This window comes from Bacillus sp. AFS077874 (assembly GCF_002566505.1).
Lineage (GTDB): Bacteria > Bacillota > Bacilli > Bacillales > Bacillaceae_G > Gottfriedia.
On the sequence record NZ_NUYF01000008.1, the window covers coordinates 115,343 to 173,013 of the forward strand.

Consider the following 57,671-nt stretch of genomic DNA (forward strand, 5'->3'; position numbering starts at 1 on the left):
GATGAATTTGATTATCTCAATGATGCTATGTCCGTAAAAGCATCCTATTTACAAGCAGCATTGGACGAAGCCGAGAATAGCTATGGTTCCATTGAAACTTATCTAGAAGAAGGGCTTGGTGTTACAGCAGACATACGTTCACGTTTACAGCAACTTTACTTGGAAGAGGTGTGAAATCCTGGCCTCAAAGAAATGTATCAAAAAAGTATAATAATCAAAAACAGCAGTAGACCAAGTGGATTTAGCTAAGATCAATATAAATACGATTGTGGGGTTGCAAAAATGAAAGTTTCTACAAAAACAGTTCTTTCTTACGGACTAGGTAGTCTTGGGTCAAATTTGATTTGGGGGTTAATGCTTGGCTATTTAATGCTTTTTTATACCGATTATTTTGGGATTTCGGCAGCTGCTGTAGGAACATTATTTCTTGTAGCGCGAATTTGGGATGCATTAATGGATCCTATTATGGGTGTCATTGTAGATAATACAAATTCCAGATGGGGAAAGTTTAGACCGTATCTTCTGTATGCCCCGGTTATTATGGCCGGTCTTACGGTTCTTTGCTTCTTACAGCCTAATATCAGTCCGGTATCCAAGATTGTGTACGCATATGTAACGTATATCATGTGGGGAATGAGCTACTCTGTTGTAGACGTTCCGTATTGGTCCATGACAGCTGCTATTACAGACGATCCAAAGGAACGGACAAAAGTGGTGATGGTGCCCCGGGTAATGGCAATTATCGGTGGAGTAGTTGTAAGTGCCTGTACCTTACCGCTTGTTAAAGCGTCTAACAGTTGGTTCCTTGTCAGCTTAATCTTTGCAGTATTATGTGTCGTCTTCTTCTGGACTACATTTTTTAACGTAAAAGAACAAGTAACAGTAACACGAAATGAAAAGTTTACATTCAAAGATGCTTTTCGAGTAATCAAATTAAATCAACCGCTTCTGATGTTGTTGTTGACAATGTTATTAGAAGATACCATTACAAAATTCAAAGGTGCTTTCGGTATCTACTATTTCAAATATTATTTACATGCCGAAAATCTTTTTCCTCTATTTTCTTTGGTCAGCATAGTGCCAATATTAATAGGAGCTATGTTTGTACCGATGATGTCGAAGCGATTAGGGAAAAAGAAAACGACTATCATCGGACTTGTTGGTTCCGGTGTGTCGGGATTTGCTTTATTCTTTGTAGGCAAAAGTATGATTCCGTTCTTTATTCTATCTATTCTAGGTTCTTTATTTTTTGGTATAGCGGCGATTACGATGAGTGCTATGATCGCCGATTGTGTAGAATACGGTGAATGGAAAACTGGAAAACGGGCAGAGGGAACGGTATTTGCAACTAACACCTTCCGCTCTAAATTCGCGGGGGCGATTGGGGGAGGATTAGGTGCATATCTGCTTACTGGTATTGGTTATATCCCTAATCAAACTCAAACAGGTTCAACGATGGTGTGGATGCAGGTATTTTATACGATTATTCCTGGAATCTTGTTAATAATCTCTGCAATACCGCTTATGAAATATCCGTTATCAGAAGGATTCTATGAAAAAATCCTATCTGAAATAAAAATTAGACGAAAGAGTAATTCAACAGAATTTAAGAATGCGCAATAAGAGCTAATGATTCGGACATGTATAAAAAACATACAAATAAAGGGGAGTAAACATGATGAATTTAAGAGAAAATCCTTTCTTTCTAACAGATGAAGATATTAAGTGGGTGAACGAAACCTTATCCTCTATGACGACTGAAGAAAAAGTTGGGCAACTTTTCTGCCTGCACGGTATGGATAAGGATGAAAAGAAATTGAAAAAAATAATAGAAAAATTTAAGCCTGGTGGGTTTATGTTTAGACCAGACAAAGGAAAGGCAATTCAAGAGGTACATCGTTTTTTACAGGAGCAATCCGCAATTCCTCTACTTCTTGCGGCAAACCTTGAAGCTGGAGGAAATGGCATTGCATTGGATGGGACAGCAGTTGCCAATCCCATGCAGACAGCAGCAACAGGAAACACAGAAATAGCATACAAGTTAGGGGAGATTGCAGCTAAAGAGGGCAGTGCTGTCGGTTGTAACTGGTCTTTTGCACCTGTAGTAGATATTGATTTAAACTTTCGAAATCCTATTACCAATATTCGTACCTTTGGATCAGATGTTTCCACAATTATAAAAATGAGCAAAGCATATGTACAAGCATTGCAGGAAAACGGACTAGCTGCATCCATCAAACATTTTCCAGGAGACGGTGTAGATGAAAGAGATCATCATCTAGTAACTTCTGTTAACTCTCTCTCCGTAGAGGAGTGGGATCGTACTTATGGCATCATTTTTAAGGAATTAATTGAGGCAGGTACAAAAACGATTATGCCTGGACATATTATGCTCCCTCATTATTCTAGAAAACTTCGTCCTGATATTAAGGATGAAGAAATAATGCCGGCTACACTATCTAAAGAATTGTTACAAAATTTACTAAGAGAACAACTGCAATTCAATGGAGTTATTGTCTCTGATTCTACAATGATGGCTGGATTCGCAATGGCAAAAAATCGAGAAGAAGCAGTTCCATTATCAATCGAAGCGGGCTGTGATGTTTTCCTCTTTAACCGAAATATACAAGAGGACTTTGAATTCATGATGAAGGGTATTGAAAACGGAATATTGACGATGGAAAGAATAGAGGAAGCAGCCACGAGAGTGTTGGCCTTAAAAGCATCTCTTGGTCTCCATAAAAAAGAAGTAGATACCTTAATTCCGAGAGAAGAGGAGCTCAAAGTACTAGGTTGTCAAGAACATAAGGAGTGGGCATCAATTGCAGCAGATGAATCTATTACTCTGGTAAAAGATACAAAACAATTACTACCTATATCCGCTGATCAATATCGTAGAGTTTTGTTAATTCCTGTAGAAAACATAAATTCACAGCTAAAAGCAGAGGGCTTCTACTCACAATCCTACAATGAGAGCTTTGCAGATAAGCTACGTAAAAATGGGTTTGAGGTGGATCTCTTTAACCCAAATCAAAATTTTGGAGCATCATTTATGACTCCTACTTACACAATAAAAGAACAATATGACCTTGTTATTTATTTAGCGAACCTTCCTACTGTTAGCGTAAAGCCGACTTTGAGGCTACAGTGGTCGCCAATGCTTTCGGGCGATTTACCTTGGTTCATTCAGGAAGTTCCTACTATTTTCATTTCTTTGGCTAATCCGTATCATTTATTTGATATTCCGAGAGTCCCTGTCATGATTAACTGTTATCATGCAAACGAAAACGTTGTAGATTACCTTTACATGAAGTTAATGGGAGAATCTGAATTTAAAGGAAAAAGCCCTGTAGACCCGTTTTGTGGGTGCTGGGATACAGGGATGTAATAAGATCTAAGTAAAATAAGGATTTTTATAAATTCAATTATACAACTATAGCATTTCTTATTAAAAGATCACAAAGGGCTGTATAAACAGCCCTATTTATTATGTTATTTAGCAGTTTAGTAAAAAAGGAATTTAATAAAAAGTTGAGAATATTAAATAGCATTAAATTTAAATCCATCATAGATTCGGAGCATTACAATATACGCATGGGTGTGAAGTAACATAATTCACAGAGTGGCTCTTTTTTTGGAGAAACAGTCTAATTTAAAGGAAGGAAATTATTAATGATTAAAATCATCGGGTTCATTGCTGCGATATTAACGACAGCTTCCTTTTTACCACAAGCAATCAAAACAATAAAAACAAAAGACACATCAGGCATTTCACTAATAATGTACATTTTATTTAGTGCAGGAGTTTTTCTTTGGTTAGTTTACGGAATATGTATTCATGATTTTGCAGTCATTTCAGCGAATTCAGTAACGTTTGTGTTTGCATCAATTATTTTATTTTATAAGTTAAAAAGTCCACACTCATAATTAGGTATTCATATGAACTAATACTCTTACGCATGATAATATAAATCATGTTTTCATTTCTTATTGAATTAAAGCAGTGCAATAGTTAGATAAGACTCCTTTAAAAGTCATATCATTGATATGGCTTTTATTGTTCCAATGCAACTTTATCTATAGTACTCAAAAATATTTAACTGTAATTTAATTAGGAATTTGATATGAACCTAACATTAAATCTTTACATTGTTCATTAGTAGCTAACGAGATATTTAGTGACAACTACTTGAAATCTATGTAAAGGAAAAAACACCATTCCATTTCACTCTGATCTAACGCTGAATTCAGCCTTATCTTTATTTCTTTTTTTCTTCCAGTCTATAAACATTAATAAAAATGGACCTGTACAAAAAAATAATACCTGTAAAAAAAGAACATACAAATTATACTTACGAAACTCCGGTCCAACTATAATCAATACCGTAAACATCATGTAGGAAAATATAATTAATATATTTCTTGCTAATTTCATAATATAACCTCCTGTTTCAATTGGTTGTTGCACCGATAAAAAATATACCATTTAAGTTAAAATTGAATTAATCTTTTTCAAAACTGTCTCTATTTTTTTAATGTGCGTTTACGAAATTATGTTAACCTTTATAAAGGTAAAATTAATCAATATTTATTGTCATTATTGTTTATTTTTTCACATTTTTTAATAGCACATTACTCCTTTTGGAATTTATGAAAAATATACAAAACTATTATTTGTATATTATTTTTGAATTCTTTAAAAGTCAGCAATCAAATTCTGTAGATAAAAAATGCATTATGAAATCGATTCAAAAAAATTAAAAATTATTAAAACTTTTTTAGCTCTCAGGAGTCTAATGTATAGAACATCGAGATGGAGGGATTGAGATTGCAGGATCATAGTCTAGTGAAAAGGGCTATCAAAGGAGATGAGCAAGCATTTTTGTCAATTATGCATGAGCATAAAATATCATTATATAAAACTGCATTAGCCTACTTAAAGAATAAAGATGAGGCAATTGAAGCAATTCAAGAAGTAACGTTTAGAGCTTATCAAAACATACAAACATTGAGAGAACCAAGTTATGTAAAAACATGGCTTATTCGGATTATGATTAATTACTGTCAGGATTCTATAAAGAAGAATAATAGAGTAACCTTCGACGATGAATATATTTCACAGCTAGGTACGAACGAAGACTATAACTATATTGAAATAGAAGAAGCAATGTCACAGCTTGATGATACACAGCGACAGCTATTACATTTAAAATATTTTCACGATGTCAAAATCAAAGATATTGCAATTATGTGGAATCGTCCAGAAGGTACAGTAAAGACTTGGTTGAATAAAGCATTGAGATCATTAAGAGGAATTCTTGAAGAGAAAGGAGAAAATGGCAATGTTTGAAAAAGAAGAAAGAGAATTAAAAAATTTGAAAGAAAAATACGAAAACGTCGATATACCTCTTGATGATATTGATGAGGCTATTCAAATTGGTTTTCAAAATGCAAAAGAAGTTAAGATGTTCAAAAAACCGAAACGGAAATTTAGAATTTGGTCAATAGTTGCAGCTGCCGTTTTTCTTTTTGGAATTCTAGCAAGTATACGTGTATCACCAACCTTTGCTGATTATTTAACAAAAGTACCAGGGATGGAGAAAATTGTTGAAATGGTACGTGTGCGTCATGATAACGGGTTACTTTCAGCGGTAGAAAATAAATATGCCCAAAAGATTGGTACATCACAAGAAAAGAATGGCATTAAAGTTACAATCGATTCTGTTATTGCTGATGAACAAGACATCGTTTTATTTTATACGATTGATAGTAACTCAAAACAGAAAAATTTCGAAATCGATGAAGCATATCTTAAACCGAGTAATGGGGAAAAATTACCCGAACACTCTTTATCTTTTGGAGGTACTGTCGATAAAGTTAGAGGTCAATATACAAGCACAGTAGAATACGATTTTGATAAACCATATGAACAGCAAGATTTTAATTTAGTTTTAAAAATTAAGAATGTAAAGCAATCAGCACAATTTTCGATTCCACTTTCAATAAAAAAACATGAAAAAACGAATCAAATATATGAACTTAATAAAACGGTAATGATTGAAAATCAAAAGATTAAAATTAAAAAAGTTACCATCTATCCGCTCCGTGTAGCAGTACAAGTTGAAATGGATCCAAGTAATTCAAAGAAAATACTAGATTTCTCCGGTATAAAACTTGTTGATCAAAATGGTGAGGTATGGTCAAAAATAACTAATGGAACTGCTGCAAAAATTATTAGCGATAATGAAAGAATTATCTTTTTACAGAGTAATTATTTTAAAGATCCAAAAGAATTATATTTTGTCATAAATAAACTTCAGGCAATTGATAAGGAAGATGAGTACCTTGTAATTGATACTGAGAAACAAAAAATTCTGAAACAGCCAAGAGGTAATTATTTATCTGACCTAAAAAAAGAGGGAGATACTATATTTTTTACTTTGAATACAAAAAAGGAATTTAATTACGACATGATTGGGTCAATCACTGATGCAAACGGAAAAGAAATTGAAATGAATGAATCCTATATGGAAGGCAATGTTAATAATAAGCAAATAATAGGTTTTAAGATTTCATCTCGACAAAAGTATATGAATCCGATAAAAATTGATCTTGTATCTTTTCCTTCGTATATCGAAGGAGATGCGAAAGTAAGGGTTAAATGAATTTAACCTAACGGACCTAAATAGGAAAAATAAAAACGTAATCTTTTCTAAGAATTTCAAGAAAAGATTGCGTTTTTTAAGTTACTACAGACTATTCACCTTATGACAGTAAGGTTCAGGTGGATAGTTGTGTTTAAACTTTTCAAAATCCCAAGTTCTTAGAAATTTTTTTGCGGCTTGGTATCCATTTGTGAAAAGTGCTTCTTTTTCTTTTTTATTTAAATTGAAATCTGTACTTGATATATCACCAGTTGGGATTTTTATAGTTCGTTCATTTACTTCTGTTGTTAGATGACGAATGTCGTGTGCTTGTCTCATCGTAATAAATATTGATTTGTAAAATGAGATTGGGTTATGACCATCCAGCGGTTTCGCAATAATTTCTTCATCTATTAAGCGAAAACCAAAAGTCGGCCATTCTTGATGGTCATCGAATATCCAAATTGGAAAATTACTTAGAATTCCACCATCAACAATTAATATTGGATAATTATAATTAGGAGTTTTTAGTTTAATTGGTTGAAAGAAAAAGGGGATTGTACCACTCATTCTAACTGCTTGAGAAATTGTTATATCTTTTGCTGATAAGCCGTAGTCAGGTAAATCATCAGGTAAAACGACCATTTTACCATTACTAATATCTGAAATAATGATTTTTAATTTCCCTTCTTCTAAATCGTCGAAATAGCGAATTCCTTTTTTGGATAATAAAGATTCTAACCATTCTTCTTCAAAGTCATTTTTATATAACCCATTTTTAAATAAGATATTTAATCCTAGTCCGATTAAAGGAATAAAGTGCAACCATGTTTTTGTAATAAACTTCTTATAATCTAGATGATCCATAATTTCCTTTAATTCTTTCCCTGTAAAGCCACATGCTAGAAGAGTAGCAACAATAGCGCCAGCAGAAGTGCCTGCCAAACGTGCCCATTCATAACCATCTTCTTCTAAAGCACAAATAGCACCAACATGTCCGATTCCTCGAACTCCTCCTCCTTCAAAGATACCATCTACTTTCATTTTGTTACACCTACCTTTCAGAAAATGGAATTATATCAATATAATATATGGGGGTTCTGATTAAGTGTGATTAACTACTGATTCAATCATATTTATCAATTAAAATATTTTTTGGGAAATAATCTGACAATCTTTGCAATAAAATTTCGGATGAAACATATAAAAAGTTGCAGAAATATTTATATGATGAATATTTTATATTCAATATGAAATACTAACAGCAATCTGATAGTTTATATCAGAAAATTTTATTAAAAGGGGCTACATATCATGGCAAACAGATCTTCAAATCAATATGTTTCACCAAATGCTGAATCTGCAATCGATCAGATGAAGTATGAAATTGCAACAGAATTTGGAGTACATTTAGGTCCAGATTCAACGTCTCGTGCAAATGGTTCTGTAGGTGGAGAGATTACAAAACGTTTAGTTCAAATGGCTGAACAAAGTCTCGGTGGCTATTCAAGATAAAAGATTTATTATGAGAGATGAGTTAATTAAAGGTAATTCGTTACCGAATGATTAACTCATCTCTTTTTGAATCTTTTAAGAAACTTTACATAAATTTACCAAAACAAAAAACAAAAGATTAAATAAAAGGTAGTTAATTATAAAATATCAAGCAAATTATTTTAATTTGTATTAATATTAGTAAAAATGAGTCGATTTAAGTAGAGAGAAAATTAAAATAATTTGGTATTATTAAACTAAACTCAATGTAACAAATAGAGAGAATTATATTGAGTATTTAAAGAGATAGAAATAAATGGGGAGTTGCAAGTATGAAATCAACTGGAATTATTAGAAAACTAGACGATCTTGGAAGAATTGTTCTACCGAAAGAACTAAGAAATACAATGAATTTAGAGAACAATGCTCCATTTGAAATTCATTTTGAAGAAGGTATGATTATTCTTACAAAATATGATGAAAATTCCGGTCTAAGTGGAATTGTCAGAAGACTTGATGACTTAGGAAGAATTGTTTTACCAAAGGAATTAAGAAAAATGTTAAATCTTAATAAATATGAACCATTTGAAGTATTTATTGAGGAACAAAAGATTATCCTTAAACAATTTGTTTCGAGTAATGCTTGTATGGTAACAGGAGTTATTGATGAAAAAAATTTCTCGTTTGATAGTGGAAAGATTGTAGTAAGTAAATACGGCGCAGAAATTCTTATTAAGGAATTGCAGGAATACATAGCTAAATAATAAATCTAAAAGTGCTCTTTTTCTTTAGTAGAAGAGCACTTTTTTGTTTGAATTTAGTTTTAAGGAATAAGAGAGTTAATCCATCTAAAATAATATAAAGAATCTCTTTCAGTGCTTTCAACGATTTACTACAAATTTGTTAAAACCCTCTAAAATACACCAAGATAATAAGACACTACATAGAATGATAATTTCCATTTTTCACATCTCCTTTTTTTGTTCTACTTTTAAGTTCTCTTAGGCTTTAATTGTCTTAAATTTTAAGATTGTATGTTCTGTTTTGTTTGGATATTTTTATTATACACGAACATCTATTCTAATGTAAGTAGTTTTTTTAGAAAAAAGATAGATTTTTTACGAACGTATATTCAAAGTAGGTCATTTGTTCGATTTTCTAATAATAAGATTGGTAAAAAAATAGAACAGCCATTAATCCTGGCAAAAACAAATATGCCTTTAATGCAAAAATTACGAATGTTTTTTTGTACTCAATTTCTGTTCTGTAAAAGTATGTTTCTTCCAGAAATATGGTAGGATATGGTTATGGAATTGTTAGAAGGAGATATCGTATGGGCCTAATAGAGAATCAAAAGTATTTCTTTGAAAAATATAAAATCGATGAACAGGATTTTGAAAAGTACTGTTTAGACTGGTCAAAATATATTGAAATTTATAATGAATACATATCAGAAATACCGAATCTTGAAACAGTAGCTACTTTTATTTCAGAAATACTCCGTAAAAATCCTGAAATTCATACTGTGAAATCAAGAATTAAATATCCTGACCATTTAATTGAAAAGATTATTCGAAAGACGATAAAAGGTAAAAAAGCAGACTCATCATATGAAATCAATGTTTCGAATTATAAATCTGAAATTACAGATCTAATTGGAATAAGAGCATTACATTTATATAAATACCAGGCTGCAGATATAGACAAGACAATTAGACAAAATTGGAATTTACATGAAAAAGCGACTATTTACCATCGCTTAGGAGATATGACAAGCGAACAGCATATTGAAGAGGAAAAGTTCCAGTTTTTAGTTCATGATGCCGGATATCGATCATGGCATTATGTGATTAAGTCGCAAATGACAAAAGTAAATTATTTAGCTGAGATTCAAGTAAGAACGATATTTGAAGAAGGCTGGAGTGAAATAGATCATCAACTAAGGTATCCTTATGATTTAGATAATGAGATATTAAATGAACAGCTTTTAATCTTAAATAGGCTTTCAGGTGGTGCGGACGAATTGGTAAATTCAATCCTTCATACTAAGATGACTATTTATCAACAAAACGAAGAAAAAGAATTTCGTGATGAAAAGATTCAGGAATTATTAAATGAAATTTCTAGTTTATCAGAGGATGGAAAATTAACTAATGAGGATAAGAAGTCATTAGAAGAGAAAATTAAACAATTGGAAGTTAAAAAGATTAAGGTGAATTATAGTAATCTGTTTAATAATCGCTCGGTTGAATATCACTTTAAACGAAGAATATTTCCTAGCGACTTTTAGATAATTGTTATTAGCGGCCAAGGCAAAATGCTTTGGCTTTTTGCACATTAAGAAAGTATAAATTGGCAGCGGGGAAGAAGAGTCGACGTGGTGGGAAAGAGTTTTCTTTATATTTTTTATCAGAAAAATTTCTACAATATTTAGGTGCCATTTCTTTTCTCCTAACATTAAATGTAATAACAGATCTAGTTTAGATTTTAAAAAATATGAAACTAGGTGGAATGATGGTTAAAAGGCCGATTTATAAGCAGGAATTTCTAAATACATTTAATTATGCAGATAAGAATTTTGATATTGCTTCTCTAAAAAATCTGATTGAACAATCTTTTGGAGAAAATAATGCATTGGATTTTAAGGAAACATTTGTTAGAGAGGACCAAATTGCAAAATTAATAATTGCAATGGCGAATTCTGGCGGAGGATCAATTATTTTTGGCGTAAATGATGATAATCACCCAGTCGGAATTCTTAAAGAAGAGCTAAAGGATCCAACCGATTTTCAAAGAAAATTAAATGGTTATTTACCTTCTATGCTAATTTATCATCTTCAACAAATTGATTACGATGAGAATGAAATGTACGGATATTTTAGTGGTAAAACCTTCTTCATCATTTATATCCCCGAGCAAAATCGATTTATCCCGTTTATTGCTAAAAGAGGCTCCGATAAATTATTTACAGATAAAATTTATATTCGGAAAAATACTTCAAACGAAACCGCCACAAACGATGACTTAGAAATTATTTTTAGAAAAAGGCTCATTGAACAATATGAGGACTTATCTAATATGAGTCTAAATGAGCATATGGAACAATTAAAGATTCTTTATCGTATAGCTGCAATTAGTGGTGATACAAATAAAAACCCAAAAAGCCAAAAAGATGATTTTAGTGAATTTATTGCCAGAATGATTGAGAAAAAGAAGCGGAAGATTGAGATAGTTTTGGAGGTTAGTAATATTGAGTGAATGGTAGTGAGGATAGAATAAAATGCAGAAATTATAGGAATGAAGATAAAACCGGGAGTATCGGTTTATCTTACATTCCATTTTTTATTTATTATTTAAAGTTACTTGTAATAAGTATTTTCTATATAATCAGGATGTCTTAAGTCCTTCTCTACTTTTTCAATTTCTTTATCTGTATTCAAGTATCGAATATATTTTGATTCTTTCGTTTTTAAATAAAAGCAATCTATTTTTCTAGAAGAATTATTTAGATCATAAGATAGATTGATATAGTCACCATTTTTATAGACTGCAATAACAATACTAGAGCGTTTAATTTTTTCATTATTTTTTACCTGCATTTTATTTTGTATATAATCTTTTTCAAGTTCTATTACCTGATTTACCTGGTTCTCAAACTTATTTTTATTATTACAAGCAGAAAGTGAAACTATAAAAAGTATTGTAGCGAATAAAACCAGTATTTTCATCCTCATAAATATCTCTCCTTATCAAATTGTAAAAGATTCAGTAAATGAGAAACGGAAGTGGAACATTTTTATTTCTTTTTTATAAACTCCAAATTTTCTAATAATGCATTGTAACTGCACCCATAAAAGGCACGAGTGAAAAGTAGGGATTAAAAAAAAGTCGATAATTTGTATCTAAAAATGGATTAATTATTAATTTGGGTAAAAGTAATAGAATAATTGATGAAATGAAACTGGATAAGTAAATATCTAGTAGGATGCTTTTCTTTTTAATAAGATTTTTAATAATTGAACTGAATATGTATGACAACAGTGAAACAATTAAAGCGAATGGAAATGATCTTAAAGTAAAGAATAGGGGGATAGAAATTACTTTTTCAAAAGTAGAGAATACTATTGTTACAGGTTGATTTGGTTCGAATTGAATTAATATGGATGAGGTAATAGACATCACTAGGGAACTCAGAAATATATGCCTTGCTTTGTTTTTCATTTAATTATTTCCCTTTCTAGTGTCGTTAACATCTCAACTAGGATTATCTTTTATTATAGTTGAATTAATAGAGAGTAAGATTTATGAATGTTATTATTTTGTGAAAGAATTATTTATCGTATAAAAAAGCTATAAACAACTGCTTAACCGCTTGTTTATAGCTTTTTTCATATAAATTTCATAGTTTGTTACTCTATTGGAATATATTTCATTTTATGATTAGTAATAATAAGACTTAAATGTGGAGGTAAAGTGTCATTGACTTTATTTTTATTGTTCGTTTTTATTGTATTTTCCATAATTCTATTTAAAAGAGATAAAGTCTCATTCATGCTTAGTGAAAATAATAAACTTGTTTTTAAATTGAAAAATACTAGTTGGTTTCAAAATCATTTGATGTCAGGATTTTTCTTGTTTATTATGAATGCAACGTTGTTTTTTACTACTTGTCTGGTAATTTATCTATTAACGTATCTACTAATTCCATTTCTCCATTTGTTGGTAATGATTTTGGCTATCTTTGGAAGTTTCTTTTTGTGGATAATCGTGAATAAGGCATGGCAAGGTACGAACGCAAACCGAATTAAAATGAGTATTTTAGGAAGTAGTTTTTATATTTTATTATCAATTTTGTTTCTATATTGGTTATTAAATCTTGAACCTTCTTATCCAGGTGAAGATCTGTTTATGCGTTCAATAGGATTGATGTTTGGGATAATGGTTTCAATCGTGGCATTTCTTTCTTGCTTGATTACGACAGGATTTAGTTTTAAAAGCAAGTAATCTGTAAGAAACTCTATGAATAACCTGGGTTTTTCACATACTCATAATAGGTTAGACACATAGAAAAAAAGAGGAAGGGCACTTAACATTACAAATTGTTAAGTGCTTTTAAATAAACCAAATAACATTGTTTTTTAGTAAAAAAGTAATAGGTATATATTTTTACTTTTGATATTTCATAAGAACTTTTATAGGTTTATTTAACTAGATAAAAATTTGTAAAGTAAATAACTATTCATTTATTTTGTGAAAATAAGTGGGTTAATATCATTCGAAAATGATTAGAAAAATTAGTGTATTTTAAGAAAACGCTGATAAACCAAGGGCTGAATAACCCAATTGACCAATAATTGAATATTCTTTATATTTTGATATTGTAGAGTGCTTTTTAAGAAGTGGTTTGGATATGAACGATTAAAAACGATTTTAATAGATTCATATGAGAAGTCGCTTTTTTTATTTTATCAGAATAGGGGAGTGTAAGATGACAGGAAAGCCTAGGTTAAATAAGTATGTTACTGCGATGATGACGACAGCTCTTATTGCTGTTCCAACTTTTCAAGCGTTAGCTGCTGGGACAAGCAATAATGTTTCAAACTTAACAAATAGTAGTGCTGTAGAAACGAATCTTCAAGGAATTAACGCAAAAGCAAGTACAGGGAAGCATGTGATTACTCTTATTACAGGTGATGTAGTTACTGTAACAGAGTTTGCAGATGGACAAAGTGTAATCAGTGTTGAACCAGCGGATAAAGCTGATGGTGGTTCACATATCATGACGGTTAATAAGGATACATATGTTATTCCGAAACAAGCGATGCCTTACTTAGCTTCTGGTGCATTAGATCGAAATCTATTCAATATTACTGCACTAATAGCGGATGGATATGATGATGCGTCTCAAAAGACATTACCTGTTATCGTACAATATTCAGAGTCAAAAACTCGCTCAAGCTTGAAGCCGGTATTAAAAGCTTCAAAGAAAACACATGAACTAGAAAGTATTAATGGAGCTGCGCTTTCTGCAGAGAAGAAGGATTCGAAAGAGTTTTGGCAAGATGTTAAGAAAAATATAAAATCTGCGGATTCTACCAAATCTACAAAGTCATTAGTTACACCTGGGATTGATAAAATTTGGTTAGATGGACGTGTTAAAGCAACGCTTGAGCAAAGTGTACCACAAATTGGGGCACCTACTGCATGGAATGCTGGTTACAACGGAAGTGGTGTGAAAGTAGCGGTTCTTGACACAGGGATCGATGCACAGCATCCAGATGTAGCTGGTCAAATAAAAGAAACAAAAAGCTTTGTTCCAGATCAAGATGTACGTGATTTCCATGCACATGGTACTCATGTTGCCTCTACTGTACTTGGAACGGGGGCAGCATCAGGTGGAAAATATAAAGGTGTAGCACCAGGAGCAAGCCTAATTGTAGGAAAAGTGTTAAGCAATGAAGGCTTTGGACTTGATTCATGGATTATTGATGGTATGGAGTGGGCTGCACATAATGCCAAAATTGTAAGCATGAGTTTAGGAAGCAATGAGTCAAGTGATGGCACAGATCCGATGGCACAAGCAGTTAATAATTTAAGTGCTGAGACAGGCTCTCTGTTCGTTATTGCGGCTGGTAATACAGGTCGTGAAGGAATCGGTTCTCCAGGAGCAGCAGATGCGGCACTTACAGTTGGTGCAGTTGATAAATCAGATAATCTTGCTTACTTCTCATCAAAAGGTCCACGATTTGGTAGTGAAGGATTAAAGCCTGATCTGACAGCACCAGGTGTAAATATTACTGCTGCACGATCCCAATATTCAACTCAAGGAAGCGGATCTTATCTTTCGATGAGTGGTACATCGATGGCTACGCCACACGTGGCAGGAGCGGCTGCGATTCTTTCCCAACGCCATCCTGATTGGACAGGCGCACAGCTGAAAGATGCATTAATGAGTACAACTAAAAAATTAGATGATATTAAGCCGTTAGAAGGTGGAACTGGACGTCTTGATGTTGCAGCAGCGACTCTTGGTGATTTGCGTGCAACAGGTTCACTTGATTTTGGTTTCTATGCTTGGCCTCATGAAAATGATGGATTGAAAGAGAAAACAATTACGTACACTAACGACAGTGATAAGGCTGTGACGTTAGATCTATCAGCGAAAATTACTGATAATAGCGATGCAGATGCACCTGCTGGTTTATTTAAACTTTCAACGAACAAGGTAACTGTACCGGCAAAAGGTAGTGCAAAAGTTACTGTTACACTTGATCCAAACGTAGGTGCTAATGGACAACGTTATCAAGGTCAGATTTCAGCAAATGTTGATGGTAAAACAGTTGTGCATACTGCATTGGCTATGATTAAAGAAGAGGAAAGATATCCATTAACGTTAAATGCAATTGGACGCGACGGTAACCCAGCTTTGGCGTATATTAATCTACTTGGCCCAGATGGTGTTCCGGATTTTATTGCAGTTAACGGTACAACAGAATTACGTTTAAAACCAGGAACTTATTCTGCAATGTCAATGATGGATGTTGATACTGACACTGACCACGCTGGAGTTGCACTTGTAGGGGATCCTGAAATTAATTTAGATGGTCCTCAAACTGTTACATTGGATGCACGAAAAGCGAATGAAATTACAGCAAACGTACCAAATAAAACAGAAGCAAGTTTTAGAAAAATGGAATATTACCGTGAAATTGATGGCAGCAATGTTAGTGACATCTATGTGATGCCAGTTACAGTTGATAAGATGTATGCTGAGCCAACTAAGAAAGTTAAAAATGGTAAATTTACATTTAACACCCGCTGGAGATTGATTGAACCATACATGACAATCAATTTCAAAGGCAATGAGTTAGATGATATTCCACAAGCTGGAAGTACATTACTAGATGGAAAATACAACTTAGACGCTGTTTATGTAGGTAAAGGGGCTCAAGCAGATTATAAGGGGTTAAATGTTAAAGGTAAGGCTGTTATCGTTGATCGAAGTGATGAAGTAACTGGTATGGAGCGCTCTGCAGCGGCATATGCAGCAGGTGCAAAACTAGTTATTACTGTAAACGATGGACCAGAAGAAATTAGTGAATATGTTGGAGTTGAAAATGAAGATTGGTCACTTTCAGATTCTCCAATCGCAGTTGTAGCAATCAGTAAAACAGAAGGTAAAAAACTAATTGACGAAGCTAAAGCTAAAAAAGCAAAACTTGACGTAGTAGGTACACCTAATACGAAATACGTTTATGATCTTGTAGACAACCATGACAATGCAATTCCAAATGACGTAACTTATTCACCTAAAGCGAACGATCTTGTAAAAATTAATGCTGAGTACAAATCAGATCAAGCTACAGTAGGTGGAGAATTCCGTTGGGATATTCCATCTTATCGACCAAATGGAGTAGGTTACCAAATGAAATTAAATCTACCATCAGTACGAACTGAATGGGTTTCAGCTCAAAAAGGCACTTCATGGTATCATCAAGCTAGTGTGCTAGATGCTGCTTGGGATGTACGTCAACCAAAAGTAACATACAAGCCAGGACAAACATTAGATGAAGAGTGGTTCTCACCAGTTGCTCGTCCTCGTTTAGGTGATGGCTTCTGGAAACCTTATCGTACAGGAAACAACTTAGTGATAAATATTCCAGCATGGGCTGATTCTGGAGTAGGAAACACTGGCTCAGAAACTAATTATCCAGGTTCACAAACATTAAAGCTATACCAAGGATCAAAACTAGTAAAAGAAGCGAAAGGACAAGCAATCTACTCATTTAACGAATACCCTACTGCAAATACGCAGTATAAAGTAGTTAGTGATGCTTGGCGTGATCCAGAACGCTTCGATAATTCAGTAAAAACACATACAGAGTGGACATTCTGGTCTAAGGAACAAGAAGAATATAAAACAGACCTTCCATTAATCTCGCTTGATTACAATGTAGAAACTGACATGAATGGTGATGCAAAATCAGGCCGTTGGATCGATTTAGAAATGAAAGCGATCCAAGTAGATGGTGCACCAGGAAACGGTAAAATGAAAGGTGCAACATTAGAAGTTTCATATGATGAAGGCAAGTCTTGGGAACTAGTTGATTTAAACCGTGAAAAAGATAGCTGGAAAGCAAGAATCGAAAACCGTAAGAATGCATCTTCTGTATCATTAAGAGCAAGTGCTTGGGATGATGCAGGTAATAGTATTAATCAAGACATTATTAAGGCTTTTGGATTGAAGTAAATAAAGATTGAGAGGGTACCTTCCTTTTGGGAGGTGCCTCTTAATGTGCCAATACTAGTGCCCTATGGATAAAAAAAGGCACCTTCCACTTAGAAGGCACCTCTTAATTATTAACTATTTTGATCAGCTTTTTCAGCGTCCAATAATTCTTGCATGAATTTAAGATTATATGTATGGCTTTCTTTCAGTCTACTATGTCTTGTTAGTTTGATTAAGTTTTGGTAGTGAGCGATTTCTTCCTCTAGTGATGAAATGACATTTGCACGATATGCTTTTAAATCTTGTTCGTTCATTTTTCATTCCTCCTATAATAGGGATTTAATAATTTAAGTATATCACTAATATGGAAAAATAAATCAAATTTCATTGTGAAAGAAGCAAGATTACACAAAATTTACAAAAAAATAGATAAATCAATCAACTCATTGGTAGGCAAGAATAGGCGAGCATCTAATTTAGAACTTTAATTGATAATCAAATGTGAATATAGGTACGGATTGTGCTATATAGAGTTTGTACTGGAACCAATTTTCCCATTAAAAAATCCCCTTATAAGAGACAATTATTTCTTCTGCCTCCTATAAAGGGATTCAATATTCATTTATATCTTTAATTTCTCTGCTTAAGTAAATCTCTAATCTCTGCTAATTGACTTTCTATATTGGTTAGACGACTTTGCATGTCGCCAATTTCTTGTTCTGCTTTATAATTAATTGCGAAATCGATAACGGATTCATGTTTATCGCGTGCTGCTTGACGGTTTTGACTCATCATAATGACTGGTGCTTGAAATGCTGCAATAAAAGATAGACATAAGTTCAACAAGATAAAAGGCGCAGAGTCAAAATGAAAAGCTTTCGTGAATGATAAGCTATTCCAAATCATCCAGACAGCAAGTGTACAACTAAACCAAATAATAAATTTCCAGCTACCACCAAATTGCGCGATTTTATCTGCGATTCTATCAGACAATTTTGTTTTTTGAGTATAATCACTATCTAAATGATTTAGAATTTCTGACTCATAACGATCCACTAATCGGTCAATTCGTGATAAATTTTCTTGGTTTAAATCAATATCAAACCCTTGAATTTTTTTTGGTTTCTCAACTTGTTTTTTAAAATTAATTTGCTTCCAAATGTTGTGTACCATATTCCAACCTCCTCTTTTCTAGAGGAAGCCTTCAAAAGCTTATAAAAGTTGGACTACATTTTTATGATGTAATCCTCCTCGGATATTCAATTGTTTGACTTCCTCTGATGTCGTCGGTAAATTATCCGACTCACCTATACTGGGACTACCCATAAAAATGTTCCACCTCACTTTTTTTGTATAAATAATACCTTTACTATTATATGATGACTTATCCGATAGGACTATACTATTTTTAAATAATTTCTTATTTTACTTATGTATAATTCATATTCCAGAAAAAAAGTCGCGTCTGCGATTAGGGAATTTGTTGAACTAATTCGTGTATTAGTTTCATAAGATTTTAGTTTATTTTAGTGCTGAGATCTTCACAATTTTTAAGCTTGATACTTGATGATTAAAGTTGCCTAAATCATTAACATCATCTGTAAGAACTGTCGATGCTCCTTTATAATTGGCATCGGTAAATAAAGTGACTTGATAACTAGGTGAAATATGGATGGAAGAAATGGTGTCATTGCCAATGCCTTTTACAAGCTGATCGTAATCATAATTACCTGATCCTAATATTTCTGATGCACCGCTAAAAGCATTTTCCTTATATACCGTCACAGGCATTTCTACACCGTTTACGCGAAAAAACATATCTATGAATCCAGCAGTCTCTCGTTCTGCTTGATTCAACTGAACAAGAGTCGGAATTTTTACCTCGTTCTTCCACATGGTAGAATAATAATTACTGTATGCTGCTTGCCAGAAGTAATTAATGATCGTATCATTCCAAACTTGAGGTAAAACGGATTTTGCTTGCACCGCAGCTTGATGAATCCATGCTTCAGGATCAGTCGAAGAAATCCAATTATATAAACCTGAATCTGGCACCGTCATTTGACTTTGAATACTTTCCGCATAATTTTCAAACTTCGAATGATAGCCCGGTGCGTTATGATCTAGATTGGAAATGTTTGAAGCATGTAGAGGCTGTGTTACATCTGTAAAATAGTGCAAAGAAACTCCCAAGTAGTAGAATGCATTGTTAAAATCGCCTTTTTTATAGAAATCCGATGCTAGATTAAAATACTTCGCTCCAGATTGACGAGCTGTTGGATAAGAAGTCCCCGTATAATTTGTTTGTGTGTCTGGATCATAAAAGTGAGACATAAATGTGCCCGTATCATAAAAAGGATTAATATGATCCGCATCGTATAAGCCCTGTTCCCAACGATCGCGAAACTGATTAAGCAATGTTGTAGGCTTGTTGATTGCAGGATTCGTATTATCGGCTATAAGTTTGACACTGCCATTTACGATAAAATGATGTGTACTATGATCTTGATTGTGAACATCCTCGTCAGACCATGCGAATGCTTTCTGATCATTGCTGAATAATGAAGTGATTGCAAGTGCACTTCCAGCAACTAATGTTAATAGCATTTTTGATTGAATACGATTTTTCATGATACACCTTCTTTTTTGTATTTTGTTGTCTTACAAGCAACAATGTTTAAGTATAATCGTTTTTTGTTAACGAGATGTTTCTGTTATGTGAAAATTTGTTAAATTTTGGAAACTCCTTACCAGTTATGGAAGTACTTACTTCTACACAGCTTTTTTAACAGTGCCAAATTTTTAAGAATAAAAATAGAAAAAGTACATAATCCTTTTTGTGTTCCATATTAATTTAAAGACCTGCAAATTCATTCGTGAATCTTTTCGGGAGTGATAAAAATATGGAGATTAATACTAGTGCTAGAGTATCTCTTTCAAAAAAAGTGTCCGAGGATGCAATGGTAGTAAACAACGGAATAAATGTATATGGAGTTTTTGATGGAGCAACACCAATTACTTCATTTAAGAATGCTGATGGCATGAATGGTGCATATATTGCTTCGAATTTATTTAGAAAGTATTTTGAATATCATTTTAGAGCTGAAATGACTTTATCAGAAGGAATTATTCAAGTAAATAGAAGACTGATGGATGAAATGAAGTCAAATAACATAGACATAAACCGTCCAGAGGAACTGTGGTCAACATGCGTTGCAATTATTAAATTTGATAAGCAAAGGATATCATTTGCCCAACTTGGGGATTGTATGATTTTAGCAGAAAACCATAATGGCCAAATAAATATCTTAACTAAAGATACAGTAAAGGATATTAGTAGAAGGGCAAAATTGAGACGGGAAAAGGAGCGGAAACAGGGGCTGATTTTACCAGATGAATCATACTACCAGTCTATTAAAAATCAACTTATTTATAATCGGACCATGGCTAATACAGTTGATGGTTACTCAGTTGCAAATGGAACTGAAGTTGTCGCAAACTACATTCAATTGGGATCGATTGATACAAAAAATTTAAAGTCGATTTTACTAATCAGTGATGGATTATTTCATCCGACGTTTGATTTGATCCATTCTTTTAAAGTAATTAAGGAGATTGGATTGGAGGAATATTCAAAACGATTAGAAATGGAAGAGTTGAAAAGTAAGATTCATTCTGATGATAAGACTGGGGTATATATTCGCTTTTAATTTTAGATGCTATTTTGGGTATCTTTTTTTATGTTTAAATATTGTAACAAATATAAAAGCAATACTTATTAAACTAATGTTAGTATACAGGTGTGAAAGGGTCACATAAATTATGATTCGAAAAATTAATAGAGAAGATGCTCGTTTTGTTGACTCATATAATGTTACAGGAAATGTTGACGAAGAGACTAATTTAGCAGCTATGGACTGGCAAGATTTTGAACATTTGATAAGAGAACTTTTTGAGAAAGAATTTAATAATACTGGTGGGGAAGTAAGAATTACACAAGCTAGCAAAGACGGTGGAGTTGATGCAGTTGCATTTGATCTCGATCCAATTAGAGGTGGCAAAATTGTTATACAAGCTAAGAGGTATACAAACGTAGTTGGTGTTTCAGCTGTACGAGATCTTTATGGTACAGTTATGAATGAAGGTGCAACGAAGGGAATTCTTGTTTCAACAGCAGATTATGGTCCAGATGCTTATACATTCGCCAAGGACAAACCACTTACTTTGCTAAATGGTAATAACCTTCTTCATTTGCTCCATAAACACGGGCATCAAGCGAAAATCGATTTAAAAGAAGCGAAAATTTTAAACAAAGGATAAGGAGAAAACTATATCCTTCAATAAAATATTTCGTAAAAGGTTATAACTATAGATGTGATAAAGTTTCTGAAATTAAATTAGGATTAACTCTCAAAATGTAAAAAAATATTGCACATTTGCTATATTTTTTTACACGTCCCTGTATTATTTTTCAGTTTTTAAAATTCAATAAAAATTAATAATAAAACCACCCCCTTGATAATCCTTAATTATCAAGGGTTTTTTTTCTGGAATAAAACGCTTTCAAATTTACTCCCCTCAAATATATATTGGCACAAATATTGCTTAATAAATCAATAAAACCCAATTTTATTAAGGAGTGACCAAATTTGACCCAAGAATTTCATCCCCTATTAAAAGGTGCAATAGAATTACATGTCCATAGCTCACCAAGCTTATTCCCAAGAAAACAAACAGACTGGGAACTAGTAGAAGATGTGAAGAAAGCTGGAATGGCAGGTGTAGTTTTAAAAGCTCATGAGGCACAAACTGCAGATCGTGCTACTCTTATTCGTGAAAAGGAACCAGGTTTACATGTGTACGGTGGTTTAGTGTGTAATTATTTTACTGGAGGTCTATCTCCTACAGCGGTAGATGCGGCGATTCGTTTAGGGGCTAAAGTTATTTGGATGCCTACTTTTTCAGCGGAGCAGCATCAGCGATTTTTTGGAAAGAAAAAATCGAATTTCTTCAATAGTAAACGTGCGTTGACTCATCCATCGGCTGGTATTGAGATTTGGGATGAGAATCGAAACATCTATCCAGAAGTTTATGAGATTTTAGAGTTAGTAGCGGAAGCGAATGTTATTCTAGCGACGGGACATTTGGAAGTGGAAGAGGTTCTTGCATTAGTCGAAGCAGCGAAGGAGAGAAAGGTAGAGAAAATTTTAATTCAACATACAGATTTAGGAATTGCGAGAGTTCCTTTTGAATACGAAAAACAGTTGGTTAAAAAAGGCTGCATTCTTGAAAAATGTTATTTAGCAAGTAGCGAAGATTTTAATGATATTAGTACGCAAGAAATGGCGGAGAGTATTAAACAATTAGGAGCTGAGTCATGTGTGATGGTGACGGACTACGGACAGCAACATAATATTCCGCCAATTAAGGCATTAAGTAATTTTATTGAGGATATGTTGAGACATGGAATTACTGAAGAGGAAATCTTGACGATGGTAAATTACAATCCTAAAAAGCTGTTAGGGATTTAGAAAGGGAGAATTGAATTGGATGAAATGATTGTTAAAGAAATTGAACAATTTATCCCGTCTGATCGGATACTGACCGACCTGGCAGAGTTATATTCTTATAGTTATGATGCTTCATTTGGTGAGTATTTACCTGAGTTAGCGATTCAACCTGAAAATGCTGAGCAAATTAGTGAAATTATGAAAATAGCAAACAAGTATCGTATTCCTGTTTATCCAAGAGGTTCGGCGACTTCCTTAAGCGGAGGACCTTTGCCTGTTGAAGGCGGTATTGTTTTAGATATGACTAGAATGAATCGAAAGCTAATAATAGACCGTGAGAATCTATTAGCAATCGTATCTCCAGGAATCACGACAGGAGAAATTCATCACAAAGCGGAAGAGGTAGGATTGTTTTATGCGCCTGATCCAAGTAGCTCGAAAATATCGACGATCGGCGGGAATATTTCGGAAAACTCGAGTGGACCAAAAGGGCTAAAATATGGAACAACTAAGGAATATGTCATTGGCCTAGAAATAGTTACACCAGAAGGAAAAATCGTTCGAACAGGTGGGAAAACAGTAAAAAACGTGACAGGATATGATTTAACTAGATTAATAGTAGGCTCTGAAGGGACTTTGGCGATCGTTACGGAGGCGACTTTAAGGTTAATTCCAAAACCACTTGCACGGAAAACTTTACTAGCGACATTTAGTAGATTAGTTGATTCAGGTTATGCCATTACGAAAATTCTATCATCTGGTATTTTACCTGCTGCAATGGAATTAATGGATAACGCATGTATAAGAGCAGTTGAAAATTTCAGTCCATGTGGGCTTCCGGTTGATGCCGAGGCACTTGTCATTATTGAAGTAGATGGGCATCCTTTGGCGATTGAAGAAGAAATTGAAGTATGTGAAGAGCTTTGCTGGAGCGTTGGTGCAACGAGTGTTCGAACGGCTAAAACAGATGAAGAAAGGGATGACATTTGGAAAGCACGCCGAATGGTATCTCCTGCGATCACACAAATGGGACCGACTAAAATTTCAGAAGATGCGACAGTTCCTCGAAGCCAAATCCCAGCTATGATGGAAAAACTGGATCATATTCGTAGGAAATATGAACTCAATTTAGTTGTATTTGGTCATGCGGGTGATGGGAACTTACATCCGAATATTATTACAGATAAACGAAATATAGCTGAAATGAAACGAGTGGAAGATGCGGTTAGTGAGATTTTTGAAGCAGCAGTATCACTAGGTGGTACACTTTCAGGTGAGCACGGAATTGGTACGTTGAAGGCACCTTATATGGAGATGGAGCTTGGAATAGATGGTCTTGATTTAATGAAAAAAATTAAACTTGCTTGGGACCCTAACCAAATCCTAAACCCCGGAAAGATTTTTCCAAAAGCTGGGCAAACAAAGGTGGTGCTCGTTTAGTATGAATCCTCCACCTTTAAAGGAATTAGTAAAGTCGATCGAAGTCGAACCTAAAAAAGGTCATCGATTATTTGATTTAGCATATGAAGCGACTAATCAGTGTATCCAGTGTGGTTATTGTTTACCCGCCTGTCCGACTTATGAATCAATGGGGAAAGAATCGGCTTCTCCTAGAGGAAGAATTAATCTCGTCAAAATGGCGGCTGAAGGTAAAATCGATGTTTCCAAGCATTTGGCGGAACCAATTGATCTATGCTTAGGATGTCGGGCTTGTGAAACGGCCTGTCCTGTAAGTGTTCCTTATGGGCATATTCTAGAATCAGCAAAAGAGGTCATTGCTGAGGAACAAATGAAAAAGAATGAGAAAACGAAGAATGATAGGGTAAAACAATTATTATTATCACAAGTATTTCCATATCCAAAACGCATGAGATTCTTAGGTAATTTAACGTGGTTTTATCAAAAATCTGGAATGAGAACAATCGTGAAAAAGACGAAAATTCTATCCAAGATTTCAGAACCAATGGCTCAATTTGAAAGCGTTCTACCGGTTATCGAATCTCCATTTAAACGTAATAAGTATGGTACCGTCATACCTGCAAAAGGAGAAACGAAAACAAGGGTCGCGTTTTTTACAGGATGTATATCTGATGCCATCTTAAATCGAACAAATCGATTAACGATTGAGCTACTAACTTTAGTTGGATGCGAGGTTATTATTCCAGAATCCCAAAATTGCTGTGGAGCTCTTCATGCACACCAAGGGATGACTGATCAGGCTAAAGAGATGGCGAAAAAGAATATTATTGCTTTTGAGGAAGCAAATGCGACGTATTTTATTAATAATGCTGGGGGTTGCGGAGCTCAGTTAAAAGAATACGACCATCTTTTAAGAAATGAGGAAGAGTGGGCAGAGCGTGCTAAGAGCTTTGCTTTGGCTTCCAAAGATATAAGTGAAATACTTGTAGAATACGGACCACTTCCATTTAAGCAAGAATGGAAAGGTGTCATTACGTACCAAGATTCTTGTCATTTACGAAATGTTCAAGAAGTCCAACAGGAACCAAGAAAATTATTACGTTCAATTCCTGGAGCTGACTTTGTTGAATTATCATGCAGTGATAGCTGTTGTGCATCAGGTGGTATTTATAATCTTTTACACTTTGAAGAATCAATGAAAATTCTAGATCGAAAAATGGAAAATGTAGAAAAGACGAAAGCAGCAACAGTAGTCACCACCAATCCAGGGTGCTTACTGCAAATGCGAGTTGGGATTGAAAGAAAGGGCTGTAGTTCTCATGTTCAAGGAGTACATTTAGTAGATGTACTGGCTGAAGCATGCGGAATTTCTTAAAAGTTTGATTGAAAAGGAGAGTTATATGAAAGTAGGAATTGCCCAAGTTGCACCTGTTTTTGGAGATATTGAAGCGAATTTATCAGAAATGATTAGTCTTATGGAGAAATATCAGGGCAAAACTGATTTACTAGTTTTTCCAGAGTTATCGTTAACTGGGTATGATCTAAAAGGTCAATTATTTGATGTTGCATTAACAACGGATTCAAATGAAATAAAGAAGGTTTGCCGAGCATCCAGAGAATTTGGCATGAGTGTAGTTTTCGGTTTTGTAGAAGAAGGCCTAGGAGATCAAATTTATAATTCGGCAATGATGATTCAAAATGGTCAGGTCACTTCCATTCAACGAAAAGTTTATCCGGCTAATTATGGAATTTTTGAAGAAGGTAAATATTTTTCAAAAGGAAAGAAAGTAAATACACAAAAAATCAATTCCTTTAATTCTGTGATGTTAATTTGTAATGATTTATGGCAACCGTCGTTACCTCATATTGCAGCCCACCATCATACTTCATTATTAATTGGATTAATAAATAGTCCAGCTGGTGGCCTTGGCAGTCAGTATTCTAGCTCAGAAGGTTGGGAATCGGTAGGAAAGTTTTATGCTAGTATTTATGGCTGTTATGTAGTATTAGTAAATCGAGTTGGGGAGGAGAACGGAATTTCATTTTATGGAAATTCGAAAGTTTTCAATCCATATGGCAAAATAATTGCTCAATGTCCCTACGGAGAACCATCAGTTCAAATATGTGAAATCGATTCGAGTTTAGTTAGAGAAGTAAGAACGTTGCTTCCTGTTATAAGAGATGAGGATACTCATGTAACGATGAAGCATTATCAAGAAATTGCCGAGTTGCAGTTTCGATGAAAAGGAAATGCCCTCCTTTTAGGTAGAGAGGGCATTTTGTTTTTCTCTAATAATAATTTACACGAATTTTCTAAAAATATATAATGAAATAGAGAACTTCCAATGGAGGTAACAAACTTGAAACAATTATTGCAATCTAGAATTACGAAAAGATATGTTCTACTTACATTTATTGTAGTTTTTACCTCATTAGCCTCCATTTATTATATAACGACGAATGTATTGAACAATTCGGTCCGGTCTGAGATAAAGTACCGGAATCAATTAATGAGTAAGACAATTGCTACGAAGACAAGTTTCATGATCGATAAAATGATAAATGATACCCGTGTGATAACCGAATTCGCAAAGAAGGAAAATACGCTTTCCTATCAGGGAGAAATGAATCATGTCGTCTCTAAAAATCCACTCTATTTATTTATTGATGTGCTCGATCAAAACGGATATTCAATCACGACAATCCCAAATGTTAATAATTCATATACGGTTGAAATAAATAGTATTGTTAAACGATTAGAATGGAGTAAAACCTTCTACATTTCAAATCTCTTAACCTTAGATGATGGAAGGAAAACGTTTGCGGTTGCGTATCCAATTCTTGACGAAAAATTAAATTATCATGGAGCGGTTATTGCTTATGTGAATTTGAGTACGTTATCAGACTATCTTTCAGAGGGCAAGATTGGTTCAAAAGGTATCAATCTCTTAATCGATCGTAAAGGAACAATTATATCTGATACAACTGAAAAGAATATTGGTGAGTCATTATCGAATCATCATTTAGGAAAAGAACTTAGTAAATATCGAAGTGGTATTTGGGAGGGAAAATTATTCAAAAAAGAAATGCTAATTTCCTACAAGCCAATGACTCTAGGGGGAATGGGTTTGATGATCGGTGAATCGATTGATCAGGCGCTTGCTCCAGCAAATCAAGTGCAAGTACTTTTACTGCAAGGCTTTTTTGTTGTTCTTTTACTAACATTTCTATTAACGATGTTTGGTGCATTTCGAATTATTAAACCTGTCACTTTATTAACGAAACAAGCTAAGGAATATTCTGAAGGAAAAAGGGATAATTTTGAGATTCTTCATACAGGGGACGAGCTTGAGAACCTAGCAACAACGATGGGGAATATGGCGACTGAGCTTAAAAATAAAGAGAGATATTTATTTAATATAGTAGAATCAATCCCATACGGAATTATCACGATGGATAATGAAGGAAGAATCGTAACCTTTAATAAAGGAGCCGAAGAATTGTCGGGTCATTCTAGAGAGGAAGTTACTGGTAAGTATATTATTGACGTGCCTTTTAAAAAGAATGAAGACGAATTTTTAGCATGGAAAACGATTAAAGAAGGTACTGAAATTAACGAGATGGAAAGTCATATTTATGACAAATTTGGCAATAAGCGTGACGTCCGTATATATTCTTCATACTTTAGTGATGAATGGAAAAATACGATTGGTTCCATTTTAATTTTAAGGGATGTTAGTGATTATAAAAAAATGGAAGAGTTTGTAAAGCAAAGTGAAAAGCTTGCTTCATTAGGGCAATTAACTGCAGGGATCGCACATGAAATTAAAAATCCGTTAAGCATTATACAAGCTGCAGCGGAAGCCATTCAATTAGACCTAACTGATCCTACTTTTGTAGAGGAAATGTCTGATGATATTTTAGAAACTACGGATCGATTGAATAAAATATTATCTGAATTCTTAAAATTATCAAAAGGTGAGATTAAAGAAGATTGGGAAAAGGTAGATGTAGTAGCTGTCATTGATGAGCTTCTTAATCTATTAAAAAATAAATTGATCGAACAAAGGATTTCCGTTTCAAAGATATTCCAAACGGAAGAAGCTTTCGTATTCGCTTCGCAAGGGAAGCTAAGCCAAGTATTCTTAAACATTATTATTAATAGCTTACATGCAATGGAAGATGGTGGAAGCCTATCGATCAACCTTTCAGAGTCTGGTAATTTTTGGACTATCGAAATTAAAGATACAGGGGTCGGGATTCCAGAGTCGGAAATCAACTGGATTTTTGATCCATTTTATACAACGAAAAAGGAAGGTACAGGACTCGGGTTATCAATCGCCCATGAAATTACAACGCAATTTGGTGGAGAAATTTATGCACAATCAGATGTGGGAGGAACAATATTTACTATAAAACTCCCAAAATTTGTATAGGAAAGGAGAGTAATAGATTAATGAAAAATATTTTACTGGTAGACGATGAATCAAAAATTTTAAAAATCTTAAAATCCTCGCTTTCTAAACAGGGGTATACCGTTTATACGGCAGCGAATGGACAAGAAGCTCGGAAAAAAATGGCTGAAGTTTCCGCGAGTTTAGTCTTTTTAGATGTGAAACTCCCTGATGTATCAGGACTAGAGCTTTTACAAGAATTTATTGGACTATATCCTAATAAGGTATACATTATGATGACGGCTTTTGGAAACGTTGACAATGCAGTTACGGCAATGAAGGCTGGCGCATTTGACTACATGGTAAAACCAGTTAAATTAACCGAATTAGTCGTTGTAATTGAAAAGGCATTCGAATGGCTTGGGGTAAAAGAGGAAAATAAACTACTTAAAGAACAACTTCAACAATCAGAAATTTATGGAGAAATTGTAACAAGTAGTCCTCAGATGAAAAACATCATTAACTTAGTAGAACGGGTTTCCGATACGGAAGCTAATATTATGATTCAAGGAGAAAGCGGAACTGGAAAAACAAAAATCGCTAAAATGATTCATAATCTAAGTGGCAGAAAACAAGCGCCATTTGTTCCGGTAAACTGTGCAGCAATTCCAGAATCATTATTGGAAAGTGAATTATTTGGTCACGAAAAAGGCTCATTCACAGGGGCTGTCGCCAGCAGAAAAGGAAAATTTGAAGCAGCGGATAGAGGGACCATTTTTTTAGATGAAATTGGTGAGATTTCACCTGCTTTTCAAGCAAAGCTTCTTCAAGTCACACAGGATAAGACGTTTATGAGAGTCGGTAGCGATCTGCTTAGAACTGTCGACGTTCGAATTATTTGTGCAACGAATCGGGATCTAAAGAAATTAGTAGAAGAAGGCAAGTTCCGAGAAGATTTATATTATCGATTAAATATCGTTGACCTATATATACCACCATTACGGGAGAGGAAGTTAGACATTCCACTCTTAGTAGAAAAATTTCTAGATAAGTATCGAAACAAGCATCAAAAAAATTATCAAGCTAACAGAGAATTATTAAATTATTTAATGAACTATCATTGGCAAGGAAATGTACGTGAACTAGAAAATGCAATTGAAAGGGCAGTCGTTTTATGTAACGGCGAAACACTTGTAATTGATGACTTTCCAAGAGAAATACGTGAAATGAAGAATGAAAGTTTAATTGAATCAGTGAATGACGATCTCCCTTTACCAGAAATTTTAGATCAAATCGAGAGAAAGTACATTTTAAAAGCTCTTGATGACTCGCTTGGTCAGCCTGCAAAAGCAGCAAGAAAGCTTGGGATATCTAGACAAAGTCTTTTATATAAGATGAATAAATATTTTTCAGAGAAAGTTTAGTTGGGGCTGATTTGAAGGGTTTATTGACCTTTTGAATCAGTTTTTTTGCACTTATAGTACTAGATATCATTCAAATTAATGCTTAGGTGGTCTTTCTGCTGAGTGGAATTCGGATGATTGGTTCTAAAAGACCCTGGACTATAATTTCGATTATTGAATATTCATAATTGAATGGGGTTGTCCCTATCTTTTATGTTAAAATAAATATATTAGAAATTTAACGGAAGTAGGTGTATTTATGGCGAATGACTTTCAATTAATAAATGAATTAAAGCAACAATTAGATAGTAAGCGACCAATCCCTACAGCTGTACTTAAGAATATGCGAGATGTGTATTTAATTGAATGGACATACAATTCAAATGCTATTGAAGGAAATACTTTAACTCTATTAGAAACGAAGATTGTAATTGAAGAAGGTCTAACAATAGGTGGTAAACGGTTAAAAGAACATTTTGAAGCAGTCAACCATGTGGAAGCTATTGAATACGTAGAGGATATTGTCGCAAAGAAAGAAGAATTAAACCATTATACACTGAAAAACATTCACAGCCTTGTATTAAAAAATATAGATAATGAAAACGCGGGAAAGTATAGGCAAAACAATGTAAGGATATCAGGTAGTGAACATCGTCCTCCAGAACATATATTTGTCCAACAAGAAATGGATAATCTAATGCATTGGTATGAGGTAAGTAAAGATATTTTGCATCCTGTTGAACTTGCTGCATTATTACATTTTAAATTTGTTTATATTCATCCATTCACCGATGGGAACGGAAGAACAGCGCGCTTGCTGATGAATTTTATTTTAATGCAACATGGATATCCTCCAGCAATTATTAAAGCAGATCCAGTTAAACGTATTCAATATTATGAAGCTTTAGAGCTTGCTAGTATGACAGGCAATACAGATAATTTTGTGAAATTGGTTATAGATGGCGTTGAGGATAATCTAAAAGAATATTTAAGTATGTTTTGAATTTAGAGCAATCAGATAATTAGGTGCTAAATGAATTAGTTAAAACAAAAGGATCAACAGTTTAGTTGATTCTTTTTTATGTTCTATTTTAAGAAATAAACAGTTATATACATATAGAAAATCAGAAAAAAGGATGTGTTTAATTGTTCAATTTTATTAAAGTAACCCATGAACATATTGAGCAAGTAATAAGATTACGTTTGAAGCTCTTAAATGAATTGGGAGAATTGAAGTCTCTTGAAGAAGAGAAACTGATCGAAACTTCAACTAGGGAATATTTAAATACTGCACTTTCAAAAAATGAATTTATATCCTTTATGGGAGAAAATAACGGAGTACCAGTAAGTATTAGTGGGATGGTCTTATTTAAAAGACCACCATATTTAGAGAATTTGCAAGGGATTGAAGCTTATATACTAAATATGTACACAGTGAATGAATTTCGTGGTAATGGATTAGCTAGAAGATTGCTTGAAAAATGTATTGATGAATGTAAAAAAAATGGAGTTAAGCGAGTTTGGTTGCACGCTTCTGAGGATGGACGGCCACTATATAAAAAAATGGGTTTTACTAAAAAAGATAGTGAAATGGAATTGTTTTTATAAAGAGTTTTATTCAACATAATGGCAGGATAGTTGCATAAGAAAAGAAGGAAATAATGTTCATTTAAAGTATAATTAATTGTTGTTTATATCTATTGATTTATTGAAAAACTATTCACCAAATGGTAGTTTTTAATTTAAAATTAGGAGTATAGAAATGTCATTCATAAAAGATCCTGAATTAATATTTAGTATTAATGAAAGACCTCAATTTATTGATGATTTGAATGGATTAGATGTTACTTTAACAGAGTTAGTGATTCGTGGTAAAACAAAGAATCTTCATAAACTAAAACTTTTTACTGGATTAGAAAAATTATGGATATATACAGTTAATCAAAAGGAATTTGAGGTTATTTTGGAATTAGTTGATCCTAAAATGCTTTATATTTATGAACTGAGAGTAGAGGATTTATCATTAATTAGTAATTTAAAAAAAGTTGAGATTCTATCTCTTTCTTGGAATACTAAAGCAAAAAGTTTATGGGATATCACTAAAAACCCATTACTAAAAAGTTTATTTATTGAAGATTTCTCAAAATTAAGTAACTTAAGTTCATTAAATAATAATCTAGAGTTGGAGTACTTGAATTTATCCAGTGGTATGTGGAATTCTTTGAAATTAGATAACCTTAATGATCTTAGTAAACTTAATAATCTTAAATACCTTTGTTTATCAAACATTAAAACAAATGATGAATCATTAGAACCGGTTGCATTTCTAAAAAATCTACAAATATTAGAAATTTCAAATCAGTTTCCAACGGAAGAATATGCAAGGCTATCTGTTCTATTACCTAATACTAAATGTGATTATTTTAAGCCCTATATAGTTTTAGAAGATCCCATTGACGATAAAGATATTATGGTTATAGGAAAAAGAAAACCTTTTTTAAATTCAAAAAATGATGCAAAGAGAATTCAAAAATATAAAGATCAATTTGAAGATTCTCAAATTAAATATAGAAAATAAGGTTTTCCTTATAAAATAGCGGGTTTGTCGTTACCCAACTAACGCATAAGTTAGTTGAAGAAGAGTTCCTTATGGCTGTCTTATTAGACAACCTCTTTTTTAGTTCAAAAATCAACATTTTAATTTAACAGAACCAAAGTAAAAAAAGGAATTTTTTCTATAATAGTAGATGAAGTAAATGGCAAGATTGTTCAAACAGTTTAGTAGTCTAAATTCCCCCTACTTTGGTGCACACAGGTGATTCGTTTTTTGAATTGTACTACTTTTTCGTGCTAGAATGAATACAACTTCAATTGAAAGAAAATATAAGTGTATATACTCTTATTCGAGGAGAATTTATGAATTTCGAGCAAATGGAATATATCGTAAAAGTTGCAAGCGAGAAATCAATTATTAAGGCTGCAGAAAAATTGCATATTACAAGTTCAGGTCTAAGTCAATCGATCTCCCAATTAGAGCATGAAATGGGAATAAGTATTTTTACACGTTCAAGGAAAGGAACATTTCCAACAGAAGAAGGAAAGATTTTAATAAATAGAGCTAGTGAAGTCTTAGAAATTATTAGTAAGCTTAATGAAGAGCTGTATGATTATAAAAATAATAAAAAGATTCATTTGAAAATAGTAGCTGCTCCTACTTTTGCAGCAGTACTTCTACGAGCAATGAACAGAATTAAAGATGAACATCCGAATGTAACGATTGAAATCGAGGAAAAAGATCCACCACTAATAATGGAAACAATTAAACACACTGAATATGATTTTTGCTTTTTCCCACAAGATTTAGAGATATTAGAGAGTGAAAAAAATATTAACTATGAATTAATTCGGACTGATCATGTTCACGTTATTGTAGGAAAAAACTCCCCACTTTATCATCTTGACTACGTAACAAAAGCTGATGTATTAGAAATGGATACAGCTTGCTATTCAATCTATTCTGATTATTATTATTCTAAGTTAATTAAAGAAAATAAAAATAAAATAAGAGTAACAACAAACAGTATGAATATTCTTACAGAGGCTGTTAGAGAACATAATGTGTTTGTGTATTCTCATGAGTCAGGCGCTAAATTTCATCCGTACATACTAAGTGGAAACTTAAGATCTATTCCTTACAAAGAAAATAATGAATATGTTGTAAAGGATTTATGGGTAATCTATCCAAAAAACAAAAAGCTTTCTAATATAGGTAAAAAATTTATAGAAATCGTTAAAGAAATAGCCACTCAATGATGAGCGGTTATTTTTTTGTTTAAGAATCCTTTTTAGTCTACTATGTTCTAATAGTTTAGCTGAATTAGGATAAACGTCCTAATTATAAATTGGAAAAATTTGTTAAAATTATGATTAGGGCAAATCAGCTCAAATAATTGGAACCAAGGAGAAACTATGCAGAACAGAAACGTAGAACTTGTGGAATTAAATGCAGAAAATTGGTATGAATGCTGTTTATTAGAGGTATCTGAAGATCAAAAGAGTCACATTGAAACGAATGCAATCTCGATTGCTCAATCGAAATTTGAATCTTCACTAAAGCCATATGCTATTCATTTTGAAGGTAAAGCGGTTGGATTTTTAATGTTTAATACTACTGAAGAAAAACTAGATGGCTATTGGATATATAGAATAATGGTAGATAAGAATTTTCAACAAAAAGGACTTGGTAAAATTGCAACTCAATTAATGATCGATGAAATGAGTAAACTACCAAATGCCAAAAGAATTGTTGTAGGATATCACCCTGAAAACTTAGGCGCACATAATTTATATTCAAGTTTAGGATTTATTGATCATGGCGATCGATTTGGTAAAGAAATGGCAGTAGTGTTAGATATTTAGCATCTATGAATATTCCTAAAGATCCACTGAGTAAAATACATCGATAAACGTAAAGAAGGGATAGCAATTAAGCTATCCCTTAAATTCTAAATGTTGTCTGTTTTTATTGAGTGTCTTCATCCATTTTGTACTCCAAAATATCACCTGGCTGACAATCCAATGTCTTACAGATCGCTTCTAATGTTGAAAAACGAACCGCTTTTGCTTTACCATTTTTCAGAATGGAAAGATTCGCCATCGTAATTCCAACTCTTTCTGAAAGCTCCGTTACACTCATTTTTCGTTTTGCTAACATCACATCAATATTAATAATTATTGCCATACCATCCACCTCAGACCGTTAAATCATTTTCTGATTTTATGTTAATCGCTTCTTGTAGAAGCTGTTGGAGGATAGCAGCAAAAACGGCGATAACTAACGAAGCAAATATGATGATCAGTCCTAAAAATCCAATAGGAGGGTCAACTTTCTTCGCTATAAAACGAAAGAGCGGAGTAGCTAATATATATATACCACTGATTGCAATCGCACAGTACTTTATGTTCTTTAATGCCTTTACAGATAATTCCGAGAACGCAGTGTTGTCGTCAATGTACCTTAAAAGATTGAAAGCCTGATAAAGAGCAAAATAAAAAGGCAAGGCAGCTCCATACATCACGATGAAAACGAGATATTTCATTGCGGCAATATTTGGATACAAATTTGAAGAGAAATTCGCAAATTTTGGTACCAAAAATATACATAAAGAAAGCACTGCAATTCCAGCGAGAATAATAATTGCCTTTAAGAACGTAGTTGAACCTCTTTTAACATTCATATTAAATACCTCACTTATTTAATGACAATATGAATTTAACATATTATTTATCGTTTTACAATAAATTTCTGTTGTTATTTATTATATTATTATTGAATATCCTCTTAATTTTGACAAAAAGAAAAAGCACTTCTCATACAAGAAATGCTTTTTCGTATTGTTAAATGTATTTTACTTATTTGCAGCGTTTATAACTTTAAGAGATTGATTAATTGCCGATGTGCATTTATTCGCATCTGGAGTTGAAGTACGAGCTGCTGCTAATACAACGTCAATCGTACCATCAATCTTAGTCCATGAAGTACTATCTATTTTTCTAAGTTTAGCCTCTGAAGTATCCCAATTGTGTTCTAAACTGTCAGCATCTTTTTTAGCTAAATTAAAGTTCTTTGAATTCACATCCGACAACATTTTATTTTCTATTTTTGCAAAATCTGTTAAGTGACCAGATAATGTTGTTTCAGTAGAAGCTGCATTTGATGATAATTTAAAATAACCACCAATACCAACTGCTAAGAAAATACACAGTGCTAATATTGTTTGTGTCATTATATTATTTTTACGGCTATTTTCATCTGTTTTTTCAATAGATAATGAAATATCAATTTTTGTAACAGCAAGGAAAACAATGATCGCTAAAATTGCGACTAGAAAAATGATACTTGTACTTGTTGTTCCTAAACCTAAACCACCATTCACTTTTGGTTGTGATAAATAATCTCCTAGTGATGCCCCAAGTGGACGTGTAAGAATGTACGCAATCCAGAACCCTAACATTCCATCAAGTTTTAAAAACTTCCAAGCTAAGAATACACAAAGTATGATCACAATAACCGTTACACCAGTTTTAAAATACCCTAGTCCAAGTTGCTCAGAATATAAATCTCCAACAGCTGTACCTAGTGCAAATGTAAAAAGAATCGCTAACCAATAAAATGTTTCTCTTTTTCTTGTGAAAATTGAATGGATCGAAAGTGTTTTTTCACTAAGGAACCAAAAAAGAAACGTTAATGCAAGCAGCACTGAGAATACAATCGTACTTGTTTCAAGCGGTACGCCAATAGCGTCAGTCAAATTATCAGTTACCAATGTTCCGAATACACTTATTAGAACAACAGTGATCCAATAAATACTTGGAACATATTTCTTTGCTTTGAATTGGAAAAATAAAGAGATAAAAAATGCTACACCCATAAGCACAGTAGTAAGTCCTAATCCCAAACCTAGGTTAAAATTTAAAAAATCAGCAAATGTTTCACCAACAGTTGTACATAGAACTTTAATAATCCAGAAAAAGATTGTAACTTCCGGTACCTTGTTAAGCAGAGTATTTATTTTATTTTGTTTTGTCTCCATAAATGAATTCCTTTCTATGTGATATTAAAGTACATTTCTATAATCACACATAATAATGAAAGGAAAATGAAAAACAGGGGAATTGAACAATTTATTTTTGCAGCTTGATCACTTCTAAATGATTGATTTTAAAGTACAACAAAAAGGAGTAGGTAAATTCATACTCCTTTTTTATTGAATATATAAAGATTACTTTGCTTTGTTAAAATCCTGTGTGGCTTCTTTGTTCATGCCTTTTTTCAGATAAGCATTTCCGCGGTCACTGTAAGCAAGTTTAAAGTGAGGATTCAATTCAATTGACTTGCTGAAATCGGAAATGGCCAGATCGTACATTTGCTTATAGTAATAGGCAAGCCCGCGGTCGTCATATACGAGGTAATCTTTTGAATTCAAATTAATGGCCTTGTTGAAATCGGCAATGGCCAGATCGTACATCTGTTTACTGAGATAGGCATACCCACGGTTGTCATATACTTGGTAATCTTTTGAGTTCAAATCAATGGCTTTGCTGTAATCAGAAATGGCCTGATCATACATCTGCTTGCTTTGATAGGCAAGCCCGCGATCGTTATATACGAGGTAATCTTTTTGATTCAAATCGATGGCCTTGTTGTAATCAGCAATGGCTTGGTCGAACATCTTCATATTATAATAGGCAAGCCCACGGTTGTCATATACCTGATAATCTTTTTGATTCAAATCAATGGCTTTGTTGAAATCGGCAATGGCCTGTTTATACATTTGCTTATTGTAATAGGCATTTCCGCGGTCGTTATATACGAGGTAATCCTTTTGATTCAAATCAATGGCCTTGTTGTAATCGGTAATGGCCTGATCATACATCTGCCTATTATAATAGGCAAGCCCACGGTTGCCATATACCTGATAGTCTTTTTGATTCAAATTAATGGCCTTGTTGTAATTGGAGATGGCCTGTAGATACATTTGCTTATCGTTATAAACAAGTCCAAGGTTGTTATATGTCAGGTAGTATTTTGAATTCAAATCAATGGCCTTATTGAAATCGGCAATGGCCTGATCATACATCTGCTGATAGTAATAGGCAAGCCCGCGGTTGGTATAGGCTATATATTGTTTCGGATCTAATTCTATTGCTTTGTCAAAAGTAGAAATAGCCTCATCGTACATTTGTTTATCCAGATAGACAAGCCCAAGGTTACTATATGATGTTGCATAATCAGGTTTTAATTTTATCGACTCATTTAAGTCAGAAATAGCTTGATCATACATCTGCATATTGTAGTAGGCAAGCCCCCGGTTGCTGTATGGCTTATATTCTTTCGGATTCAATTCAATTGCCTTATTGTAATCAGAAATGGCTTGATTGTACATTTTTTTGTGATTATATGCCAGTCCGCGATTGTTATAAGCTTCCCACATTTTGGGATTATTTTTTATTGCCCTGTTTAAATGAGCAATAGCCTCGTCATACTTCCCATGTTGTTCTTCTTTATAGCCTTTATTATTGTAATAATCTGCCAGATAGCTACATCCGCCTAAAACCAGGCCAAAAGTTAATATTAAGATTAGTTTTAAAAATGATTTTATTGCACTCACCTCTTTCATTGAATTTATTAATTCGAACAAAAGAATTGCTTATAAATGCAAGATGATGCCCTTAAGAAAAACAGCCTTCTCCTTATAATTTTGTATTCATTAGAATCGCCGTTTTGATTATATGCTTTTTATTGCATTACTAAGCTAGTTACTTAGTCTCAAAAACGAATTGGATTTTCATATAAAGAAGAATCATGGGATAATAAGATTTTTCAACTCTTTAAGTCTTAGATTAGATCCATTGGAAATAGTATTATTAGGCTGAGGATACTCTGGAGGGATGAACTATATGAAGCGTTATTTCAGTTGGGAAGATGAATATACTAAAGGCACTATATATATTGAAGTAGAAAATGGCTATGCAATCAAACAAATTGCAGTTTCACAAAACAAGTACATAGCGTCAAACCGTAAAGACAAAGAACATCATCCATTAGTTTAACTGTAATTAGGTCTGTTTCGGCAGACTATTTTTTGTGGTTCAAACTTGTTTTGGAATAAAAAGGAATAAATTAATGCATATCGAATGTATTAATGAATTGCCTTCAAAATAATCTATTTAAAGTAATATATAAACCGTAAAAAGGTGGAATGAATTTGAGAAATCTTGTGTGTGCTTTGTATATTTTAGTTGGACTTTTATTTGTCTATATGACATATTTTAATACTTTTACTGGTCCTCATTTTTTCAGGGTTTTAGGATGGGGGTTATTCAGTATAGGTTTGCTATATCAATTATTTCCTAATTTCTATAAAAATTTTATAGCATTTATTGATTCATTTAATATTGATGAGAGCAAAGAAAACGGGGAAGAGAAACCTGTTACTAAAAATTAATTAACAATAGTTGTTTTAATCGCTAATTGGTGTTTAGACTCATTTTTTAAAATGTACGAACACTTGAAGATTAACGAATGTAGGTGATTTTCTTGAAAAAGGTCATTGTTTCTTGCATACTTCTCGTTTTTTTAGTTGCTATTGGTGTTTATTATTACATTCCAAAGAATGTAAATGAGTCCATAAAGGGTGTTGAATATCAATTGGATTCCGGTCATGATCAAGTAAATCCTGTGACGATAAAAATAAAGGGCAAACTTCATCATTCTTTATTAGGAAAAAGAAAGTTTGTAGGGCTAATCGATGTAAAAGGTGCTAATTATCCTAATCCAAATAAAGATCGTAAATTAGAAATAGCATTTGATCAAAATGGCATGGGGACAATTGAATATGGTTACTTTAAAAATGGACATCCAAAAATCGATAGCTATGGTATTCTCTTTGCTAACAAAGATTTTAACAAAGTGACGATCGGTGAACTTAGAGAAGATCATAATTTATTTATGCGTAACGGATGGTTATAAAACTAACGCACTGCTTTAGCTAAACAACACGATCTGCTGAAAAGTCGTTTTTTTTATGGAGTAAAACGAAAGGTTTGTTGAAGAAGGATATTTTCTATTTTAAGCGAATTGTAATTTCAAACAAACCCTACACTAATACATGTATTGCAGGAGGTATGAAATATGAAGATCAATAGAATAGATCATGTGAGTATAAACGTAAATGATCTTTCGGAGGCTAAAGCGTTTTTTCTTGATCTTGGACTTGAAGTGAAAGCTGAATGGGAACTGGATGGAGAACTGTTAGACAGAATAGTTGGGCTTAATGATGTTAAAACGGCATGTGTAGGATTGGGGATGCCAGATGGTCAGGCATGGATTGAGTTAGTCAAATTTTATACGCCGTCAGATGAAAGAGATATTCAACAACCTTTTGCGAATACACTAGGTATCCGACATATTTGCTTTGCTGTTGAAGATATTGAAGCTATTATTGCAAAACTGAAAAAGAAAGGCACTGAAATTTTTAGCGAAATACAGCAATATGAAGAAAGCTATAAGTTATGCTACGTTCGAGGCCCAGAAGGAATTATTTTAGAGTTGGCTGAGGAAATCAAATAAATAAAAACGATCGGGTAGAATATAAGAAAAGGATTTAAGAAGAAAAATATCTTCTAAAAAATAAAAACAGTTAGTAATTCTTTTTTTATAATAAGAAAACTAATATAACTCAGTACATAGGAGGATTTTATGAGAAATGTGATTTTATTTTTACATTCTTCTTTAGATGGCTTTGTAGAAGGACCAAAGGGTGAAATGGATATTGGATGGGTATCTTACAATGAAGAATTAGTAAAGCATGCTAGAGAAATTTTAAGTACAGTAGACACCGTGTTATGGGGAAGAGGAACATATCAAATGATGGAAAATTATTGGACATCAGTACCTTCTAACCCTGAAGCATCAGAATATGAAATTGAACATGCTAAATGGATTGAGGAGACATCAAAAGTTGTATTTTCTACGACACTTGAAAAAGCTGAATGGAATAATACAAAATTAGTAAAAGAAAATATTGAAGAAGAAATTAAAAACATAAAAAAACAGCCAGGTAAAGATATTATTATTTTAGGTAGCCCAAGGTTTGCACATGCTCTTATGGAACTTGATTTAATTGATGTAATAAAAATTACGATTTCACCAGTTATTATAGGAAATGGTCTACCTTTATTTAAGGCCTCGGAATTTAAACGCAACCTTACACTTGTCGAAAACAAAACATTTAATTCTGGTGCAATTGGCCTTACGTATAATATTTTAAAATCATAATTTATAAAATATGAAAACTTGTGCAACTAATGCAAACATTAGTTGTTTTTTATTGGACAAACTGGCAGCATACTTCAATTTTCGTAAGATGAATTGGTAAATATGAATATAAAAACAATTTTAAAATTATTCCTGGATAAAATGAATAAGCCCCTAGTTTCCAAAACAATTGAACACTAGGGGTTTCATATTAAATTTTGATAAAGGCAAAATTTAATATACTATACTCTATACTTGGGGTAAGAAAAATAACTTTTCAGAGAGTTATTTAAAAAAATTCGTGCCTTATTTTTTGAGAGTGTTATTAATTAATAGAATAAACTTTTAGAAAATCTATTTTTTCTTATTATTTTTATCATTTCTTTGAAAATTTATAACTAAATTCTTATTATTTTTATTAATTTCAACCAGTTCAGATTTTATTTGGATAAGCTCATTGGATATTTTTTCCAATATCTCACTAGTCATTGGCAACTCTAAATTTTCTTTTTTTTGAGTGGATTTTGGTAATGAAATTGAATTAGACTGATTGGTCTTTCCTAGATCCTGTACAGATTTCATTAGCGAATCATCTTTAAAAAGATTTTGTGCCATCCTCATAATTGAACTCATATCTATAGTAGTTTCATTTCCCTTAAGATTATTTGCTAGTTTCATAATACTTTCCTTATTTAAATCATTATTATTATTCATTTAAAAAGCCCACCTTTATATAATTTGAAAAAAATTTAATTTTCCTAAAAATAACCTAGAAGATTATTAAAATTTATAAAAATCTTCTAGGTGTTTTGCCTTCATTTAGAAGGGCTTGTCCTTACTTTTCGTGCAATTGATTAGCAGCATCCAAGTGTTGCACAGATAGCAGCTAAAATTGGTTCTTGATCAACACCAAGTAATGATGCTAAAAGCAATGCAACCAAAAGCACTACTACAACAAGAAAAGTTGCAAGATTGAATGACATTTTTTTTCCCCCTTTTATCGAAATATGAATTAAATGATATCCCTATCGGACTATCATATTTTATAAATATGCTTAATAGGATAAGCTTGTACATGGCTAAAACCTATTTATATTATTGGTATTTTTTTACATTTATTACTATTTTTACAAATCTATCTTTCTAGTAAAAGTTTGATAGTTTTAGAACTAATTCATGCACTAGTTGAAAAGTAAAATCGGAATAGATGAAAATGGCTAGCACAGTATAATGGTAATTGGGATATGGGATTTGGATGATTTTGTTAGGATATTTAAAAGGATCTGGTATAATAGTTAACTTATCTAAAACGGGATTGAAATAAAAATCTGAATATAATTTAAATTGAAAACTTTGAATTTAATTCAAATACTTTCTGGTAAATGAGTTTTTGGTCTAGGTTGTGGAATTTGGAGTAAAGAAGAATTAATAAAACGGTGTGATTCAGTAATTGAAACAAGTGATATTTCCCTTATGAAATATTAGAAGCATCATTAATATACAATGTAAAAATTGATGATATTGAAGCTAAATTATCCGAACTAAGTAGATATAATAGAGTATGGTAGGTAGGATTGTTCAATAAAAATGGAAGTATTAAACTCATAATTAAATAGCCATTTCTGTAGTTACCTCATACTCTAAGATGAATTATAATGATTTTTAAAATATGTAAATTAAAAAATTCCCCCTCTTCCCTTTAAATCTACAAAGGGCAAATGAAAATAACCTCGTTTAATTTCTTTCTATTTTCCTTTTTAACCAAAACGGACTATACAAAATGTAAAAGCTCACAATCATCACCAATTCTGCCGATAGAAGATACCATGGCCAAGGACCTAGATAATTTAATAGAGAAGTATCTTCGGGCTTTTTCATGAGATACATGAAGTTAGCTTTCAACAACTTATTAACGAAAAATACGCAAGCTGCATAAAGGTTAACAATGAGAATGGTCACCCACATTGATTTTAAGGTCGGTCGATATTTGCTGGCCACCACCATAATCAAACAGGCAAGCACCACTCCTCCGTGCGAAACAAAAAACTCGAAATATCGAAAATGCGGAAAAGAATAATGGCCAAGATCAGGTGTCATAATAGCTTGAATCGAACTCGCTAAACCAGCAAAATACATGAATTGAAACACTCTATAGCTATTTGTCAGAAGCATTATAATTCCCAGAATGACAGTAATATCACTTAGTTCAAGTGGCAAAGCCGTTTTAAGCGACCAAGCATTCTCATACACAAGCCATATATGATAAAAAATCTCAGAAGCCAATAAAAGAAATGCTAAAGAGAAACGAAAAAGCCGTTTTTTCCCCGAGTCCTGAATCTGCTTTCTAAAGATAAATAGAAGAACACCGAGAATCAAAATAATTCCGATTGTGATTAGATGATCTAATGAAAAAAGGCGAAACGGACTCAAGTTTGAATGAAATTGAAAAAATCTTTCCAACATTATTACCCCATTATCTGATTTGTATTTAGGATTGAATATTGTTAGTTTAGGGCAAATTCTGCCAGACTATACAGGAGTTAACGATTCAATTGCCAAATTGGTGCACTTTGCAAGTATATTTAAAGGATTTCTTATAAAAATGATAGTTTCATAGATTTGTGTACAAGCAGTTTTTTCTCTTTTTACATATTATTTATGGATGTCCCTAATTGATATTATTAATAGAAATGAAGAAATTAATTGACTAACAACTTTGAAGAAAATTTCTTAGAAGTAAGTTCATCCGAAGAGTGTGGTGAGAATGAAGGATGGGATGTGATAAAATAGTGAAGGCAATTACAACTGGTGTATTTCACGTGCCCGTTGATAACCAAGCGCCAGATAGCAATGATATGATCAATATCTATTTCAAAAATCCGAGTTCAAAAACACTTTAAGCTAATTTCCTAGTAGAATTTTCCCCTCCTGGAGTACCTCCTGGCGTTCAAAATCCTGAAATTTCGTCCCCACCATTTGGTAACTGGACAGTAAAAGTTCTCCCTCACCATACACTGCTCATCGTTGTCACTGGTCCATCTGCTCCTCCAGCTTTCGGAATATGGCGTTTTTCATTTTGGGGCGATATTGGTCGCAAAGAAAAGAAAAACCAACTTAGTGTGGAAGTAATAGCTGGGAGAATATTTGACGCTATATCGGATTTGGCTTTTAACAATGCAGGTGCGACTTTCCCCCATGCGTTGTTTGTTGATGCAGAAATTGAAGTAACCGGACCATCAATCCCAGTCCCACCAGGCGGTATTATTACAGTCTTTTAAACGATTACGATATTAAGGTATACCTTACAGCTTCAAGAGAGATAGAAAACATGAAAGGAAGTTTCTTCGACGATAAGATGAAGATCGTTTCTTACCATGAAGAGCACGATAGAGAATTGAGGGATGAAAATATGAGCATTAGTGAAGCTCTTATTGTTAATTGAAGTGTAATGAGGTGTACCCCTTTGAATGGTTGGCTAACAGTTGTATTGATCGACTGTTTAGTCAACTATTTTATTAAGTAAATGGAATTTAATTCAATTAAATAGGATAATTTGCTTTGGAAAATAAAAAGAAATAATTGATAGAATTAAAGTGAATTAATTTAGATGTATTTTTGTTTACCCTATTTAAAGGAGGAAAAGGGATCAAATGAAACATTACTTAGAATTCACTGTAAATATAAAGCCAGTTCAAGTATCTCAAATTCTTTTAGAAGACACAGAATTAAAGTCTAATTTGATTTTTCAAGATTATAAAGTTGCTGAGGAGAAAGAAATTGCAATCCTAGTATTTCAAAAATACTTTTTTAGAAACGACAGTACAGCAACATTGACAGTTACTATTGATAACTTTAGTGGTGAGACGTATGTTAAGTGCATTTCCTCAGGTAATGGGGAAGGGATATTTGATATTGGTTGGGGAGCAGGGAAAAGTTTTATCAAACCAATCAGACTAAAGTTGGCAGCTAATCTATTGGAAGTAATTGAGGATAATTAATTTTGTGTGTTAGAGAAAATTACTGCAAAGTTAAAACAACCAAAGAGGTGAAAATGCATGGAGATTTCAATCCGAAATGCCAATCAAAAAGACTACGAGTCATTATTACCATTATTTAGACAAGTTCACGATTTGCACGTATTTGAACGACCAGACCTATACAAAGAGAACCCAACTCCAGTAGGTGAAGAGGAATTCAAAAGCCAACTAAAAGATGATAAGCAACATATCCTAGTGGCAACTCTAGGTACTGAAATAGTAGGCGTGGCAGTTTTGAAGGAAGAAGAAATACCCGAAAACTCTTTTGTTAATGCAAGGAAGATCTTACTTGTAAATAGTTTATGTGTTGATGACGCGAGTAGGAAAAAGGGGATTGGAAGAAAACTCATGCAATCTGTTATTGATTTCGCGAAAGAATTGAACGTTGATAGCATTGAACTGGGAGTTTCGGAGAGTAATCAAAATGCTATTAATTTTTATGAGGCAATTGGAATGGCAACAAAAAATAGAAAAATGGAGTTTCGATTAGGTTAAGCAAAGGAGATGTCAATACCGGTAACTCTATTTTTAGTTAATTAATCACGCCCTGAATTTTTTACATAAATCGTAGCAAGGATTGGATTCTGAACAAACAGAATGCAATCTTTTTTATTTACCTAAAATAGGAGTAGAGTTAGATAAAATTGAAAAATGGATCTGAAACGGTAGTGTAGCAGTAGGGTAGGAGGCAATTTAATTGCAGCTGGTAAAAAAGGGGATTATGATCAAGTTACAGATCATGCAATTCAATATATGGAAAAGGTACGCGCTGCGAAAAAAACTTTGCAGTTAGTATAAAATAAAAAATTGGAGGTCATTAAGATGCTAACAAATCTAAAAGAAACAGTAACATTACATAATGGAGTAAAAATGCCACGATTAGGCTTAGGCGTTTTCAAAGTTTCAGAAGGAGAAGAAGTTGTTGAATCCGTAAAAGCAGCAATCCGAAATGGTTATATCAGCATCGATACTGCTGCAATATATAAAAATGAAGAAGGCGTTGGTCAGGCCATTAAAGAATCTGGTATTGCTCGAGAAGAATTATTTGTAACGAGTAAAGTTTGGAACTCAGAACAAGGCTATGAAACTACTTTACAAGCTTTCGAAACGAGTCTAAATTTATTAGGGCTAGATTATTTAGATCTATATCTCATTCACTGGCCTGGTGTTGACAAATATAAAGATACTTGGAAGGCACTTGAAAAATTATACAAAGACGGTCGTGTCCGTGCAATTGGTGTAAGTAACTTCCAAATTCACCATTTACAAGACTTAATGAGTGACTGCGACATTAAACCAATGGTTAACCAAGTAGAGTTTCACCCACATTTAACTCAAAAAGAACTATTAGCTTTCTGTAAAAATGAAGGAATCCAAATGGAAGCATGGTCACCTTTAAAACAAGGTCAGCTTCTAGCGGAACCAGTGTTAACAAAGATTGCTCAAAAATATAATAAATCAGTAGCACAAGTCATCTTAAGATGGGACTTACAACATGATGTCGTAACAATTCCAAAATCAATCAAAGAAAACCGTATCATCGAAAACGCAAATATTTTTGACTTTGAATTAACACAAGAAGACATGGAAAACATAGATGCATTAAACCAAGATAGTCGAGCAGGTTCACATCCTGATACGATGAGAGTTGGGTTTTAAGTTAGTGAATTAAGGGAGTCTCGTTTGAGATTTCCCTGTTTTATTTTGGGCAATGAATAAGTCCAGAATTGTGATAGTAGAAAAACTAAGAGCCAAATAATTGGCTCTTTTTATCTATTAAGGAAGAATAGTACTGCATAAAATACCCTACTATTGAAGGAATTAAAGTTTTATTCAAAATGGTACAATCGTTTTTATAACAATACTGTATTTATCATTTTTAGAGGTTAACTATGAAAATTAAATTATTGTACTATGCGCCATTTTTATTAACTGTAGGAATAGCTATTTGCTATGGCATACCTGAAACTCTATCATTTGTTGCTGGATGGTTATTTATTTCAATATTTTATGTTGGACTCCCAATTTTAGTTTTCTGTTTACCATATTTTCTTTATTTTTTATTGATGGGAAAATACTTGAAAAAAACAGTTAGGAATTCTTTTCAAGCAGTTCTTAGAACAATCGGGTTGTTAGGGATCTTTTTAATAGTTTCGCTTTATATTTACGAGCCAATCGAAAATATAATCTATTTTACAAATGAAACAAAAACTGAATTAACGAAGCGCTCGCTAGTTTTATTCGAAGAAAGAAAGAAAACAAAAGGAAAAGTAGTATGGATTCATCAAACAAGTAAAATGGATGGATGGGCAGATGTTGAAGTTAGTGGCCTAGTAGAAGGTAGGGGATTAGAAATCGATATTGAACCTATTAATAAAGATATTAATCGAAGCATAGATTTTTATTATCTATATAAGGACGGAAAATGGAGAATTGAAAGAACTGAAGCACTAGTAAATTAAATATTAAAATAAAAAGCTTGTACCATTTATTACTTTGTAATCGTAGGTACAAGCTTTTTACTGTTTCTATTAAATCATTGCTGCTGAATATGTGGTTGTTCTTTTAAATGATCCGTCAGTTCATCTACAACAAATGCGAATTCATCGTAAGATACACATTCTAATGGGAATTCTAGTGCAACTTTGTTTTGTTTGTTGTAAATTGCAACAACTTGGGAACGTCGGTCAAGAAGTCTTGTTTTCATGTTAGACTTTTGGATTGTTATTTTTTTTATGTCTTCTAGTAAAATCTGAGAGTGAGCATCCTTTTCTGTATATCGGACAACATTGCCGACGATTTCGATTTTCTTTTTTACAAGTTTGGTTTTATAAATATGATATGAAACGATTAAAGCTGCAAGTAAAGTTGTTAAAGAAATGTAAACTGGGTCCATTGTTGAGAATGCTTGATATCCTCTTAAAGCTAGTAGGAGGTACCATGCGTAGAACCACTTACTTATTTTTGGCTTACCTTCATAATGTACAAGTGAAGCATCTTCTTCTTTTTCATTCGCTCTTTTGTCCATAAATAGTTGTACATGTTCTTCGATTGATTTCTCATTGAACTGTCCATCTTCTAAATAAGTACCTTCCCACATATGGATCGAGTCGTCTTCTTCCTCGAGAGAATAAGCACCTACCCATGCTGGAATGACTTGATCATCATGTGAAACGGAAGCTAAATAATAACGGATTGGTTGGTTATATGAGTTTTCAATATCAAGCTGTTTAACTAATTCGATTGTTTCAGGGACAAAATCATGTTCTTGTACGATATGAAGAAACAAGTGACTTTTAGCGAAGTATTCTTGTTTTTTCTCATTAATAGGGAATAAGTGTTCTTTACGAATTCTGAGTATTTCCCAATAAAAGTATTCTGTAGATTCTATATTTGTTGCACAGTCCAACAGTAGTTCCTCAGGTACGTCAATGTCTCGTTGAAGAGCGGCAATAATTGCATTAGTTCGAATAAACGGGTCAGTAAATGACATTGCTTCTTTTATAAAAGGTGTCATCTCATCATTAAAGTAATACTCCATTAAAGATAGATAGATCGCCATAATTGAACGGATTTGTAAATAGGTTTCTTTCCATGAGCCGTACACAAACTTAATATTATAATCATTTTGATAACGAAGAAATTCGTCTACTTGCTTTTGATAATCCACTAATAACAATGGCGCGATGTATTTTGTTTTGAAACGGTCTAGATAATTTTTATCTAAACAGTATGACAACAATCGATAAAAAGTAGTTTTATATTCTTCCACTTCAAATAATTCAGTATGTTTTTCTAATAGTTTAATAATGATGCCAGGATTGTCGTATAGCACATCTAACGGTAAAACAACTTGTTTGTTTTGAATATCTTGTTCGATTAATTCCAAGATTGCTAGTTCATGCTCTTCTCCGTCAAAAGAGGTTATGTATCGAAATACTTCTTCTTTAGCAGCCTTACTATATTCAGGGTAATATTTTATTAAGGCCTCTGTTAATTCAGGTATTTCAAAATCAGAGATGAATTTGATTAGATGGTAGCTAGGTTCATCCCATACTTTAAATGATGTTGGATATGGATAAGCGGCTTCTTTTGCTAACCATTCTAAAGTTAATAAATTAAATTGTAGGTCATCTACTTCTGATAGTTCGATTAATTCAAAAATTGCATCATGTCGAATCGCTGGATCTGTATGTTTTAATCCTTCGACGATGCGTTTCAGTTGTGATTTATAATTTGACACAATACTCCTCCGATATCTAATTGTAGTTTACATTTCTAACAATATTTTAATTTTATTGGAAATACTTGTAGATAGCCACTGTTAAATAGTAGAAAAATATACTAAGTTATAAAATAAAAGCCTGGAGCATTGATTATTTGATAATCATGGATTCAGGCTTTTTTGCTTATTGAAGTTTTAAAATTGTTCCTATTTGCAACCAATACTTTTTAATTTTTCCATAAATCTTGCTGTTTGAATTCTACTTTGAGCTAATCGATTGTGACGGTGTTTTCGAACTTCGCCAATAATACTTTCTAGTGAATTATTTTTTGCAACAATAGTTCGATCACCAATGGTTAATGTTACAACACCAGTTGAGTTGTTTGCATAAATTTGAACTTTATTTTTATCACAATTATTTATTCTTCTATATTCCTCAATCAACATGCAATTCAGCTTTCTTATTATTGATGTCTATGAATATCTGGAGAACCGATTATTAATAGTTTAGTATACTGAAGTCTTAAATAGCGTGTTTAAGATTGTCTATTTATTGGACAATCTTTTTTTACTTTTCGATGCTAAAATAACCACTTCTTCACCAATCTTCTATTTTGTAAATATTTTTTTACACATTCACTAGCTATTTTTACAAATATTTAGAATTTTTACATGAAAATCAACGTTTTAAAGTTGGCACGGAAATTGCTTTATTAAAGTATAGAAAAACAAAAAGGGGGGCGGACATTGGAAATTATCAATTTTGTCCAATCGAATTGGTCAGAAATTCTTCAGATGACTTTGGAGCATATTCAATTAGTTGGATTGGCAGTGGGGATTGCCATTTTGACTGGGGTGCCATTTGGAATCTATATTTCTCAGCGGGAGACATTGGCTGAAATTGTTTTGGCCATTGCGGGGATTATTATGACGATTCCGAGTATTGCTTTATTTGGAATTATGATCCCGATTTTCTCATTGATTAACCAAGGAATCGGATTTTTACCAGCGATTGTTGCATTAGTGTTGTATTCTCAATTACCAATTATTCGAAATACGTATATTGCGATTAAGAATGTTGACCCGAATGTAAGGGATGCAGCGATTGGAGTAGGGATGACGACCTTCCAACGATTAATGAAAGTTGAGCTACCTCTGGCGTTTCCGGTAATCATGGCAGGTGTTCGAATGGCGATTGTTATGACAATCGGAATTGGGGCAATTGCAGCATACATTGGAGCTGGAGGATTAGGCGGATATATTTCACGCGGTATTTCAACAAGCTATGCCGTTATGATTCAAGTAGGAGCAATCGCCGTTTCAATTTTAGCAATTGCAATGGACTTAATAATAGGAAAACTTCAGCAAAAATTTACTAGTAAAAGTGCAAGGTCATAATACGTATTAACATAAGAAGATAGACGAATCAAGAAGGAAGGTGGAGTTTAATGATAGAATTCAAAAATGTCACGAAGGTTTATGAAAGCGGTAACAAGAACGTGACAGCCGTAAACGAAATCAATTTCCACGTTGAAGAAGGAGAGATTTGTGTATTCCTTGGACCTTCAGGATGTGGAAAGACGACTTTGCTTCGAATGGTTAACCGATTAATTCCAATCACTAGCGGAAAGATTGAAGTGGATGGTAAAGATGTTCATTCGATGGATATGATTAAACTTCGCAGATCGATTGGGTATGTGATCCAGCATAACGGATTATTTCCAAATATGACGATTGAAGAAAATATTAATGTAGTCCCAAAAATGCTTGGTTGGGATCAATCCAAAATGAAGAAAAGATATAGTGAACTGATGGACATGATGGGATTAGACGCGGGGCAATTTCAAAAGCGTTACCCATATGAATTATCAGGAGGCCAGCAACAACGAATTGGAATCGCGCGTGCACTAGCAGCAGACCCACCAGTCATGCTAATGGATGAACCATTTGGAGCACTAGATCCAGTTATTCGTGATCACTTACAAAATGAATTTTTGAAAATCCAAAAGGAGATGAAGAAAACAATTCTTTTTGTTAGTCATGATATTGATGAAGCGATTAAATTAGCTGATAAAATTGCAATCTTTAACGCAGGAAAACTGATGCAATTTGGAACACCTGATGAAATCTTGTCTAATCCTAAAAATAGCTTTGTTAGTGACTTTGTCGGTGATGAACGATCGTTAAAACGATTAACTTTATTAAAAGTAAGAGATCTAGTTTTATTAATGGATGGTTTTAAAAAGAACATTTCAAGTCATGAATGGCATGGACAAGAAATTTCATTAAATGAGAATTTGAAAACTGCTTTAGCGATTCTTTTGGCGGCTCCGAACGGAGAAGCTTGTGTTGTCGATGAAAACAATCGATATATGGGAATTCTACGAGTTTCAGACTTTAGCTTTTTAACTGAAATTCATCCGAAAGATTTTTCAATTGTAAGGTAAGGAGGGTGGTTTTTTGACTAGTAAAAAGACAGAAAAACTAGTGAAAATTGGTTTGGGTGTCATTGCACTGGCTATTCTAGTTATTGCTTATGCCATGGGTACATTTAAATTCATTATCGAAAATCCAGATGATCTAATCAATTTAACCATCGAGCATTTAAAACTAGTCGGTATTTCGGCAGTACTTTCGATTGGAACTGCAGTACCCCTAGGGATTCTAGTTACTCGACCTAAATTTAAAAAGTATGACTGGATTGTTTTGAACTTTGCTAACATCGGTCAAACGGTGCCGAGTTTAGCAATCCTTGCACTTGTGATGAGTTATTTTGGATTAGGTTGGCAAACGGCGATTTTTGCGCTTTGGTTTAATTCATTACTTCCTATCTTACGTAATACGGTAGCGGGAATTGAAAATGTAAATCCGCAAATTATTGATGCCGGACGAGGAATGGGAATGAGCTCGAAACAACTCTTTTTTAAACTGGAACTTCCAAATGCAATGTATGCCATCATGGCAGGAGTCAGAACATCAGTCGTTATCAATGTTGGAACAGCAGCACTTGCCTTCCTAATTGGAGGCGGAGGTTTAGGTGATTTAATTTTTACAGGAATTTCGCTTTACGATACTGGCATCATATTATCTGGAGCTGTTCCCGTTATCTTACTTGCTATTATTCTTGATTTTATATTAGGTAGACTTGAAAAAGTAATTATTCCACGAGGGCTTCGACGAACAAATGAAGCAGCTTAGTGACATTAAGGGAGGAATTAGGATGAAAAAATTCGGCACAATGTTAGTATCAGCAATGCTGTTATTCTCTTTAACGGCTTGTAATAGTTCAAAAACAAGCAATGAAGGAGGTGGATCTGACAAAGGTAAAATTACAGTTGGTGGCAAGGATTTTACAGAGCAACAAGTTCTTTCCAAAATTACATCGATTTACTTAAAAGAAAATGGATATGACGTTGAAGAAGCAAGCAACATGGGTAGTACCGTTGTTCGCTCAGCGTTAGAAAATGGACAAATCGATACGTACTGGGAATATACAGGTACTGGTTTAGTCGTTTACCAAAAACAAAAAGTCGAAACTGACTCAGATAAAGCGTATGAAAAAGTTAAAGCAAATGATGAGAAAAAGGGAATCGAGTGGTTGGATAAAGCGAACTTTAACAACACTTATGCAATTTTAATGAAGCAAGATACAGCAGATAAATTAGGAATCAAAACAATTTCTGATTTAGCTAATCTAGTAAAAAGTAATCCGAAAAAGCTAAAATTTGCATCGAATGCAGAATTCTATGCTCGTGAAGATGGAGTGAGAGGTCTCCAAAAGAAATACGACTTTAAGTTTCCTGCGAAAAACGTAGTAAAAATGGATTCTGGTTTACTATACAATGCATTAAAAGATGGTCAAGTAGACGTTTCAGTAGGTTTTGCAACAGATGGACGAATCAAAGGATTTAAACTGATCAGTCTTGAAGACGATCAGAAATTTTTCCCGGCTTATAATGGTGTACCAGTAGTTAGTGAAAAAGTAGCTAAAAAATATCCAGAAGTTCCTAAGCTATTAAATAAGCTTGCTGGTTTACTTGATAATGAAACAATGATGGCGCTAAATTACTCTGTTGACGTAGAGCATAAAGACGTTACAGAAGTAAGTCGTGATTGGTTGGATAAAGAAGGGTTAACGAAAAAATAATAGTTGGCCTATGAGGATGTGATTAGTTGCTGATTACTTCTGACAATTTGGTGGAATTCATCATGAAGGAATCTTATACTTCGGTTCCTTCTAAAACCAAGATGGCATTAAAGGAAGCATTGGCAGATAGTATTGCATGTACAATTGCTGGAACTGCAACACCAGTGTATGAAATTGTTAAAAAGTTTTCTGAAACTCAGTATGGAAAAGGCAGTAGCTCAATCTTCTTGAGCCCTTTGAAATTAAGTGCAACTGGGGCAGCTTTAGTCAATGCGACAGCAGCAAATGCAATGGATATGGACGATGGTCATCGCCTAACAAAAGAGCACCCTGGTGCGGTCGTTTTTCCAGCAGTGTTTGCAGCTGCCGAGGAAGTCAATCGTTCTGGCGAAGAATTTATGTCATCTCTATTGATTGCCTATGAAGTAGCGATTAGAGCTGGAATTCTCGTCCATCAGCTTCGTCCCGAATACCATTGTACTGGATCGTGGGGAGCGATTGGCGCAGCAGCTGGGGTAAGTAGAGTAATTGGTTTAACTGAAGAGGAGATCAAGCATTCTCTCGGTATTGCTGAATACCAATCTACTTACTCACCAATGATGCGCTGTATTGAATCGCCCTCTATGCTGAAGGATGCGATAGGCTGGGGAAGTATGACTGGAGTTGGTGCTGCATATTTGGCAAAAGAAGGATTTACTGGGATTCCATCTCTGTTTGAAATGAAAGAAGCCATTCAATTATTGTCTGACAGCAGTTCAAGCTATAAAATAGAAGAACTTTATTTTAAACCTTATGCTTGCTGCAGATGGGCCCAACCAGGAATCGAAGCAATTAAGGAAATAGTAGAAAAGCATGATATAAGAATAGAAAAGATTCATAAAATCAACGTTTTTACCTTTACAGAGTCAGCTAGCTTAAATAGAAGCATGCCAAAGAATACAGAAGAAGCACAATACAATTTAACTTTTCCAATCGCTGCTTATCTAGTTTCTGGTGAAGTTGGACCCAATCAAGTATTAAATGAATTGGAAAATCCAGAGATTGCTAAATTGATGGAAAAGATTGAGGTTTATGTAAATGACGAGCTAAATAATGAATTTCCTAAAAAAGCACTTAGCCATGTTGAAATAGTAGATACCGGAGGAAACCATTATTTTTCTGGGATCCATCAAGCAAGTGGCGACTATGATTAACCATTAACTGCTGATGAAAAGAATCAAAAGTTTACTAATCTTGTAGCCCCTATTTTAGGAAATAAACAGTGTGAAGAATTGTATCAATGTATTCAAACAATCGAAAATCTAAAAAGCATTCGCCAATTAAGCGAACTAATAAAAATCGGAGGGATTTAATAATGAAAGAACGTCAAATTAGTTTTTATAGTGAAGGTTTTAAATTAGATGGAACGATTTACTTACCAGATGATTACCAACCAGGTGAAAAGAGACCTGCGATCATCCCTAACTCTGGATACAATGGGTTTAACGAATTCTATCCACGATTATTTGCTCGTAACATGACCGAAGCTGGATATGTTTGCCTTGGCTTTGATTACCGTGGATTTGCAAAAAGTGAAGGTACTCCAGGAAGAGTCATTTTAGATGAGCAAGTTCAAGATATTAAAAATGCGATTACGTTCTTATCAATCCAAGAAGAAGTTGATCCTGAGAATATTGGATTAATTGGATGGGGTATGGGTGCATCAAACGTTGTACGTGTTGCTGCATCAGATGATCGAGTTAAATCAGTTGCTGCTTTAAATGGTTTCTTTAATGGTGAAAGATGGTTAAAATCAATTCATTCTTATGTTGAATGGGTGGATATTAAGAAGACAGTTGAAGCGGATCGTGTTCTTCGTGTAACGACTGGAAGTTCAAAATATGAGGATCCATTTATTCATTATCCATTGGATGAGGCGACGAATGATTATGTTCAGAAGGAGCTTGCGATTTTATCACCGTTTGGTAAATTGACTCAGTTGCAGTTTACTGATTCAATTATTGGCTTGAATGCGGAAAAGGTAGCGAAGGATATTGAGTGTCCATTGTTTGTGGCACATGGTAAAGATAATCTTTTACACCCGGTTGATGAGTCGGTTCAGTTTTTTGAAGCGGCTGCAGAGCCTAAAGAGTTGTATCTAATTGATGGTAAGCATAATGATTTTATGTATCATGAGCATCCTGTGTTCCAGGAGTTGGTTGGGGAGCTTAAGGGATTTTTTGGGAAGAACTTGAGTTATACTAAATTGGAGACAGTAAGATAATTGTTTATACTGATTATTTATTGTAAAGGACGCATTTTGCGTCCTTTTAGTATTTAATCGAAGTAAAACTATTTTATGTTTTGATATAATTTTTAATGAAGTTCTTTATTAGGTACTTAAACTAAAAAAGAAGGAGAGGAATAGGGGGACCATATTCCGTTCTCATAAAATGAAAAAACTAATTATATTAATTGATACAGTTTTAACTATGTTGATTTTCACAGCTTGTGAAAAAATGGAAGCTCTAGAATCGAAATCAGCCACTACAGAACAAACTTCTCCAACGATGGCCCCGGTTTTGCCGGGGCTTGGCTTTTTGTCTAGTATCACGTTTTATGTTAAGGAATTAATGTGAAAATATTCACAAATGTGAAAAGTTTAGATACAACTAAACTCATTTCTTCCTATTAACATGGCATATAGTCAAATTAAACAATATCTATCTTAAAAATACCTGCAATACTTCTTTGTTTTTTTCAGCATCTAGATCCAAGACTTCACCGGCTTTTTCATATCTTTTTGGTGTAAAAGCACCGTCAACAGGAATTCGTAATGTCTCTACATCTTTATCTTTACCTTTAACCATATAATCAGATCCTATTTTTAATACGTCCATTGTAGACATATTGGTTTGAATGTAAGGCTGGATCACACCTAACGTTTTAGGTAAACTTGCAATTCCTTTAAGAGAAAGTACTTGGGATTTAATAGCTTCCAGTACTTTTTGTTGTCTAACAACTCGATCGAAATCACCTTTAGCATCATGTCTAAATCTTGTATAACCTAAGAGTTCTTTTCCATTTAATTGTTGAACCCCAGGTTGAAGACTGACACCGATATGGCTTTCCATTGGTTTTTCTACATTAATTGTTACTCCCTTTGGAGCAATTTGGTCAATCATTTCTTCAAAACCTTTGAAATCAATTATTGCATAATATTCAATATCGATTCCAAAATTTTGTTGAATGGTCTGCCGTAGAAGTTCAACCCCTCCGAAAGAATAAGCTGCGTTAATCTTATGTTTCCCATATCCCGGAATTGAAACGTAACTATCTCTCATAATTGAAACTAACTTTGTTTCGTGTTTTTTATTGTATTGTAAGATCATAATTGAATCAGTTCGTGAGCTTTCACCTTTTTTACGAGCATCTTCTCCCAACAATAAGATGTTTGTTTTATTAGGTATTTTAGTAGAATTGAATTTTATAGTTTTTTTATTTGAGTTCATTTCACCTAACTGAATACCTTTTTTATATTGATAGAAGCCATAGCATAGTGTACTTGATATTAGAATTACTAGGATTAAACTTAATTTAAATAACAGACTTTTCTTTTTCTTGTTCCTCTTAAGCTGTCTATACATAATCTCCGTCACCAAAATAGAAAAAAATTTTTAATAGAAATTGGTATACGGTTCCCTCCTTTTTAATTTAAAGATCCTAGATTAACCACAAAATATGTCTATTTATTTCATTTGTAATGTATCATTAACCATAAAAATATTTCCACCCGGTCCATTTAATTCCATTCCATATGAGTATTTTATATAATTAAACTTATAGCCTTTTCCGTAATCTACTACATACGTATAACCACCGCTACCAGCTTTTAGATAATTATCCATATGTGTCCATGTTGCTTTGCCCACAATTCCATCTGATTTAAGACCATATTTTGTTTGGTATGCTTTAATTGCTTTTTCAGTGTTCGGACCATAGATTCCATCAACAGCTCCTACACCATTAAAACCCGCAGCATAAACTTGATATTGTACTGCTCTTACCCAGTTACTCATTTCGGAGTAACCTCGTCCAACCGTTTTACAGTCAGACCAATCTCTGTCATTCATAACTTGTGCTTTACCTGATGTCGGTGCAAATCCTAAACTAATTGTCGCTGCGGTTACTAATGCGCAGATTTTTCTTAAGTTCATTTGTAAAACTCCTCTCATCTTTTAGGTTTTAGTAAAAATAATACATTTAAATACTAAAATTTTAGTAAATTAATACACTACCAAAATATCATGATTGTTTCCAAGTTTATACAAATGTCACAGAATGTATAAAATATATTTTTATGTAAATTCA

General features: G+C 33.4%; 59 protein-coding genes (1 of these 59 cut by a window edge). 41 read left to right on the plus strand and 18 right to left on the minus strand.

Going from position 1 to position 57,671, the window contains the following annotated elements:
- The 4 genes from COJ46_RS09455 to COJ46_RS09470 all read left to right on the plus strand — a co-directional run.
- Nucleotides 1-174, plus strand: the 3' end of a protein-coding gene (locus tag COJ46_RS09455) for a tyrosine-protein phosphatase (RefSeq protein ID WP_098565876.1). Its footprint begins 609 nt before the window's first position; only the last 174 of its 783 coding nucleotides appear in the window; the start codon falls outside the window, past its left edge; it ends in the stop codon at nucleotides 172-174.
- Nucleotides 175-282: 108 nt separating this feature from the next.
- Complete coding sequence (locus COJ46_RS09460) at nucleotides 283-1,623, plus strand: glycoside-pentoside-hexuronide (GPH):cation symporter (protein ID WP_098565877.1); 1,341 nt, start codon at nucleotides 283-285, stop codon at nucleotides 1,621-1,623.
- 106 nt (nucleotides 1,624-1,729) lie between these two features.
- Nucleotides 1,730-3,388: a glycoside hydrolase family 3 protein gene (locus tag COJ46_RS09465; RefSeq protein ID WP_286145501.1), complete on the plus strand. Its 1,659-nt coding sequence runs from the start codon at nucleotides 1,730-1,732 to the stop codon at nucleotides 3,386-3,388.
- A gap of 284 nt (nucleotides 3,389-3,672) precedes the next feature.
- Complete coding sequence (locus COJ46_RS09470; RefSeq protein ID WP_176527933.1) at nucleotides 3,673-3,927, plus strand: SemiSWEET transporter; 255 nt, start codon at nucleotides 3,673-3,675, stop codon at nucleotides 3,925-3,927.
- A gap of 298 nt (nucleotides 3,928-4,225) precedes the next feature.
- On the opposite strand, the gene COJ46_RS09475 is transcribed toward COJ46_RS09470, so the two are convergent.
- A complete protein-coding gene (locus tag COJ46_RS09475) occupies nucleotides 4,226-4,435 on the minus strand; it encodes a hypothetical protein (protein ID WP_098565879.1) in 210 nt (69 codons plus the stop codon).
- Nucleotides 4,436-4,828: 393 nt separating this feature from the next.
- Between COJ46_RS09475 and COJ46_RS09480 the strand changes: the two genes are divergently transcribed.
- Both COJ46_RS09480 and COJ46_RS09485 read left to right on the plus strand, forming a co-directional pair.
- Nucleotides 4,829-5,350 carry a sigma-70 family RNA polymerase sigma factor gene (locus COJ46_RS09480; protein ID WP_097978086.1) on the plus strand — a complete coding sequence of 174 codons (522 nt, stop codon included), beginning with the start codon at nucleotides 4,829-4,831 and terminating at the stop codon, nucleotides 5,348-5,350.
- Complete coding sequence (locus tag COJ46_RS09485) at nucleotides 5,343-6,665, plus strand: DUF4179 domain-containing protein (protein ID WP_176527934.1); 1,323 nt, start codon at nucleotides 5,343-5,345, stop codon at nucleotides 6,663-6,665. The genes COJ46_RS09480 and COJ46_RS09485 overlap by 8 nt, the downstream gene beginning before the upstream one ends.
- A gap of 84 nt (nucleotides 6,666-6,749) precedes the next feature.
- On the opposite strand, the gene COJ46_RS09490 is transcribed toward COJ46_RS09485, so the two are convergent.
- Nucleotides 6,750-7,688, minus strand: coding sequence for a patatin-like phospholipase family protein (locus tag COJ46_RS09490; RefSeq protein WP_097978084.1), 939 nt, complete (start codon nucleotides 7,686-7,688; stop codon nucleotides 6,750-6,752).
- Between the two features lie 270 nt (nucleotides 7,689-7,958).
- Between COJ46_RS09490 and COJ46_RS09495 the strand changes: the two genes are divergently transcribed.
- From COJ46_RS09495 to COJ46_RS09505, 3 genes are all read left to right on the plus strand, one after another.
- Nucleotides 7,959-8,159 (plus strand): alpha/beta-type small acid-soluble spore protein, encoded by a 201-nt coding sequence (locus COJ46_RS09495; protein WP_056474362.1) that lies wholly within the window; start codon nucleotides 7,959-7,961, stop codon nucleotides 8,157-8,159.
- 311 nt (nucleotides 8,160-8,470) lie between these two features.
- Entirely contained in the window at nucleotides 8,471-8,902 is a 432-nt protein-coding gene (locus COJ46_RS09500) for an AbrB/MazE/SpoVT family DNA-binding domain-containing protein (protein ID WP_286133625.1), read from the plus strand.
- A 569-nt stretch (nucleotides 8,903-9,471) separates the two neighbouring features.
- Nucleotides 9,472-10,428 carry a nucleotidyltransferase family protein gene (locus tag COJ46_RS09505; RefSeq protein ID WP_097978083.1) on the plus strand — a complete coding sequence of 319 codons (957 nt, stop codon included), beginning with the start codon at nucleotides 9,472-9,474 and terminating at the stop codon, nucleotides 10,426-10,428.
- Nucleotides 10,429-10,438: 10 nt separating this feature from the next.
- On the opposite strand, the gene COJ46_RS24450 is transcribed toward COJ46_RS09505, so the two are convergent.
- Entirely contained in the window at nucleotides 10,439-10,579 is a 141-nt protein-coding gene (locus tag COJ46_RS24450) for a hypothetical protein (protein WP_176527935.1), read from the minus strand.
- Between the two features lie 73 nt (nucleotides 10,580-10,652).
- Here COJ46_RS24450 and COJ46_RS09510 point away from each other — a divergent pair, with 73 nt between their 5' ends.
- The gene (locus COJ46_RS09510) at nucleotides 10,653-11,396 is read left to right on the plus strand and encodes an AlbA family DNA-binding domain-containing protein (protein WP_176522621.1); all 744 of its coding nucleotides are present in this window, start codon (nucleotides 10,653-10,655) and stop codon (nucleotides 11,394-11,396) included.
- A 101-nt stretch (nucleotides 11,397-11,497) separates the two neighbouring features.
- Here COJ46_RS09510 and COJ46_RS09515 read toward each other — a convergent pair whose 3' ends face one another.
- On the minus strand, nucleotides 11,498-11,872 hold the full coding sequence (locus COJ46_RS09515) for a hypothetical protein (protein WP_098565882.1): 375 nt from the start codon (nucleotides 11,870-11,872) through the stop codon (nucleotides 11,498-11,500).
- A gap of 1,021 nt (nucleotides 11,873-12,893) precedes the next feature.
- Here COJ46_RS09515 and COJ46_RS24955 point away from each other — a divergent pair.
- Together COJ46_RS24955 and COJ46_RS09525 are read left to right on the plus strand one after the other, a co-directional pair.
- Nucleotides 12,894-13,142 (plus strand): hypothetical protein, encoded by a 249-nt coding sequence (locus tag COJ46_RS24955; protein WP_286145502.1) that lies wholly within the window; start codon nucleotides 12,894-12,896, stop codon nucleotides 13,140-13,142.
- A 484-nt stretch (nucleotides 13,143-13,626) separates the two neighbouring features.
- The gene (locus tag COJ46_RS09525; RefSeq protein WP_098565884.1) at nucleotides 13,627-17,388 is read left to right on the plus strand and encodes a S8 family serine peptidase; all 3,762 of its coding nucleotides are present in this window, start codon (nucleotides 13,627-13,629) and stop codon (nucleotides 17,386-17,388) included.
- Between the two features lie 110 nt (nucleotides 17,389-17,498).
- Here the strand turns inward: COJ46_RS09525 and COJ46_RS09530 are convergent, their stop codons facing one another.
- From COJ46_RS09530 to COJ46_RS09540, 3 genes are all read right to left on the minus strand, one after another.
- Nucleotides 17,499-17,681, minus strand: a complete 183-nt coding sequence (locus COJ46_RS09530; RefSeq protein ID WP_097978078.1) for a hypothetical protein — start codon at nucleotides 17,679-17,681, stop codon at nucleotides 17,499-17,501.
- 316 nt (nucleotides 17,682-17,997) lie between these two features.
- A complete protein-coding gene (locus COJ46_RS09535) occupies nucleotides 17,998-18,540 on the minus strand; it encodes a DUF1003 domain-containing protein (protein WP_098565885.1) in 543 nt (180 codons plus the stop codon).
- A gap of 348 nt (nucleotides 18,541-18,888) precedes the next feature.
- Nucleotides 18,889-19,998, minus strand: coding sequence for a zinc dependent phospholipase C family protein (locus COJ46_RS09540; protein ID WP_098565886.1), 1,110 nt, complete (start codon nucleotides 19,996-19,998; stop codon nucleotides 18,889-18,891).
- A 272-nt stretch (nucleotides 19,999-20,270) separates the two neighbouring features.
- On the opposite strand from COJ46_RS09540, the gene COJ46_RS09545 reads away from it, so the two are divergent.
- The 13 genes from COJ46_RS09545 to COJ46_RS09605 all read left to right on the plus strand — a co-directional run bounded on the left by COJ46_RS09545 (nucleotide 20,271) and on the right by COJ46_RS09605 (nucleotide 34,512).
- Nucleotides 20,271-21,077 carry a protein phosphatase 2C domain-containing protein gene (locus COJ46_RS09545; protein ID WP_098565887.1) on the plus strand — a complete coding sequence of 269 codons (807 nt, stop codon included), beginning with the start codon at nucleotides 20,271-20,273 and terminating at the stop codon, nucleotides 21,075-21,077.
- Nucleotides 21,078-21,189: 112 nt separating this feature from the next.
- Nucleotides 21,190-21,687 carry a restriction endonuclease gene (locus COJ46_RS09550; RefSeq protein WP_097978074.1) on the plus strand — a complete coding sequence of 166 codons (498 nt, stop codon included), beginning with the start codon at nucleotides 21,190-21,192 and terminating at the stop codon, nucleotides 21,685-21,687.
- A gap of 329 nt (nucleotides 21,688-22,016) precedes the next feature.
- Nucleotides 22,017-22,898 (plus strand): DUF6282 family protein, encoded by an 882-nt coding sequence (locus tag COJ46_RS09555; RefSeq protein WP_098565888.1) that lies wholly within the window; start codon nucleotides 22,017-22,019, stop codon nucleotides 22,896-22,898.
- Between the two features lie 24 nt (nucleotides 22,899-22,922).
- Nucleotides 22,923-24,317, plus strand: a complete 1,395-nt coding sequence (locus tag COJ46_RS09560; RefSeq protein WP_098565900.1) for an FAD-binding oxidoreductase — start codon at nucleotides 22,923-22,925, stop codon at nucleotides 24,315-24,317.
- Nucleotide 24,318: 1 nt separating this feature from the next.
- Nucleotides 24,319-25,671 (plus strand): (Fe-S)-binding protein, encoded by a 1,353-nt coding sequence (locus COJ46_RS09565; RefSeq protein WP_098565889.1) that lies wholly within the window; start codon nucleotides 24,319-24,321, stop codon nucleotides 25,669-25,671.
- 25 nt (nucleotides 25,672-25,696) lie between these two features.
- Nucleotides 25,697-26,539, plus strand: a complete 843-nt coding sequence (locus tag COJ46_RS09570) for a nitrilase-related carbon-nitrogen hydrolase (RefSeq protein WP_176522620.1) — start codon at nucleotides 25,697-25,699, stop codon at nucleotides 26,537-26,539.
- Nucleotides 26,540-26,656: 117 nt separating this feature from the next.
- The gene (locus COJ46_RS09575) at nucleotides 26,657-28,732 is read left to right on the plus strand and encodes a sensor histidine kinase (RefSeq protein WP_098565890.1); all 2,076 of its coding nucleotides are present in this window, start codon (nucleotides 26,657-26,659) and stop codon (nucleotides 28,730-28,732) included.
- 20 nt (nucleotides 28,733-28,752) lie between these two features.
- Entirely contained in the window at nucleotides 28,753-30,114 is a 1,362-nt protein-coding gene (locus tag COJ46_RS09580) for a sigma-54-dependent transcriptional regulator (protein WP_097978069.1), read from the plus strand.
- 238 nt (nucleotides 30,115-30,352) lie between these two features.
- Nucleotides 30,353-31,096 carry a Fic family protein gene (locus COJ46_RS09585; RefSeq protein WP_097978068.1) on the plus strand — a complete coding sequence of 248 codons (744 nt, stop codon included), beginning with the start codon at nucleotides 30,353-30,355 and terminating at the stop codon, nucleotides 31,094-31,096.
- A 143-nt stretch (nucleotides 31,097-31,239) separates the two neighbouring features.
- Entirely contained in the window at nucleotides 31,240-31,701 is a 462-nt protein-coding gene (locus COJ46_RS09590) for a GNAT family N-acetyltransferase (protein WP_097978067.1), read from the plus strand.
- 154 nt (nucleotides 31,702-31,855) lie between these two features.
- Complete coding sequence (locus COJ46_RS09595; RefSeq protein WP_097978066.1) at nucleotides 31,856-32,671, plus strand: internalin; 816 nt, start codon at nucleotides 31,856-31,858, stop codon at nucleotides 32,669-32,671.
- Between the two features lie 338 nt (nucleotides 32,672-33,009).
- Nucleotides 33,010-33,906 (plus strand): LysR family transcriptional regulator, encoded by an 897-nt coding sequence (locus tag COJ46_RS09600; RefSeq protein ID WP_097978065.1) that lies wholly within the window; start codon nucleotides 33,010-33,012, stop codon nucleotides 33,904-33,906.
- Between the two features lie 156 nt (nucleotides 33,907-34,062).
- Nucleotides 34,063-34,512, plus strand: a complete 450-nt coding sequence (locus tag COJ46_RS09605; RefSeq protein WP_097978064.1) for a GNAT family N-acetyltransferase — start codon at nucleotides 34,063-34,065, stop codon at nucleotides 34,510-34,512.
- 103 nt (nucleotides 34,513-34,615) lie between these two features.
- Here COJ46_RS09605 and COJ46_RS09610 read toward each other — a convergent pair whose 3' ends face one another.
- The 4 genes from COJ46_RS09610 to COJ46_RS09625 all read right to left on the minus strand — a co-directional run bounded on the left by COJ46_RS09610 (nucleotide 34,616) and on the right by COJ46_RS09625 (nucleotide 38,273).
- The gene (locus COJ46_RS09610) at nucleotides 34,616-34,834 is read right to left on the minus strand and encodes a helix-turn-helix domain-containing protein (protein WP_097978063.1); all 219 of its coding nucleotides are present in this window, start codon (nucleotides 34,832-34,834) and stop codon (nucleotides 34,616-34,618) included.
- Nucleotides 34,835-34,844: 10 nt separating this feature from the next.
- On the minus strand, nucleotides 34,845-35,330 hold the full coding sequence (locus COJ46_RS09615; protein ID WP_097978062.1) for a DUF2975 domain-containing protein: 486 nt from the start codon (nucleotides 35,328-35,330) through the stop codon (nucleotides 34,845-34,847).
- A gap of 171 nt (nucleotides 35,331-35,501) precedes the next feature.
- Nucleotides 35,502-36,686, minus strand: coding sequence for a COG4705 family protein (locus COJ46_RS09620; protein ID WP_097978061.1), 1,185 nt, complete (start codon nucleotides 36,684-36,686; stop codon nucleotides 35,502-35,504).
- Nucleotides 36,687-36,875: 189 nt separating this feature from the next.
- Nucleotides 36,876-38,273, minus strand: a complete 1,398-nt coding sequence (locus tag COJ46_RS09625) for a tetratricopeptide repeat protein (protein WP_218008688.1) — start codon at nucleotides 38,271-38,273, stop codon at nucleotides 36,876-36,878.
- Between the two features lie 280 nt (nucleotides 38,274-38,553).
- On the opposite strand from COJ46_RS09625, the gene COJ46_RS24455 reads away from it, so the two are divergent.
- The 5 genes from COJ46_RS24455 to COJ46_RS09645 all read left to right on the plus strand — a co-directional run bounded on the left by COJ46_RS24455 (nucleotide 38,554) and on the right by COJ46_RS09645 (nucleotide 40,933).
- The gene (locus COJ46_RS24455) at nucleotides 38,554-38,706 is read left to right on the plus strand and encodes a hypothetical protein (RefSeq protein ID WP_176522619.1); all 153 of its coding nucleotides are present in this window, start codon (nucleotides 38,554-38,556) and stop codon (nucleotides 38,704-38,706) included.
- A 155-nt stretch (nucleotides 38,707-38,861) separates the two neighbouring features.
- Nucleotides 38,862-39,101, plus strand: coding sequence for a hypothetical protein (locus COJ46_RS09630; RefSeq protein WP_097978059.1), 240 nt, complete (start codon nucleotides 38,862-38,864; stop codon nucleotides 39,099-39,101).
- Nucleotides 39,102-39,193: 92 nt separating this feature from the next.
- A complete protein-coding gene (locus tag COJ46_RS09635) occupies nucleotides 39,194-39,625 on the plus strand; it encodes a hypothetical protein (RefSeq protein ID WP_098565892.1) in 432 nt (143 codons plus the stop codon).
- A 162-nt stretch (nucleotides 39,626-39,787) separates the two neighbouring features.
- Complete coding sequence (locus tag COJ46_RS09640; protein WP_097978057.1) at nucleotides 39,788-40,225, plus strand: VOC family protein; 438 nt, start codon at nucleotides 39,788-39,790, stop codon at nucleotides 40,223-40,225.
- A gap of 129 nt (nucleotides 40,226-40,354) precedes the next feature.
- Nucleotides 40,355-40,933 carry a dihydrofolate reductase family protein gene (locus tag COJ46_RS09645; RefSeq protein ID WP_097978056.1) on the plus strand — a complete coding sequence of 193 codons (579 nt, stop codon included), beginning with the start codon at nucleotides 40,355-40,357 and terminating at the stop codon, nucleotides 40,931-40,933.
- 333 nt (nucleotides 40,934-41,266) lie between these two features.
- Here COJ46_RS09645 and COJ46_RS09650 read toward each other — a convergent pair whose 3' ends face one another.
- The 3 genes from COJ46_RS09650 to COJ46_RS09655 all read right to left on the minus strand — a co-directional run bounded on the left by COJ46_RS09650 (nucleotide 41,267) and on the right by COJ46_RS09655 (nucleotide 43,372).
- Nucleotides 41,267-41,626 (minus strand): hypothetical protein, encoded by a 360-nt coding sequence (locus tag COJ46_RS09650; RefSeq protein WP_097978055.1) that lies wholly within the window; start codon nucleotides 41,624-41,626, stop codon nucleotides 41,267-41,269.
- Between the two features lie 140 nt (nucleotides 41,627-41,766).
- The gene (locus COJ46_RS24960) at nucleotides 41,767-41,895 is read right to left on the minus strand and encodes a hypothetical protein (RefSeq protein ID WP_286133623.1); all 129 of its coding nucleotides are present in this window, start codon (nucleotides 41,893-41,895) and stop codon (nucleotides 41,767-41,769) included.
- A gap of 751 nt (nucleotides 41,896-42,646) precedes the next feature.
- Nucleotides 42,647-43,372, minus strand: coding sequence for a YwaF family protein (locus COJ46_RS09655; RefSeq protein WP_286133622.1), 726 nt, complete (start codon nucleotides 43,370-43,372; stop codon nucleotides 42,647-42,649).
- A gap of 311 nt (nucleotides 43,373-43,683) precedes the next feature.
- On the opposite strand from COJ46_RS09655, the gene COJ46_RS24965 reads away from it, so the two are divergent.
- The 5 genes from COJ46_RS24965 to COJ46_RS09675 all read left to right on the plus strand — a co-directional run bounded on the left by COJ46_RS24965 (nucleotide 43,684) and on the right by COJ46_RS09675 (nucleotide 47,411).
- The gene (locus tag COJ46_RS24965; RefSeq protein ID WP_286133621.1) at nucleotides 43,684-43,812 is read left to right on the plus strand and encodes a hypothetical protein; all 129 of its coding nucleotides are present in this window, start codon (nucleotides 43,684-43,686) and stop codon (nucleotides 43,810-43,812) included.
- Nucleotides 43,813-44,562: 750 nt separating this feature from the next.
- Nucleotides 44,563-44,910, plus strand: a complete 348-nt coding sequence (locus tag COJ46_RS09660; RefSeq protein ID WP_097978053.1) for a DUF6054 family protein — start codon at nucleotides 44,563-44,565, stop codon at nucleotides 44,908-44,910.
- Between the two features lie 57 nt (nucleotides 44,911-44,967).
- Entirely contained in the window at nucleotides 44,968-45,444 is a 477-nt protein-coding gene (locus tag COJ46_RS09665) for a GNAT family N-acetyltransferase (RefSeq protein WP_097978052.1), read from the plus strand.
- A 327-nt stretch (nucleotides 45,445-45,771) separates the two neighbouring features.
- A complete protein-coding gene (locus COJ46_RS09670; protein WP_097978051.1) occupies nucleotides 45,772-46,608 on the plus strand; it encodes an aldo/keto reductase in 837 nt (278 codons plus the stop codon).
- A 233-nt stretch (nucleotides 46,609-46,841) separates the two neighbouring features.
- Entirely contained in the window at nucleotides 46,842-47,411 is a 570-nt protein-coding gene (locus tag COJ46_RS09675; protein WP_097978050.1) for a hypothetical protein, read from the plus strand.
- A 74-nt stretch (nucleotides 47,412-47,485) separates the two neighbouring features.
- On the opposite strand, the gene COJ46_RS09680 is transcribed toward COJ46_RS09675, so the two are convergent.
- A complete protein-coding gene (locus COJ46_RS09680; RefSeq protein ID WP_097978049.1) occupies nucleotides 47,486-49,192 on the minus strand; it encodes a hypothetical protein in 1,707 nt (568 codons plus the stop codon).
- Between the two features lie 189 nt (nucleotides 49,193-49,381).
- Complete coding sequence (locus tag COJ46_RS09685) at nucleotides 49,382-49,621, minus strand: hypothetical protein (protein ID WP_097978048.1); 240 nt, start codon at nucleotides 49,619-49,621, stop codon at nucleotides 49,382-49,384.
- A gap of 300 nt (nucleotides 49,622-49,921) precedes the next feature.
- Here COJ46_RS09685 and COJ46_RS09690 point away from each other — a divergent pair, with 300 nt between their 5' ends.
- The 6 genes from COJ46_RS09690 (at nucleotide 49,922) to COJ46_RS09715 (ending at nucleotide 55,584) form a co-directional block, all read left to right on the plus strand.
- On the plus strand, nucleotides 49,922-50,572 hold the full coding sequence (locus tag COJ46_RS09690; protein ID WP_097978047.1) for an ABC transporter permease: 651 nt from the start codon (nucleotides 49,922-49,924) through the stop codon (nucleotides 50,570-50,572).
- Nucleotides 50,573-50,622: 50 nt separating this feature from the next.
- Complete coding sequence (locus tag COJ46_RS09695) at nucleotides 50,623-51,621, plus strand: ABC transporter ATP-binding protein (RefSeq protein ID WP_097978046.1); 999 nt, start codon at nucleotides 50,623-50,625, stop codon at nucleotides 51,619-51,621.
- 13 nt (nucleotides 51,622-51,634) lie between these two features.
- Nucleotides 51,635-52,372, plus strand: coding sequence for an ABC transporter permease (locus tag COJ46_RS09700; RefSeq protein ID WP_097978045.1), 738 nt, complete (start codon nucleotides 51,635-51,637; stop codon nucleotides 52,370-52,372).
- Nucleotides 52,373-52,394: 22 nt separating this feature from the next.
- Entirely contained in the window at nucleotides 52,395-53,321 is a 927-nt protein-coding gene (locus COJ46_RS09705; protein WP_097978044.1) for an ABC transporter substrate-binding protein, read from the plus strand.
- A gap of 50 nt (nucleotides 53,322-53,371) precedes the next feature.
- Nucleotides 53,372-54,514 (plus strand): MmgE/PrpD family protein, encoded by a 1,143-nt coding sequence (locus tag COJ46_RS09710; RefSeq protein WP_286133630.1) that lies wholly within the window; start codon nucleotides 53,372-53,374, stop codon nucleotides 54,512-54,514.
- 161 nt (nucleotides 54,515-54,675) lie between these two features.
- Nucleotides 54,676-55,584, plus strand: a complete 909-nt coding sequence (locus COJ46_RS09715; RefSeq protein WP_097978042.1) for an alpha/beta hydrolase — start codon at nucleotides 54,676-54,678, stop codon at nucleotides 55,582-55,584.
- 439 nt (nucleotides 55,585-56,023) lie between these two features.
- On the opposite strand, the gene COJ46_RS09725 is transcribed toward COJ46_RS09715, so the two are convergent.
- Both COJ46_RS09725 and COJ46_RS09730 read right to left on the minus strand, forming a co-directional pair.
- Complete coding sequence (locus COJ46_RS09725; RefSeq protein WP_097978040.1) at nucleotides 56,024-56,947, minus strand: LCP family protein; 924 nt, start codon at nucleotides 56,945-56,947, stop codon at nucleotides 56,024-56,026.
- 102 nt (nucleotides 56,948-57,049) lie between these two features.
- Entirely contained in the window at nucleotides 57,050-57,517 is a 468-nt protein-coding gene (locus COJ46_RS09730; RefSeq protein ID WP_176522618.1) for a peptidoglycan-binding domain-containing protein, read from the minus strand.
- Nucleotides 57,518-57,671 lie beyond the last annotated feature (154 nt).

Coding starts and splice junctions, on each gene's coding strand:
- COJ46_RS09460 (WP_098565877.1), top strand. CDS start 283: ATGAAAGTTTCTACAAAAACAGTTCTTTCTTACGGACTAGGTAGTCTT.
- COJ46_RS09470 (WP_176527933.1), top strand. CDS start 3,673: ATGATTAAAATCATCGGGTTCATTGCTGCGATATTAACGACAGCTTCC.
- COJ46_RS09475 (WP_098565879.1), bottom strand. CDS start 4,435: ATGAAATTAGCAAGAAATATATTAATTATATTTTCCTACATGATGTTT.
- COJ46_RS09485 (WP_176527934.1), top strand. CDS start 5,343: ATGTTTGAAAAAGAAGAAAGAGAATTAAAAAATTTGAAAGAAAAATAC.
- COJ46_RS09490 (WP_097978084.1), bottom strand. CDS start 7,688: ATGAAAGTAGATGGTATCTTTGAAGGAGGAGGAGTTCGAGGAATCGGA.
- COJ46_RS09495 (WP_056474362.1), top strand. CDS start 7,959: ATGGCAAACAGATCTTCAAATCAATATGTTTCACCAAATGCTGAATCT.
- COJ46_RS09500 (WP_286133625.1), top strand. CDS start 8,471: ATGAAATCAACTGGAATTATTAGAAAACTAGACGATCTTGGAAGAATT.
- COJ46_RS09505 (WP_097978083.1), top strand. CDS start 9,472: ATGGGCCTAATAGAGAATCAAAAGTATTTCTTTGAAAAATATAAAATC.
- COJ46_RS24450 (WP_176527935.1), bottom strand. CDS start 10,579: ATGGCACCTAAATATTGTAGAAATTTTTCTGATAAAAAATATAAAGAA.
- COJ46_RS09510 (WP_176522621.1), top strand. CDS start 10,653: ATGGTTAAAAGGCCGATTTATAAGCAGGAATTTCTAAATACATTTAAT.
- COJ46_RS09515 (WP_098565882.1), bottom strand. CDS start 11,872: ATGAGGATGAAAATACTGGTTTTATTCGCTACAATACTTTTTATAGTT.
- COJ46_RS09525 (WP_098565884.1), top strand. CDS start 13,627: ATGACAGGAAAGCCTAGGTTAAATAAGTATGTTACTGCGATGATGACG.
- COJ46_RS09530 (WP_097978078.1), bottom strand. CDS start 17,681: ATGAACGAACAAGATTTAAAAGCATATCGTGCAAATGTCATTTCATCA.
- COJ46_RS09535 (WP_098565885.1), bottom strand. CDS start 18,540: ATGGTACACAACATTTGGAAGCAAATTAATTTTAAAAAACAAGTTGAG.
- COJ46_RS09540 (WP_098565886.1), bottom strand. CDS start 19,998: ATGAAAAATCGTATTCAATCAAAAATGCTATTAACATTAGTTGCTGGA.
- COJ46_RS09545 (WP_098565887.1), top strand. CDS start 20,271: ATGGAGATTAATACTAGTGCTAGAGTATCTCTTTCAAAAAAAGTGTCC.
- COJ46_RS09550 (WP_097978074.1), top strand. CDS start 21,190: ATGATTCGAAAAATTAATAGAGAAGATGCTCGTTTTGTTGACTCATAT.
- COJ46_RS09560 (WP_098565900.1), top strand. CDS start 22,923: ATGATTGTTAAAGAAATTGAACAATTTATCCCGTCTGATCGGATACTG.
- COJ46_RS09565 (WP_098565889.1), top strand. CDS start 24,319: ATGAATCCTCCACCTTTAAAGGAATTAGTAAAGTCGATCGAAGTCGAA.
- COJ46_RS09570 (WP_176522620.1), top strand. CDS start 25,697: ATGAAAGTAGGAATTGCCCAAGTTGCACCTGTTTTTGGAGATATTGAA.
- COJ46_RS09580 (WP_097978069.1), top strand. CDS start 28,753: ATGAAAAATATTTTACTGGTAGACGATGAATCAAAAATTTTAAAAATC.
- COJ46_RS09585 (WP_097978068.1), top strand. CDS start 30,353: ATGGCGAATGACTTTCAATTAATAAATGAATTAAAGCAACAATTAGAT.
- COJ46_RS09595 (WP_097978066.1), top strand. CDS start 31,856: ATGTCATTCATAAAAGATCCTGAATTAATATTTAGTATTAATGAAAGA.
- COJ46_RS09600 (WP_097978065.1), top strand. CDS start 33,010: ATGAATTTCGAGCAAATGGAATATATCGTAAAAGTTGCAAGCGAGAAA.
- COJ46_RS09605 (WP_097978064.1), top strand. CDS start 34,063: ATGCAGAACAGAAACGTAGAACTTGTGGAATTAAATGCAGAAAATTGG.
- COJ46_RS09610 (WP_097978063.1), bottom strand. CDS start 34,834: ATGGCAATAATTATTAATATTGATGTGATGTTAGCAAAACGAAAAATG.
- COJ46_RS09615 (WP_097978062.1), bottom strand. CDS start 35,330: ATGAATGTTAAAAGAGGTTCAACTACGTTCTTAAAGGCAATTATTATT.
- COJ46_RS09620 (WP_097978061.1), bottom strand. CDS start 36,686: ATGGAGACAAAACAAAATAAAATAAATACTCTGCTTAACAAGGTACCG.
- COJ46_RS09625 (WP_218008688.1), bottom strand. CDS start 38,273: ATGAAAGAGGTGAGTGCAATAAAATCATTTTTAAAACTAATCTTAATA.
- COJ46_RS24455 (WP_176522619.1), top strand. CDS start 38,554: ATGAAGCGTTATTTCAGTTGGGAAGATGAATATACTAAAGGCACTATA.
- COJ46_RS09640 (WP_097978057.1), top strand. CDS start 39,788: ATGAAGATCAATAGAATAGATCATGTGAGTATAAACGTAAATGATCTT.
- COJ46_RS09645 (WP_097978056.1), top strand. CDS start 40,355: ATGAGAAATGTGATTTTATTTTTACATTCTTCTTTAGATGGCTTTGTA.
- COJ46_RS09650 (WP_097978055.1), bottom strand. CDS start 41,626: ATGAATAATAATAATGATTTAAATAAGGAAAGTATTATGAAACTAGCA.
- COJ46_RS24960 (WP_286133623.1), bottom strand. CDS start 41,895: ATGTCATTCAATCTTGCAACTTTTCTTGTTGTAGTAGTGCTTTTGGTT.
- COJ46_RS24965 (WP_286133621.1), top strand. CDS start 43,684: ATGGGATGTGATAAAATAGTGAAGGCAATTACAACTGGTGTATTTCAC.
- COJ46_RS09660 (WP_097978053.1), top strand. CDS start 44,563: ATGAAACATTACTTAGAATTCACTGTAAATATAAAGCCAGTTCAAGTA.
- COJ46_RS09665 (WP_097978052.1), top strand. CDS start 44,968: ATGGAGATTTCAATCCGAAATGCCAATCAAAAAGACTACGAGTCATTA.
- COJ46_RS09670 (WP_097978051.1), top strand. CDS start 45,772: ATGCTAACAAATCTAAAAGAAACAGTAACATTACATAATGGAGTAAAA.
- COJ46_RS09675 (WP_097978050.1), top strand. CDS start 46,842: ATGAAAATTAAATTATTGTACTATGCGCCATTTTTATTAACTGTAGGA.
- COJ46_RS09685 (WP_097978048.1), bottom strand. CDS start 49,621: ATGTTGATTGAGGAATATAGAAGAATAAATAATTGTGATAAAAATAAA.
- COJ46_RS09695 (WP_097978046.1), top strand. CDS start 50,623: ATGATAGAATTCAAAAATGTCACGAAGGTTTATGAAAGCGGTAACAAG.
- COJ46_RS09705 (WP_097978044.1), top strand. CDS start 52,395: ATGAAAAAATTCGGCACAATGTTAGTATCAGCAATGCTGTTATTCTCT.
- COJ46_RS09715 (WP_097978042.1), top strand. CDS start 54,676: ATGAAAGAACGTCAAATTAGTTTTTATAGTGAAGGTTTTAAATTAGAT.
- COJ46_RS09725 (WP_097978040.1), bottom strand. CDS start 56,947: ATGTATAGACAGCTTAAGAGGAACAAGAAAAAGAAAAGTCTGTTATTT.
- COJ46_RS09730 (WP_176522618.1), bottom strand. CDS start 57,517: ATGAACTTAAGAAAAATCTGCGCATTAGTAACCGCAGCGACAATTAGT.